Here is a 54,435-nt window from a genome sequence, read left to right on the forward strand (position 1 = left end):
ACATCCTCGACGACCTCGGGCCGGGGCGTGGCGGCGAGATCCAGCTCACCGACGCGCTCAACCACCTCGCCGAGGGCAAGGGCGATGGCCCCGTCTACGGCGTCGTCTTCCGCGGCCGACGCTACGACACGGGCGACCGTGCCGACTGGATCAAGGCGAACGTGCTGCTCGGCGTCGATCATCCCGAGATCGGCGACGAGGTCGGCGATTGGGTGCTCGATTTCGCCGAACGCCTGCGCGCCCGCCGCGCGGCCGAGGCCCCGGAGCCGCAGCACCGATCGTGACGCCCCCGCGCCCGCTCGAACCGCCCCCGCCGATGCGCGAGGGCCGTATCGGCCTGCGCCTCATCCGGGTCTCGGATGCGGCCGCGCTCGAACGACTGCTGCGCGAGAACCGCGAGTGGCTCGTGCGGTGGGAGGCGACGCACCCGTCGGGCCGCGGCATCGAGCCCGGCTCGGTGTCGATGCGCCCCACCATCCGTGCCATGCGCAAGCAGCTGCGCACCGGCCGCGGCGTACCGCTCGTCATGACGTACGACGACGCGGTCGTCGGGCAGCTGAGCATCTCTGAGATCAGCGGCGGGGCGCTGTGCTCGGCGCAGATCGGCTACTGGGTGGCGCAGAGCGTCGCGGGGCGGGGCATCACGCCCACGGCTGTCGCGCTCGCCATCGACTACGCGTTCTCGCACCTCGGCCTGCACCGCATCGAAATCTGCCTGAGGCCCGAGAACGACGCCTCGCGCCGGGTCGTCGAGAAGCTCGGGCTGCGCTACGAGGGGCGGCGCCACGCCTACATCCACATCGACGGCGCATGGCGCGATCACGACTGCTTCGCGGTGACCCGCGACGAGGCGGACGGCGGGATGCTCGGGAGGCTCGCGCACCGATCTTGACCGCTTCGCGGCGCGCCGGGGAACACGGCGCGCGCGGGGGCCGTACAGTTTACGGCATGAGTGGCGGCGGATTGGGTGGTGGCGTGATCTTCGTGGTGGCGGCGCTGCTCTGGGCCGCCGTACTGGTGCCGGCATGGCTCAGACGCCGCGAGTTCAAGGCCGCCGAACGCAACGCGCTCCGGCTGCAGCGCACGCTGCGAGTGCTCGCCGAGACCTCGGAGGTGCCGCAGGAGGTGCGCGTCGAAGCGACCGCCCGCGAAGCGCTCGCCCAGGAGAAACTGCTGCGCACGGCGCAGCGCAGGCAGGATGCGGAGCGCGAGGCGCAGCTCGCATCGGAGCGCGCCGAGCAGGTGCGCGCCGAGATTCTCGCCCAGCAGTCGCAGCGCAAGCATCAGGCGATGCAGCGGGCCGCGAAGCTGCGCCGCCCCGTCGTGCGCCGCGCGCGCGCCATCGCCGCGCTCGCGACGGTGCTCGGCATCGCCGGCGTGTGCGTCGGCGCAGGGCTCGCGCTCGCGGGCAGCGGCACGCTGCTGCTGCTCGGCGCCTCGCTGCTCGGTGCAATCGGTGCCGGCGTGCTCGTGCTGCTCGCACCGGGCCGCGCCAAGGTGCATCCGATCGCCGCCGAGAACGTCGAGCCCCCCGTCGCGGCAGCGGAGCCGATCGCGGAGCCGGCGGAGCCCGAAACGGTGAGCGAGGATGCCGCGGCAGCGGCGCACGCCGCCGCCCAGCAGGTCGCCGCCGCCCGCATCTCGCGGGCCCGCGCCCTCGCCCGAGCACGTGCCGGGCAGACGAATGTGCCGATGGAGAACCAGACCGACTCGATCCTGCTGCGCGAGGCCCGCGCGCAGGTCGAGCGCGCCCGCGGTGCCGTCGCCGCGGGCGGAACGACGGGGCCGCTGGCGCAGGATGCCGAGCGCCTGGCCGCCGAAGCCCGCCGCACGGCGGAGGCCGCGGCGCAGGCCGATCAGCGCCGCGCCGACGAGGCCGCGCTCGAGGCGACCGTGCAGCGCCGCGCCGAATCGAACGCCCGGGCCGCGCGCCTGCAGGCGATGGGCGTCATCGGCGACACGAGCGAGGGCAGCCTCGATCTCGACGCGGTGTTCCGCCGACGCCGCAACGCGGGCTGACACCGCCGCGCGACGGGCCGCACCGTGTTCGAAGCGGGCGCTCGGATCTGCTAAAGTGATCCGGTCAGGGTCTTTAGCTCAGTTGGTAGAGCGCGTCGTTCGCAATGACGAGGTCAGGGGTTCAATTCCCCTAAGATCCACGGAAAGCCGCCCCGGGACGACCCGAAGGGCGAACGCCCGTGCCGGGGACGGCCCCGCAGAACGGTGAGATCCCCGTGCTCCGCGCAGTCCTCACTCCCTCCGCTCTCATGCGCCTCGCCCTGGCCTGGGGCTCGTGCCTCGTACTCGCTCTCGTGCGCCCGGTGCTGCACGACGCGCCGTCCGCCGTCGTGCTCTGGGGCGCGCTCGCCGCGATCATCGCGGTCATCGTCGCCAGCGCCTTCGGCGTCGTCGGCGAGGCCGAGCACCTCGCGAAACGGCTCGGCGACCCGTACGGCACGCTCGTGCTGACGCTCTCGATCGTCATGATCGAGGTGATCCTCATCTCGGCCGTGATGCTCGGCCCCGGCGATCACACGACGATCGCGCGCGATTCGATCATGGCGGTCTCGATGATCATCATGAACCTCGTCGTCGGCGTCGCGCTGCTCGTCGCAGGGCTCAGTCGCCGGCTGCGTGCGCGCGGGGCGGAGCTGCGGCCCAACAACGCCGGCGTCACCGCTTATCTCGCCATCCTCGTCGTGCTCATCGCGGTCGCGTTCGCGCTCCCCGGCACCGTCGGTGCGAAAGGCGCCTACTCGCCGGCGCAGACCGTGCCGATCGTAGTGGTGACCTTCGGCTTCTACGCATTCTTCCTCGTGCGGCAGATGGGGGCGCAGAAGGCCGATTTCCAGGAGGTCGAGGGCCCTCTGTCGGTGCCCGGGCCTGCCACCGACGCGGTGCCCTCGGCCGAAGAGCCCCGATTCGGGCTGCGCGCCGAGGCGACCGCCCGCACCGCCCTGCTCGTCGCGCTCATGCTGCCGATCGTGCTGCTCTCGCACGACCTCGCGACGCTGCTCGACGACGGACTCGACCGCGTCGGCGCACCGGTCGCGCTCACCGGCCTGCTCATCGCGATGATCGTCTTCCTTCCCGAGACCATCACGACGGTGCGCGCGGCGGCCGGCGGCGAGATGCAGCGCGTGAGCAACCTCTGCCACGGCGCCCTCGTCTCGACGGTCGGGCTCACCGTGCCCGCGGTGCTCGTGATCGGCCTCCTCACCGACCAGCACGTGCTGCTCTTCGAGAGCCCCACGAACCTCGTGCTGCTCGGCGCGACGCTGCTGCTCACCGCCGTGAGCTTCATGGGCCGCCGGGTGACCGCGATCCACGGGGCCGCCCATCTCGCGATCTTCCTGATCTACGGACTGACTGTTTTCCAGTAGCCGTCGGGCGTCCCGGGCGGGTTCCGGACGATCGGTCGGGGTTCGTGGACGTGCGGTCGGGCGGCCCGACCGCTCGGCCGAAATGATGGATCCATGACCGCAACAGCCTCCATTCCACTCGTGCCCGCAGAGAACTCCCCGGGCGCCGCGTCCGCGGGCCGCCGTGCGCGGCGACCCGGCTCGCAGGGCCGCATGAACTACGGCGCGCTGATCACGATGATGCTCATGAGCTTCTTCCTCGTCACCGCCGAGTTCCTGCCGAGCGGCATGCTCACCCGCATCGCCGACGGCCTCGGCGTGAGTTCGGGCCAGGCCGGCCAGATGGTCGCCGTGACCGCGCTCGGCGGGCTGATCGCCGCGCCGACGGTCGGCCTGCTGTTTCCGCGCCTGAACCGGCGATCGCTGCTCGTCTGGCTGTCGATCGCGGCCGCCGTGTCGAATCTCGTGGTCGCGTTCGCGCCGGGCCTCGTGCTCGTGCTCGCTTCGCGCTTCCTGCTCGGCGCCGCCATCTCCGGCTTCTGGGCGATGTCGATCTCGGTCGCCGCTGCGATCGCCGGCCCCGAACGTCTCGGCCGCGCCGTCATGTTCAACTCGGCGGGGGTATCGCTCGCCACCGTCGCCGGGGTGCCCCTCGGTGTGATGCTCGGCGACGCGATCGGCTGGCGCGGCGTCTTCGTGGTCGCGGCCGCGCTCAGCGCGGTGCTCGCCTTCGGACTGCGCTGGCTGCTGCCCTCGGTGCCCGCAGAACGGGCCGCGTCGATCGCCGTGCTGATCGGTGCGCTGCGCCGGCCCGGCATCGCGCTCGGCGTCGTCGCGAACGTCTTCGTCGTCACCGGCCACTTCCTCGCCTACACGTACGTGCGCCTCGCCCTCGAACGCGTCGAGGCGGGCGGCGGCACCGTCGGGCCCGACACGATCGTCGTGCTGCTCGCGCTCTTCGGCGTCGGCGGCCTCATCGGCAACCTCGTCTTCGGCGCCTTCGTCGACCGCGCGTACCGCGTGCTCGCGGTGCTCACCCCGATGACCATCGCGGCCTTCCTGCTGCTCGTCATCGCCAGCGCCGGTTCGCTCGGGGCGACGGGCGCCGCAGTGTTCGTGTGGGGCTTTTTCTTCGCCTCGTGGCTGCTCGTCGCCAACACGTGGGTGGGAGGCCGCATGCCCGACCTGCTCGAAGCGGGCGGCAGCCTCATCGTGCTCGGTTTCCAGGCCGGTATCATGCTCGCGGCGGGCGTCGGCGGCGCCATCGTCGACGCCATCGGCATCGTGCCGGTGTTCGTCGTCGGAGCCGCGCTGCTCGGCGTCGGGGGAGCGCTGTTCGGCCTCGCGGGCCGGTCAGGACGCCGGAGCGCGTAGCGCCGTGCGCCACGTCGACGGGCTCGTGCCGACCCGTCGGCGGAACGCGCGGCTGAACCCGTCATCGGAGCCGTAGCCGATCGCGCGCGACACTTCGGAGACGCCGAGGCCTCGGGCCAGCAGCTGCTGCGCCTGGCGGATGCGCACACCGGCGAGGTACTCGGCGGGGGAGGTGCCCATGGCTGCGCGGAACCGCTCGGCGAACACCGACCTCGACATCGCCCCGGTGCGGGCGAGATCTTCGACCGTCCAGTCGCGCCCGGGCTCGGCGTGCATGGCCTCGACCACCCGATCGAGATGCGGATCGTCGGTGCGCGAGGGCCAGCCGAGCGGAGCGCAGCCGCCGACGACCCAGCTCTGGATCACGGAGACGAGCACGGTCTTCGCCATCATCTCGCAGATGAGCGTGCTGCCCGGCATCTCGTCGCACAGCATCGGCGCCGGTTCGGCGCTGCTGCGCTCGCGCCCGAGCTGCGCCGCGAGAGCGGCGACCGCCGGCGCACTGCGGCGCAGATCGATCGCGGTCACGGTGCCGGGCAGCAGCTCGAGCACGCCCGCCCCGGAGGCTGAGAAGTCGAAGGTCGAGACGAGCACGAAGGCGCCGCCCGAGATCAGCGAGTGCGCGTCGCGCCCGGTGAAGAGGCGGGCGTCGCCCGCCGCGAGCCCGATCGGACCGCCGGCGGCGGCGCCCTGGGCGGCGGTGCAGAGCCCGCCGTCGATCACGTAGACGAGCGTCGCTTCGCCGCTGCGGATGGCGAGGACCTCGCCGGGCTCGAGCGAGACCCGATGCTGCTGCCGCACGCGGGCGTCGACCTCGGAGAGTACACGGTCGATCGAGGCGGGGGAGGTGCGGGGCTCGGCCATAACTGCAGCAACGCCGTGCCTCTGCGCGGTATTCCTGCGGCGCACCGCATTATTCTGGATGCGGCTGTGCGAACCCGACCGCAGTTCACCCACCCCGATGCACCCTGGAGGCGCAGATGTTCGTAGTCACGACCAACGATGTACCCGGCTACCGGGTGACGCAGGTCTTCGGAGAAGTAATGGGCCTCACCGTTCGCTCGGCGAACTTCGGCCAGAACTTCACCGCAGGTTTCCGCTCGCTCGGCGGCGGCGAGATGACCGAGTACACGCAGGTCATCTACGAGTCGCGGTGGGAGGTCATGCAGCGCATGTGGACCGAGGCGCAGCAGCGCGGGGCGAACGCCGTGATCGGTATGCGCTTCGACTCGGGAGCCATCGGCAACTTCACCGAGTTCTGCGCCTACGGCACTGCGGTCGTCATCGAGCCGATCGAGCCGACCGCCCCCGCCGCGCCGGCGCAGTAGCCGCAGGCGCCCATGCGCGCTCGGGCGTGATCTGCCGGAGCGCCCCTCTCCCGTGGAGCCGTATGCACCACCGCTAGTGCGCGGTTGGTGCGTACGGCTCCACGTTTCGGTTCCGGGGTCGCGCACCTCCGGTTTTGCTCCGGTGGGAGTTGCGTGGGAGGATGCGTGCACCGTCTTCGATGGAAGGAAACGCAATGGCGCGTGAAGCTACTCCACAGACCCCTCGAACCGCAGCAGCGGGGGCCGACGCCTCCGCGGGCGCAGCGCCCCCGGCCGCCGGGGCGGTGAAGCCCGCTGCGAAACCCGTGGCGAAGAAGACCGTTGCCGTCCGGAAGCCCGCCGCGAAGCCCGCGGCCGCGAAGCCCGCCGCGAAGCCCGCGGCCGCGAAGACCACCGCGAAGCCCGCGGCCGCGAAGACCACCGCGAAGCCCGTCGCGAAGAAGACCACCGCGAAACCCGCGGCGAAGAAGACCGTCGCGAAGCCGGCCGGGGCCGCGGCCCCGACGACCGCGGCAGCGCCTGCCGTGCCGGCCGCGTCGAAGAGCCAGTCGACCGCGAAGGGCGGGGCGATGCTGCCCCCGGCGGCGGGAGCCGCGCAGACGGCCCCGGCGCCCGGCCTCAAGGGCGGTGCGCTCAAGGGCGGCGCTGCGAAAGGCGGTTCCCTGACGGGCACCGGAACGGACGCCCCTCCGCTCGAACGCAAGAAGCGCCGCCGCTCGAAGCGCCAGACCGCTCCGGGGCCGATCTCGATCGGTCGCAGCGGCTGGACCAAGCTCAAGAACATCTCCGAGATCAGGCATTACTTCCGTACGAGCGAGACGCCGGTGTTCTTCATCGGCGCGACGGCCTTCAACCTGCTCGGTCTCGACCGGTGGGTGCGCGGCTTCTCGTACATCGCCTACTACGACAGCTGGGACGGCAATCACCCGCGCGTCTTCACGCCGGCGCACAAGCCGCACGTCGACTTCCAGAGCGGCGAAGACATCAACAACTGGCTGCTGCGCAACCACGAAGTGCGCGCCCACATCGAGAGCCGTACCCCGCCCGGGGTGCGCCCGAAGGTGGTCATGGTCTTCTTCGACGAGGAGACCGAGCGCATCTGCGAGGAGCTCGACTACGAGCTGATCCTGCCGAGCCATGCGCTGCGCGAGCGGCTCGACTCGAAGATCGTCACCACGCAGATCGCCGACTCGGTGGGCGTGCCGAGCGTGCCGAACGCGCTGACGCAGGTCGCCGGCTGGGACGAGCTCGTCACGGTCGCCGACGAGGCAGGGCTCGGGCAGGATCTGGTGATCCAGACCGCCTACGGCGATTCGGGCAAGACGACGTACTTCGTGACGAGCGAGGCCGAGTTCGCCGCGATCGCCGATGAGGTGACCGACGTCGAGATCAAGGTGATGAAGCGCATCAACCATCGGCCGATCGCGATCGAGGCGGTGCTCACCCGGCACGGCACCATCGTCGGCCCGTGCATGACCGAGATCACGGGGCACCGCGAGCTCACCCCGTACCGCGGCGGCTGGGCGGGCAACGAGATGTTCCCGACCGTGCTCGACGACGAGAGCCGCCACGAGGCGATCAGGCTCGTGCGCACGCTCGGCGATCGGCTCGGCAAGGAGGGGTACCGCGGCTTCTTCGAGGTCGATGTGCTGCTCGACACCGACACGGGCGACGTCTATCTCGGCGAGCTGAACCCGCGCGTGAGCGGGGCCTCGGCGATCACGAATGTCACCGCCGGCGCCTACGCCGACATGCCGCTGTTCGCGTTCCACCTGCTCGAGTACTCGGGCATCGACTTCGAGATCGACATGGACGAGATCAACAAGCGGTGGGAGGAGCTTGCCTCTGAGGACGAGTGGAGCCACATGGTGATCAAGCACACCTCCGACTCGGTCGAGCTCATCGACGTCGCGCCGCGCACCGGCCGCTACGTCATCGCCCAGGACGGTTCGCTCGTGTACAGCAACCCGAGCCTCGACTGGCATTCGCTGCGCACCGACCGCGAGGCCTTCTACCTGCGCATCTACAATGCGGGCGATTACCGCTGGAAGGGGTCGGACCTCGGCATCCTCGTGACGAAGGGGTACCTCGAGGGCGACCACGGCGGGCTCACCCTGCATGCGAAGTATCTGATCGACGCGATCCGGGGCATGTACCGAACGACCGTCATCGAGCAGGGCGGTGAATCGCCGAAGAACGGTTCGGCGAAGGGATGACGGGCGCCTCCCGGGCGAACGCGGGGCGAATCCGCGGGGTGGGATACTGGAAGAATGCCCGCTGACTTCGATCCGATCACGCCCGCAGCGGCAGCCGGGGCGGCCGATTACGGCTACCCGCCGGCGACCGGCGCGATTCCGGTCGTGCCGCCCGTGGTGCCCGCGGCCCCCGCAGCACCGATCCCGGCAGCCACAGGGATCCCTGCCGTGCCCGTTGCGCCTGCCGTGCCCGTGCCCGTCCCTGACCCGAGCCCGCCGACCGGCGCCATCATGGTGCCCGGCGCGCCGACCGGGGACCCGGGGCGGGTCGCGTACCCGCCGCCGCTCGACCAGTGGCAGTTCGCCCCGTACCTGCGATGGTCGATGCAGAACATCGAGACGTTCCTGCCCGTGCACAAGATCGCGCGCGGCGAGCGGACGAGCGACTTCGGGTACCGGCAGGCCGAGCTGCGCAGCCTTACGGTCGCGCACCCGTGGGAGAACCGCGTGGCCTCGTTCGCCGACGTCATGGCGACGACCGAGGGCGACGGCTGGATGGTGCTGCACCGCGGCGAGATGGTCGGCGAGCAGTACTACGGCGACTACACGCGCGGCGGCATGCATCTGCTCATGTCGGTCTCGAAGTCGCTCACCGCGACGACCGCCGGCATCCTCGCGAGCTCGGGCGAGCTCGACCTCGATGCGCCCACGACGCGGTACGTGCCGCAGCTCGCGGGGTCGGGGTACGAGGGGTCGATCGTGCGCCACCTCGTCGACATGCGCACCGGGGTGAAGTTCTCGGAGGCGTATCTCGACGCCGACGCCGAGGTACGGCTGCTCGAAGAGGCCATCGGCTGGGCGCCGAAGCGGCACCCGCACGTGCCCGACAGCCTGCTCGGGTTCCTCGCGACCCTCGGTCAGAGCGGCCCGCACGGCGGCGCCTTCGACTACAAGTCGTGCGAGACCGACGCGCTCGGCTTCGTCATCGAGGGGGCGACCGGCCGGCACACCGCCGACGTCATGTCGGATCTGCTGTGGAAGCCGATGGGGGCAGAGTACGACGCCCACGTCGGTGTCGACAGCGTCGGCGGCGGCATGTTCGACGGCGGCGTCTCGGCGGCGATGCGCGACCTCGCCCGTTTCGGCCACCTGTTCGTGAACGGCGGCGTCGGGCTCGACGGCACCCGGGTGCTTCCCGAATCGTGGGTCGACGACACCTTCGCGGGCGGCGTCGATTCGCGCGAGGCGTTCGCGATGGCACTGGAGCCGACCATGATGCCGGGCGGCATGTATCGCAACGGCTTCTGGTTCCCGGGCGAGAGCGGCGACGTCATGCTCGCGCTCGGTATCCACGGCCAGATGATCTATATGAACCGCGCGACCGGCGTCGTCGGCGTGAAGGTGTCGAGCTGGCCGACCCCGCAGGCGGCCGAGAAGCTGTTCTGGACGCTGCGGGCATTCGACACCGCTTCGTGGTCGCTCGCGAGCGGCGCGGCCTGAGCCCGGCCGCCTCGGCGGCGCCCAGGCTCGGCTTCGTCCCTACTTCGGCACGGCGATCGTCGGTGCGCCGAGGCGGCGCACCCGGGGGAGGCCTGCGGCTCCCGGCCCGTCGGACGCCGCTTCGAGCAGCCAGGCTTCGCCGTTGAGCACGCGCGGCATCTCGTGGCCCGCGAGCTCCTCGAGCGCCGAGCGGATGAGGGCGCCGTGGGCGACGACGATCGAACCGGGCTGCTCGCGCAGAACGCGCCCGAAGGCGTCGGCGCCGCGGCGCGCGAGATCGTCGAGCGATTCTGCGCCCGGCACGTCGAGGCCGGGCCAGCGGGTCTGCGCCTCGGGTACCGGCAGCCCCTCGGCGGGGCCGAAGTCGCGCTCGAGTACGCCCGCATCGATGGCGGGGGCGTCGAGCCCGAGGGCTTCGGCGACGATAACCGCCGTTTCGACGGCGCGGCCGAGCGGCGACGCGATGACGCGGCTCCACGGGCCGGTGCCGACGAGCAGGGCCGCCGTTTCGGCGGCCTGCGCGCGGCCAACTGCGTTGAGCGGCACCTCCGTGCGCCCCTGGATACGGCGGGCCGAGTTCCAGTCGGTCTCGCCGTGCCGGATCACGACGATCGAATTGCTGCGCGATGCGTGAGTCGTCATACCGCTACCGTAGCCGGGGCGTCTGGGGTGTTCGTGATCATCCGCGGTCGTCGGCGATGACGAGCAGCTCGCCGACCTCGCACTCGAGCACCCGGCAGATCGCGGTGAGCGTCGAGAAGCGGATCGCCTTCGCGCGGTCGTTCTTCAGCACCGAGAGGTTCACGATGCTCACGCCGACGCGCTCGCTCAGTTCGGTGAGGGTCATGCCTCGCGCCGCGAGCAGCGCGTCGAGGCGGCAGCGGATCGCATGGGCCTCCTCGGGGGGCATCAGATCAGCCCCTCGGTGTCGCGCTGCAGCCGCTCGCCGATCGCGAAGACCGCGGCGATGAGGCCGCCCGCGAACGCGACGGCGATGTAGGTCGCCGGTTCGAAAGCGAACACGAGATTGTCGAGCTGCCGATCCGTCGCCCAGGCGACCGCCCCGTTCGCGAGCATCGTGCTGCACAGGTTCGCGATCGAGAAGCCGATGAGCCCGGTCAGCACGGCGGTCGTCACCAGGCGGGTATTGCGCCGGCTGAAGACGCGGCCGCTCAGGGTCGAATAGGCCAGGAGCGCGAGGCAGATCGCGATCGTCGCGGTCGTCAGCACGGTGACGATCGGGCCCGCCACTCCGGCGGCGAGGGAGACGCCGGGCAGCTCGGTCGCCCGGATGACGGCCGATTCGACCTCGACGGGCAGGCTGCCCGCGGCGCCGGTGGCGATCTCGGCCGGGGCTCCGGCGAATTGCACCTCGACCGGCACGGGCCCCGGCCCGAGCACCTCGATGATGCGGGCGGCACCGGCCGCCGCGGTCCAGACGGTGATGACGGCGCCGGCGACGATGAACGCCCAGAGCGACCATCGATCGCCGCGGGGCGGCACGTAGGGGGAGGTTGCGCGGCTCATGATCGTTCCTTATCGATTATCGTTGTTATCGCTTTTCGATAAATTAACGGATCGCACCCCGTCCTGTCAAGGGCCGGTAACGCCGACGGCGAACAGGGCCCCGCGACGCCGGGCCAGCCCGTAGCCTTGATGCATCGGCCGGAGTCGACCCGTCGACGCGACACCGGCCCCAGGAGGTAGAAGAGATGTTCGAGAGATTCACCGATCGCGCCCGCCGTGTGGTCGTCCTCGCCCAGGAAGAGGCGAAGATGCTCAACCACAACTACATCGGCACCGAGCACATCCTGCTCGGCCTCATCCACGAGGGCGAGGGCGTCGCAGCGAAGGCCCTCGAGCAGCTCGATATCTCGCTCGACGCCGTGCGCGCGCAGGTGACCGACATCATCGGCACCGGCCAGCAGCCGCCGGCCGGCCACATCCCCTTCACGCCCCGCGCGAAGAAGGTGCTCGAGCTGAGCCTGCGCGAGGCCCTGCAGCTCGGCCACAACTACATCGGCACCGAGCACATCCTGCTCGGCCTCATCCGCGAGGGCGAGGGCGTCGCCGCCCAGGTGCTCGTGAAGCTCGGGGCCGACCTGAACCGCGTGCGCCAGACCGTCATCCAGCTGCTGTCGGGCTACCAGGCCGGCAAGGAGAGCGCGACCGTCGGCGCCCCCGAGCAGCAGGGCGAGACCAAGGGCTCGCAGGTGCTCGACAACTTCGGCCGCAATCTCACGCAGGCCGCCCGCGAGGGCAAGCTCGACCCGGTCATCGGGCGCGAGAAGGAGGTCGAGCGGGTCATGCAGATCCTCTCGCGCCGCACCAAGAACAATCCCGTGCTGATCGGCGAGCCCGGCGTCGGCAAGACCGCCGTCGTCGAGGGCCTCGCTCAGGCCATCGTCAAGGGCGAGGTGCCCGAGACGCTGAAGGACAAGCAGGTCTACGTGCTCGACCTGTCGTCGATGATCGCGGGCAGCCGCTATCGCGGCGATTTCGAGGAGCGCCTGAAGAAGGTCACCAAGGAGATCCGCAACCGCGGCGACATCATCATCTTCATCGACGAGATCCACACCCTCGTCGGCGCGGGTGCCGCCGAGGGCGCGATCGACGCCGCGAACATCCTGAAGCCCATGCTGGCCCGCGGCGAGCTGCAGACCATCGGCGCGACCACGCTCGACGAGTTCCGCAAGCACTTCGAGAAGGATGCGGCTCTCGAACGCCGCTTCCAGCCGATCATGGTGAACGAGCCGTCGCTGCCGCATTCGATCAACATCCTGAAGGGCCTGCGCGACCGCTACGAGGCGCACCACAAGGTCTCCATCACCGACGGTGCGATCGTCGCCGCGGTGAATCTCGCCGACCGCTACGTGCAGGATCGCTTCCTGCCCGACAAGGCCATCGACCTGATCGACGAGGCCGGCGCGCGCCTGCGGCTGTCGATCCTCTCATCGCCGCCCGAGCTGCGCGAATTCGACGAGAAGATCGCGGTCGTGCGCGCCGATAAGGAGCATGCGATCGAGGAGCAGGACTTCGAGAAGGCCGCCGGCAAGCGCGACGAGGAGAAGAAGCTCATCGCCGAGCGCCTGCGTCTCGAGAAGCAGTGGCGCGCCGGCGACGTCGCCACCCACGCCGAGGTCGATGAGGGTCTGATCGCCGAGGTGCTCGCCCAGGCGACCGGCATCCCCGTCTTCAAGCTCACCGAAGAGGAGACCTCGCGCCTCCGCTTCATGGAGGAGGCGCTGCACCAGCGCGTCATCGGCCAGAACGAGGCCATCTCGGCTCTCGCGAAGACGATCCGCCGCCAGCGCGCGGGTCTCAAGGATCCGAAGCGCCCTTCGGGCTCGTTCATCTTCGCCGGCCCCACGGGCGTCGGCAAGACCGAACTCGCGAAGGCGCTCGCCGAGTTCCTCTTCGACGACGAGGACGCGCTGATCTCGCTCGACATGTCGGAGTACGGCGAGAAGCACACCGTGTCGCGCCTCTTCGGCGCCCCTCCCGGGTTCGTCGGCTTCGAAGAGGGCGGCCAGCTCACCGAGCGCGTGCGCCGCAAGCCGTTCTCGGTCGTGCTGTTCGACGAGATCGAGAAGGCTCACCCCGACATCTTCAACTCGCTGCTGCAGATCCTCGAGGAGGGTCGCCTGACCGACGGCCAGGGCCGCGTCGTCGACTTCAAGAACACCGTCATCATCATGACCACGAACCTCGGTTCGTCGGCGATCGCGGGCGGCCCGGTGGGCTTCCAGATCGAGGGCGACACCCAGATCGGCTACGACATGATGAAGGGCAAGGTCAACGAGGAGCTGAAGAAGCACTTCAAACCCGAGTTCCTGAACCGCGTCGACGACACGATTGTGTTCCCGCAGCTCACGAAGGCCGAGCTGCTGCAGATCGTCGACCTCTTCGTGAAGCAGCTGAAGGATCGCCTGCTCGATCGCGACATGCATATCGAGGTCGCGCAGGCCGCGCGCGAGCGCCTGGCCGAGGTCGGTTACGACCCGACGCTCGGCGCCCGCCCGCTGCGCCGCGCGCTCCAGCGCGAGATCGAAGACCGCCTCTCCGAGCAGATCCTCGGCGCCGAGCTGCTCGCCGGCGACCTGGTGAAGGTCGACTTCGTCGACGGGGCGTTCACCTTCGAGACCGAGCGCGCGAGTGAGAAGGAGCACGGCAAGACCTCGGCCTCCTCGGCCGCCGCCGTGGCTTCGACCGCCGCGACGCCCGGCACGGCCGAGTAGCGCAGCGCGAGACGAGCCGAGAACCCCGGAGCGCCCCTGGCCTCCGGGGTTCTCGCCGTTCCGGGCCGCGCGGCACCGGCACCGCTCACTATGCTGGAGGGATGAACGCGACCGAGCCCATCAGCATTCGCAGCGCGCGCACCAGCGATGTGCCCCGCATCGTCGCGCTCATGGAGCCGCTCGTCGCGAAGCGCATCCTGCTCGGCAAGGACCTCGTCGACCTCTACGCGGCCGTGCCCGAGTTCCTCGTCGCGGTCGTCGATGCGCCGGAGGGTGAAGAGATCATCGGCTACGGCGCCGTGCACGTCATGTGGGAGCAGCTCGGCGAGGTGCGCACGCTCGGCGTTTCGCAGCAGTACCTCGGGCGGGGCATCGGTCACCTGCTGCTCGAGGCGCTGTCCGATCGCGCCCGCGCGCTCGGACTCACCCAGCTGTTCTGCCTGACCTTCGAGACCGACTTCTTCGGCCGGCACGGCTTCGACGTCGTGAGCGAGAACGCCGAGCTCGTCGCGGCCGAAGTCTACGCCGAGCTGCTGCGCTCGAACGACGAGGGCGTCGCGGAGTTCCTCGACCTCGCCCGCGTGAAGCCGAACACGCTCGGCAACACGCGCATGCTGAAGCACCTGTAACCGAGGCGGGCCGGATACGCTGGCGACATGTCGAAGTCGCCGAGAGCCCCCGAGGACGCGGGACACGAGCGTGCATCAGAACGATCGGGCACGATGGGCGCGCTGCGCAACCCCGTCGGCCCGAAGGCGCGCGGCGTGTACCTCAGACGGCGCCTGCTCGTGCTCGCCGGATTCATCGCGATCGTCGCGGTCGTCGTACTGGTCTTCCTGAAACCCGGGTCGAGCGGCGGCGCCCGCAACGCCTCGCAGGTGGAGGTGCCGGCCGACCTGCCGCGCGAGACGCCGGCGCCCGAGGGCGAGGTCGCCGCCTGCGCCCCGACCCAGCTGGCAGTCGTGCCGCTGACCGACAAGTCCGGGTACGCCGAGGGCGAGGACCCGCAGCTCTCGCTCACGGTCGAGAACACCGGCACCGAGCCCTGCTCGGCCGACCTCGGCACGGCCGGCATGACCTTCGCCATCACGAGCGGCGAAGACGAGGTCTGGCGCTCCGTCGACTGCCAGGAGAACCCGAAGAGCCTCGCGGTCGTGCTCGACCCGGGCAAGCCCCTCACGAGCGAGACGGTGCCGTGGGTGCGCGAGCGCTCCGACCCCGAGACCTGCGGCATCGAGCGCGAGAAGGTGCCGGCCGCCGGCGCCTCGTACCACCTCGTCGCCACCGCGGGCGGGGTCACGGGCACCGACACCGCTCAGTTCCTGCTGTACTGACGGCCCGCCCGGCCCCGCGCCGCCCGTTCGGGGCCCGTTCGTACGGCCTCTCCGCGGGGCCGGTCGCGCCGCACCGCGCTGCGAGAGGGCGAATGCTGCAGATCGGTAAAATTCCAGCTCGAGCCCGCCGCCCCGAGTCGAAACGGGGTTATGGTGATGCTATGGAGAAGAAACTGAGAGCATCTGAGACCGGTATCCGGGTGGAGATCCTCGATGGCACGAACGAAGCCGTCGGTGTCGACAAGCTCGTCGATGACTTCTTGCATGACAAGGTCGACGACGCGCTGCGCGATCTGCACGAACCCCATCGCGAAAGCGAGGCAGCGGCCGAATAATGCGCCCGAGGCCGAGGGGTCTCATCACCCGACGGCCGGCGACCGCAGCTCCTCGACCCGCAGCGCCAGCCACAGCTCGGCGCGGTCGTCGGCGCTCGCGAGAGAACGGTCGGTGATGCGCTCGATGCGTGCGATGCGATCCCGCAGCGTATTGCGGTGAATGCCGAGCGCCGCCGCGGTCGGCCCGCGCTGACCGTCGGCGGTGAAGAGCGCGACGAGGGTGTCGCGCAGCGTTGCGCGGTCGGCCGTCGACAGGTCGCCGCCGGTTTCAGCGCCATCGCCGGCCCCGCGCGAGAGCGCGCCGAGCACGCGCAGGGCGAGCCGCTCGCCCGCGCCGGGAAGCTCGAGCAAGGCCTCGATCACGGGGGTCTCGCGGTCGGCCCAGACGGCGGCGGGCGTGCGCGGCGTCTCGTACAGCGGGTCGGTGAGCGACAGCGACCGCAGCCCGGCACGCGCCGAGCGGGCGCTGATGGCGGCGTCCTCGAGCGGCACGGGCCGGCCGATGACGGCGTCGAGGCCGTGGTGGGCGGTCGCCGCGATCGCGCGCTGCAGCCGGTCGTCGATATCGGCGCACAGCTGCCAGGCGAGGGCGAGGCCGCTCGCGTCGGGGTGCGCCCCGGGGTCGGGCGCAATGAGGCGGTCGGCGCCGGTGCGCGGCCGCCGGCGCCAGGCCGACACGTCTTCGGCGGCGCCCTGCACGGCGACCGCCCGCACTCGGGCCGGTAGGCGGAAGTCGGGGGAGAGCACCGCAGCAGCAGCCGGCGACTGGCTGCCGTCGAGCAGCCCCGCGGTCAGGCGCTCCCAGCGTTCGCGCTCGCGATTGGCGTCGGCGCGGTCGCCGCGCAGCCCGATACCGAGTACGATCGCGCCCGCCGCGATGACCGAGCGGCCGCTGGGGCTCAGCGGCTCCGAACCGGCGACGGCGAGCTGCAGCGTTCCCGCATCGTCGAGGTCGATGCGTTCGACGGCGCCGCTCGACGCGAGGGCCGCATACCGGCCGGTGCTCGCGATGCGGGAGCCGTCGGTGCCGATGAGTGCGAGGTGCCGGCCGGTGGCCTGCGCCATTGTGGCGAGCACCTCGGCGGGTTCGTGCTCGCCCCGCGACGCGTCGAGAATGCGCTGCGCGGCGCCGAGCGCGCTGCGGGTGGCGCGCAGCTCGTCCGAGCGCAGCAGTTCGGCGACGGCCTTGCTCACCGCGATGAACGGGGTCGGCAGCGGCACTTCGAAGAGCGCGACGCGGTAGGTGCTGGCGGCGCGCACGAGGGCGGGCGGCACGGCGTCGTGCGCGATGCCGATGCCGAAGCCGATAGCGGCGATGCGGGCGCGGCTGAGCCCGGCCGTGAAGTCGTGCCAGCGCCGGTCGTCGTGCGCGAGCGAGAGACCGGTGGTGAGGATCACCTCTCCGCCCTCGAGGTACGGCCCGAGGGCGAGCAGTTCGGTGATCGACACCCAGCTGATCTCGGGGTCGTCTGGCCCGGCCTGGATGAGGCGGAGCCCGAGCCCGGGGGCGGCGAGCAGCTGGGAGAGCGTGGTCATGATGCGATTCTTGCATATCCCGATCCCTCAGGACTGTGCAATGCTGCCCATGGATGCGTGTTGCGGCCGCCCTAGGCTGAGGGCATGGAAGCAGAAGCGCAAGCACCGCTCGCCGGCATTCGCGTGGCCGACTTCTCGCGAGTGCTCGCGGGGCCGCACGCCACGATGATGCTCGCAGATCTCGGGGCGGACGTCATCAAGATCGAGAGCCCCGAGGGCGACGGCACCCGCCAGTGGACGCCTCCGGTGAACGCCATCGGCCAGAGCACCTACTACGCGGGCGTCAACCGCGGCAAGCGCTCGGTCGTGTGCGATCTGCGCGACTCCGAGGGCCTCCGCACCGCGACCGAGCTCGCCCGCACCGCCGACGTCGTCATCGAGAATTTCAAGCCGGGCACCATGGCCCGCTTCGACCTCGACTACGAGCGCGTGGCCGCCGCGAACCCGGGAGTCGTCTACTGCTCGATCTCGGGCTTCGGCGACGGCGCCGGGGCCGACCTGCCGGGCTACGACCTGCTCGTGCAGGCCGTCGGCGGGCTCATGAGCATCACCGGACCGAGCGATGCCGAAGGCGGCGAGCCGCTGAAGGTCGGTGTGGCGCTCGTCGACATCCTCACCGGGCTCAACGCCGTCGTCGGCATCCAGGCCGCGCTGCGCGCTCGCGACGCAGAGCATGCAGCGGGCCGCGGCCAGCACGTGCGCATCACCCTGCTCGGGTCGCTGCTGTCGGCGCTCGCGAACCAGGCCTCCTCCACCCTCGAGACGGGCCGGTCGCCCGGGCGGCTCGGCAATGCGCACCCCTCGATCGCGCCGTACGAGACCTTCCGCACCGCCGATCAGACGCTCGCGCTCGCCGTGGGCACCGATGGACAGTTCGCGCGACTGTGCGAGACGCTCGGCGAGCCGGGCCTCGCGCGCGACGCCCGCTTCGCGACGAACGAGGCTCGCGTGGCCCACCGAGCCGAGCTGAAGCCCGCCCTCGAAGCCCGGCTCGTCACGCGCCCCGCCGCCGAATGGATCGACGCGTTCACCGCCGCGAACGTCCCCGCCGGCCGCGTGAACACGATCGGACAGGCCTTCGAGCTCGCCGAAACCCTCGGCCTCGACGTCGTCGCCGCCACCCCGGCCGCAGACGAGGCGGGCCGGCCGCAGCAGCTGCGATCGGTCGCGCTGCCCATCCACCTCTCGCGCACCCCCGCGCGCTACGGCACGCCGCCCCCGGCGCTCGGCGAGCACCAGGGCGCCGCATGGCTGCCCCGCTGACGCCGCCCGCCCAGCCCTGCGGTCGCAGCCTCACGAACCACACCGAAAGGACCCCATGAGCACCATCGACCAGCTCTTCGACGTCGCCGACTTCGTCACTGAAGAGGAGCGCGAGTGGCAGCTGCGCGCCCGCGAGTTCGCGACGACCCGCATCGCCCCCATCATCGACGAGGCGTTCGAGGAGCGCCGTCTGCCGACCGAGCTGCTGCCCGCCGTCGGCGAGTTCGGCGCCTTCGGCATGTACCTGCACGGATACGGGCTGCGCGGCGCCTCCTCCGTCGCGTACGGCCTCGTCGCGATGGAGTTCGAGGCCGTCGACTCCGGCTTCCGCACCGCGCTCTCGGTGCAGGGCTCGCTCGCCATGGGCGCCATCTCCAAGTTCGGCTCGGAGGATCAGAAGCAGCGCTGGCTGCCCGCGATGGGCCGCGGCGAGGCGATCGGCTTCTTCGGCCTCACCGAACCGCAGGGCGGCTCGGACCCCAACACGATGATCACGACCGCGCGGCGCGAGGGCGACCAGTGGGTGCTGAACGGCAAGAAGCGGTGGATCGGTCTCGCCTCGATCGCCGCGGTCGGCGTCATCTGGGCGAAGGACGAGGAGGGCGTCGTGCGCGGCTTCGTCGTGCCGACCGACACCCCGGGGTTCACCGCCACCGCGATCGAGAACAAGCTGTCGATGCGCGCCTCGCTGCAGTGCGAGATCGAGCTCGACGACGTGCGCCTGCCCGCCGACGCGATCCTGCCCGGTTCGAAGGGTCTCTCCTCGCCGTTCCAGTGCCTGAACGAGGCCCGCTACGGCATCGTCTGGGGCGTCATGGGAGCCGCCCGTTCGTGCCTCGAGGCCGCCGTCGAGCGCTCGCAGAGCCGCGAGGTGTTCGGCGCGCCGATCGGCGGCAAGCAGATCACGCAGGCGAAGCTCGCCGATATGTTCGTCGAGTACGAGAAGGGGCTGCTGCTCGCCCTGCACCTCGGCCGCCTCAAGGATGCGGGGCGCCTGAGCCACGGCCAGATCTCGGTCGGCAAGCTCAACAATGTGCGCGAGGCCATCAAGATCGCGGGCACCGCGCGCTCGATCCTCGGCGGCGACGGCATCACGAGCGACTTCCCGGTCATGCGCCACATGGCGAACCTCGAATCGGTGCGCACCTACGAGGGCACCGACGAGGTGCACCAGCTGGTCATCGGCCGCGAACTCACCGGCATCGCCGCGTTCTGAGCCGGGGCGCCGCGCATCTGCAGGGATCGCCGATCCCTGCAGATGTGCGAAGATGAGACCGTGACCGAGCAGAGCCCCGCCGACGCGCACGGCGCCCCCGACGCCGCCGGCGCCGCGGCCCCCCACGCGCGCGAGATGACCGATGTGCAATCGTGGCATCTGCCGCGGCTCATCATCGCCTGGGCCGTCGCCGCGATCTTCGGCGTGCTCATCACCGTGCTCGTGCCCGAGACGAGCCGCTTCCCCTGGCTCGTGCTCGCGATCGGCATCGCGACGCTCGTCACCTTCGCACTGCAGCTCGGCACCGCCCAGAAGGTCGGCTTCATCACGCGCACGGCGTTCAGCGTCGCGGGATCGGTCGTCGTCATCGCGGTGATCGACCTCATCAGCGCCCTCGTCTCGCTGCTATGATCGAACCATGCTCCTAGCTCTCGAACTCTTCTTCCTCGGGCTTCTCGGCCTGGCATCGCTGGCGATCGCTTGGGTCTCGGGAACGGTCATCTACAAGCTCTTCAAGGGCCAGCGCTGAACTTCCTCCAGCTGCCGGGCGCTGTCGCGGCCGACGGATACGGCGTCGCGATGCACTACGCCGCGCCGTTGCGCGAGCAGCGGGCGCTCGCCGCGGGCGAGGCGATCGTCGACCTGTCGCATCGCGGCATCGTCACCGTCACGGGTGCGGACCGGCTGAACTGGCTGCATGCGATGACGAGCCAGGGCCTCGCCCGGCTCGCTCCCGGCGAGGGCGTCGAAACGATGCTGCTCGACCCGAACGGGCGCATCCAGCACGCCATCCGCATGGTCGACGACGGCGAGACGAGCTGGCTGCTCGTCGATGAGGGCTCGGCCGAGGCGCTCGCCGCCTACCTGAACCGCATGCGCTTCGCGATGCGCGTCGAGGTCGCCGACGTGTCGGCCGACTACGCCGCCGTGCTCGCGTTCGCGGGCGACGCGGCAGCTGCCCTGAACGGGCTCGGCCCGGTCGTCGCCTGGCGGGACCCGTGGGCCTCGGTCGCACCGGGCGGTGTGCAGTACGCGCACAGCGCGGAGCACGCCGGCGCAGACTGGACGGCGACGCAGTTCGTCTTCGCCCGCACCGAGCTCGACAGCGTCGTCGCGCTCGTCTCGAGCGGCACCGTGCAGGCCGCGGGCCTCCTCGCACTCGATGCGCTCGAGGTGCGCGCCTGGCGGCCGGCGCAGCACGGCGACGTCGATGAGCGTTCGATCCCGCACGAGTTCGACTGGTTGCGCACCGCGGTGCACCTCACGAAGGGCTGCTACCGCGGCCAGGAGACGGTCGCGAAGGTGCACAACCTCGGCCACCCGCCGCGGCGGCTCGTGCTGCTGCACCTCGACGGCTCGGCCGGCGAACTGCCCGTCCCAGGAGCGCTCGTCTACCCGGACGGGAAGGCCGCAGACCCGGATGCCCGCCCGGTCGGGCGCATCACCCGTGCCGCACTGCACTACGAGTGGGGGCCGATCGCGCTCGCCCTGGTGAAGCGGTCGGTCGCCGAGGATGCGCTGCTCGAGGTGCGCGGAGGCGCCGCGGGCGCCGATCCCGCAGCCGCGGTGCTCGAAACGCTCGCCGCATCGCAGGAGGTCATCGTGCCGGCGGATGCGGGTGCGACCCGCCGTGTGCCGCGCCTCAAGCGGCTCTGAACCGGCGAGTCGCCGCCGCTAGACTGGGGCGTATGACGAATACGCTGATCCTTCTCCGTCACGGCCAGAGCGAGTGGAACCAGAAGAACCTCTTCACCGGCTGGGTCGATGTCAGGCTCACCGACCAGGGCCGCGGCGAAGCGGCCCGGGCGGGCGAGCTGCTCGCAGAATCGGGCCTGCTGCCCGATGTGCTGCACACCTCGGTGCTGAGCCGCGCCATTCAGACGGCCAACCTCGCGCTCGAGAGCGCCGACCGGCTGTGGGTGCCGGTGCGCCGCTCGTGGCGCCTGAACGAGCGCCACTACGGCGCGCTGCAGGGCCTCGATAAGACCGAGACGCTGCAGAAGTACGGCGAAGAGCAGTTCATGGAATGGCGCCGTTCGTTCGACACCCCGCCGCCCGTGCTCGACGACGCGAGCGAGTGGTCGCAGGCGAACGACCCGCGCTACGCCGGTATCGACGGCGAGCAGCCGCGCACCGAGTGCCTGAAAGACGTCATCGAGCGCATGCTGCCCTACTGGCAGAACTCGATCGTGCCCGATCTGAATGCGGGCAATACCGTGCTCGTCACGGCCCACGGCAACTCGCTGCGCGCGCTCGTGAAGCACCTCGAGGGCATCTCGGACGCCGACATCGCATCGCTGAACATCCCGACCGGCATGCCGCTCGTCTACGACATCGCGGAAGACGGCACCGCCGTAGGCAAGGGCCGCTACCTCGACCCCGAGGCCGCCGCAGCCGGCGCTGCCGCGGTCGCAGCTCAGGGCAAGTAGTCCCGGGAACGGGTGAGGCCCCCTTCGCGCGAAGGGGGCCTCACCCGTACGGTTCAGCGGCGCGGGCGCGAGCCCGTCAGCCGAGGGGAGCCGGGCTCACCGTTCGTCGTCGTCCTCAGCGTTGTACTTGCTCGCGTACTCCGCCCAAGGGTCCTCTTCAGGACGTTGCTGCGGCGCCTCCGATGCGAGCTCGCGCTCGAGATCGGAATAGTTCGTCGCGGGGCTGAAGTACTTCAGCTCCCGTGCAACCTTGGTGTGCTTTGCCTTCTGACGGCCGCGCCCCATGCGTGACCCCCTTACACATTCGGGCCCCGCGAGTTTTTGGACTTCGCGAGGCAGGTACTCAACTGAAATAGACGTATAGGGGCGATTCTAGCATGATGGAGCACTCCACCACCGCCGTTTCGGGCTCTGTGCGCTGTGGGCGAAGTCTGAAAGCACCGCCGACGCGCGCGTACATTACTATTGGGGCATGAGCACCGAGTCTGGGCGCGGTCGAGCGACCCGCATCGCGCTCATCGCGCTGCTCGCAGTGGCCGTCATGGTGCTGGCGGTGGTGATCGCCGTGCTGCTGCCGATCCTCACGCACACGAGCGCGGGCGGCTCGGGCCAGCAGGTGCCGACCGACTTCGTTTCGTCGTCGCAGGCGACCGGCGACGACGGGCGAGTGCGCGAGCTGCGCGTCGAGAGCGCCGACGGCGCACCGGCCGATCTCGGCGCGGTCGCCGCCGGCGATACGTTCGCCATCACCGGATCCGGCTTCGATGCCGGCATCGGCATATACGTCTCGGTCTGCGCGATCCCGGACACGCCCGCGCAGAAGCCGGGACCCTGCCTCGGAGGCATCCCCGAGGGAGCGGAGGAGGGGAACGCTGCGACGGAGGACCTCACGAGCGCCTGGGTCACCGACGACTGGGCCTGGCGCGCCTTCGCGACCCACCGGTACTCCGTCGCCTCGGCAGGGACGTTCGCAGTCGAGCTGACCGTGCCGGCGGCCGCGAGCAACGGCATCGACTGCCGCGAGACGCGCTGCGCCATCACGACGCGGGCCGACCACACGGCGAGCGACGACCGGGCGCAGGACATGCTGCTGCCCGTGCGCTACGCCGACTGACGCCGCGCCGTCCGCACGGGCTACGCGGAGAGCGGGCCGAGCACCAGCGTCGCGACCGTGGTGATCGCGAGCCCCGCGAGCGCGCCGATCACGGTGCCGTTGATGCGGATGAACTGCAGATCCTTACCGACCTGCAACTCGATCTTCTCGGCCGCCTCGCGCGCGTCCCAGCGCTGCACGGTCTCCGACACCACGTTCGCGAGGTCGTGGCGGTAGCGTCGCACGAGGTGCTCCACGACCTCCATCACCCAGACATCGATCTTGAACTGCAGCGTGGGGTCGTCGCGCAGACGCTGACCGAAATCGACGAGCGCCCGGGTCATGCGCAGGCGCAGCTCGCTCCCCGGATCGCCGAGCATCTCGACGAGCGCCGCCCGCGCGGTGTCCCAGGTCGCCGACGCGAGCGCTCGGATGCGCGGGCTGTCGAAGACGTCGTGCTTGAACTCCTCGAGCTGCTGCTGCAGGCGCTCCTGGTGCTGCAGATCCTCCGCGAGATCGGTGAGGAAGCGGGTGATGGCGGCGCGCGCCGGATGCCCGGGCTCCGTCGCCACGGCTTCGGCGAAGCGCACGGCCTCGGCGTGCAGCCGCTGGTCGAGGAAGCGGTCGACGATGCTCGGCACCCAGGTCGGCATGCGCGACGAGAGCACGCTGTCGAAGGCGTCGGGGTGCGCTACCAGCCACTCGCCGAGGCGGTGCGCCGCGATCTCGACGAGTGCCTCGTGGTGGCCCTCGGCGACGAACGACGCCGTCGCGCGGCCGAAGAGCGGCCCCCATTCCGGGTCGACGACGTGGCGCCGCACGAGCGACTCGACGAGCTCCTGCACATCGTTGTCGTCGAGCACCGTCAGCGCCCCGAGCGCCGCATCCGAGATCATCTCGGCCACGCGCTCCGCGTGGCCCGATCCCTGGAGCCAGTTGCCCGCCATGCGCGCCCCGCTGATCTCGGAGAGCTTGTCGTGCACGACGTCGTCAGCGAGAAAGTTCTCCTCGATGAACGAGCCGAGGCCCTCGCCGATGTCGTCCTTGCGATTCGCGATCAGATTCGTGTGGGGGATGGGCAGCCCGAGCGGGTGGCGGAACAGCGCCGTGACCGCGAACCAGTCGGCGAGCGCGCCGACCATGCCGCCCTCGCTCGCGGCGCGCACGTACCCGAGCCACGGCAGCCGCTCCTGCAGCATGAACGAGACGACGAACACGACGAGCATGCCGAGCAGCAGTGCGACGGCCACGCCCTGCATGCGGCGCAGCGACGCGAGGCGTTCGAAGTCCGCCGGGGTAGTGGCTCCGAGAGTACGACGGTTCGCGATCAGGGGCATCCCTGCATTATCCACCCGAAGGCTGCTCGATGCCGCATGGGATACTGGACGCCATGCATCTTCTCACGGTCGTCAGTCTCAAGAACCGCGCCCTGATCGCGCTCGTGACGATCGTCGCAGCGGTGTTCGGCCTCATCGGCGTCGGGTCGCTGAAGCAGGAGCTCATGCCGTCGGTGCAGTTCCCGGCGATCGCCGTCGTCACCTCGTATCCGGGAGCGTCGCCCGAGGTGGTGAACAACGACGTGTCGGGCCCGATCGAGACCGCGCTGCGGGCCGTGCCGAGCCTCGAGAGCACGACCGCCACCTCGAGCACCGGGGCATCGATGGTCGTCGCGCAGTTCACCTACGGCGTCGACATCACCGCGACCGAGCAGAAGGTCGAGCGCGCGATCAGCCGCATCTCCGAGCTGCTGCCCGCGGCCGCCGACTCGCAAGTGCTCTCGGGCAGCATCGACGACTTCCCCGTGATCCAGATCTCGGTCGCGCCGGCCGAAGGCGAGACGCCCGAGCAGGCGGCCGCGACCATCGAGCGCCTCGCCATCCCCGAGCTCAGCGACATCGAGGGCGTGCGCGACGCGCAGCTCACCGGCGCCCGCCCCGACCGCATCACGATCGCGCCGTGGCTCGACGTGCTCGCCGAGAACGGCATCGCCCCGCAGACACTCGGCGACACGCTGCAGCAGAGCGGGCTGCTCGTCGCCGCCGGCACCGTGACCGAGGGCGAGCGCACCCTCGCCATCGAAGCGGGCTCGGCGCTCACGGGCGTCGAAGACGTCGCGGCGCTGCCCATCCCCGGCACCGCGCTCACCATCGGCCAGGTCGGCGAGGTGCGACTCGAACCCGGCCCCGTCGAGAGCATCTCGCGCGTGGACGGCGCCCCTGCCCTGACGATCGCCGTCACCAAGATGTCCGCGGCCAACACGGTCGACGTCTCGCACGCGGTGCAGAGCTCGCTCGACGGCCTGCAGGAGCAGCTCGGCGGCGCGCAGCTGACCGTCATCTTCGACCAGGCGCCCTACATCGAGCAGTCGATCGAGACGCTCACCACCGAAGGGCTGCTCGGCCTGCTCTTCGCGGTGCTCGTGATCCTCGTCTTCCTGCTGTCGGTGCGGGCCACCCTCGTGACGGCGATCTCGATCCCGATGTCGGTGCTGCTCACCTTCATCGGCCTGAACTTCGCCGATTACACGCTCAACATGCTCACCCTCGGTGCGCTCACGATCTCGATCGGCAGGGTCGTCGACGACTCCATCGTGGTCATCGAGAACATCAAGCGGCATCTCGGCGAGCGGCCCGACGACGAACGGGCCCGTACCATCGTCACGGCAGTGCGCGAGGTCGCCGGCGCCATCACCGCCTCGACCATTACGACCGTCGCCGTGTTCCTGCCGATGGCGTTCGTCGACGGTATGGTCGGCGAGCTCTTCCGCCCCTTCGCGTTCACCGTCACCATCGCGCTCATCGCCTCGCTGCTCGTGTCGCTCACGATCGTGCCAGTGCTCGCGCACTGGTTCCTGCGCATCTCGCACCGCGGCGCGACGCCCGCCGCACCGCGGCCCGAACCGCGCGACACCTGGCTGCAGCGCGCCTACCGCCCCGTCATCGACTGGACGCTCAAGGGCCGCGGCCCCGCACTCACCCTCGGCGCCGCCATGATCGTCGCAGGGCTCACCGGCGCGCTCGCCGCGACTCCGCTGCTGAAGACCAGCTTCATGGGCGATCAGGGTCAGAACTCCGTCGGCCTCGTGCAGACCCTCGCGCCCGGCACGAGCCTCGACGCGCAGCTCGCGCAGGCCGAACGCGTCGAGGAGGCCCTGAACGGCGTCGACGGCATCGAGACGGTGCAGGTCACGATCGGCAGCGCCGGCGGCGGCATGGCCGCCATCTTCGGCGGGGGCGGCGACGGCGCCGTCACCTACTCGATCACGACCGACGCCGACGCCGACCAGGCCGCGCTGCAGGAGCGGATCCGCGGCGCAGTGGACGCCCTCGACGACGCGGGCGAGTTCTCGCTCGGCCAATCCGACGGCGGCGTCACCGCCTCGAGCAGCATCGCCGTCACCGTCGAGGCCCCCGACCAGGCGACCCTGGCAGAGGCGAGCGACGCGGTCGTCGCGGCGCTCGCGGAGCAGCCGTCGCTGGAACAGGTCGAGAGCGATCTCGCGCAGTCGCGCCCGTTCCTCAAGGTCGCCGTCGATCGCGCAGCCGCGGCCCAGTTCGGGTTGACCGAGACCGCGGTCGCCATGCAGGTCGCGCAGCAGATGCAGCCGCAGCAGATCGGCCAGATCGTCGTCGACGAGACCAGCACGGCCGTCTACCTCGCGGTCGGCGTGCCACCGACCGACCAGGCCGGAGTCGCGGCCCTCGGCATCCAGAGCGCGCTCGGCCCGGTCGCCCTCTCGCAGGTCGCCGCGGTCGAGGTCGCCGACGGCCCGGTCACCGTGCGCAGCGAAGACGGCGCCCGGGTGGTGACCGTCTCGGCGCTGCCGAAGAGCGACGACCTCGGCGCCGCCGGCCTCGAGGTGACCGCCGCGCTCGACTCGGTGCAGCTGCCCGAGGGCGCGAACGCGAGCATCGGCGGCGTTATGGCGCAGCAGAGCGAAGCGTTCGAACAGCTCGGGCTCGCGCTGCTGGCCGCGATCCTCATCGTCTACGTCGTGATGGTCGCCACCTTCCGCAGCCTGCTGCAGCCGCTGCTGCTGCTCGTCTCGGTGCCGTTCGCGGCCACGGGCGCGCTGCTGCTGCTCGTCGCGACCGGCATCCCGCTCGGCGTCGCATCGCTCATCGGCGTGCTCATGCTCGTCGGCATCGTCGTGACGAACGCGATCGTGCTCATCGACCTGGTGAACCAGTACCGAGAGCGCGGCGACTCTCTGCACGATGCCGTGACGCACGGCGCGATGCAGCGTCTGCGCCCCATCGTGATGACCGCGCTCGCCACGATCCTCGCCCTCACCCCGATGGGCATCGGCATCACCGGGAAGGGCGGGTTCATCTCCCAGCCGCTCGCAGTCGTCGTCATCGGCGGCCTGCTCTCGTCGACGGTCCTCACCCTCATCGTGCTGCCCGCACTGTACTACGTCGTCGAACGCGGCCGTGAGAACCGGCGCGATCGCCGGGTTCGCGCAGCCGCCCCGGACGGACCCGTGCCCGCGCTGACGGGGGCCGATGCCGACGCCGCGCTCGCAGCTCCCGGTTCGGGGACGCCCACCGCTGCGGAGCCGGCCGGGCGCCCCATGGCGGTCGCTCCGTGGGTGATCGACGCCGAGCCCGTGGCCGCCTGGGAGCCCGTGGCGGCCGCTGAGCCCGAGATCGATGCCGCGCCCGAGATCGATGCCGCGCCCGAGATCGTCGCTGAGCCTGAGCCTGAGCCTGAGCCAGATGTCTTCGCGGAGCTGTTCGGCGAGCACGAGCACGAGTCTGAGTCGGAGTCTGAGTCGGAGCCGGAGCCGGAGCCGGACGGTGAGCCCGATCCGGAGTCCGCTGGTGCTCCGAATCCCGAGTTCACCCCCGAACCGGAAAGCGCGGCCGAGCGGGACTGCGCACCACCGACGGCGTCAGAGGCCTTGCCCGCGCCTGCGCAGACCGCCGACCCGGAGACGCAGCGCCGCATCCTCGAGGAGCTCATGCGGGTCGGAATGTCGGCCCCCGAGGTGTCGGGCCACGCCGGGCACGCCGAATCGCAACCGGCAGCGCCCGTGCCCGTCGCAGACGAGCCCGAACCCGACTGGGATGAACTCATGCGCCAGGCGCTGCTCGACACCGACGCCGAAGCGGGCGTCGAGTCCGAATCCGATACCGGCGCAAGCTCCGCCTCCGGAGCCCCAGCGGACTCCGAGGCGGACGGCACGCGCGGCGACCAGGAAGGCCGGTAACCATGGCCCAGAAGAAGAATCGCGGGTTCAAAGCGCCCGCCGATTACGACCCGCGACGCGGCGGCAAGGGCGGCAAGAACCTCAGAGGGCGCAAGTACGGTACGGAAGCGACGCGCGGTACCGACGCGCCGCGTTCGCGCGATCGGGACCGGGGTCGCGACCGCAGCGCGGCGCAGTCGACCGACCCGATCGACGGGCGATCGCGCCGGCAGCAGAGCGACCCGCAGCGCCGAGAGGCGCAGCCCCGGCTCGAGCGGATCGAAGCGCAGCGCACGACGGCCGCCGACGTGCGCGGCATGACCTTCGCGGACCTCGGGCTCGGCGGCAACATCGTGCGCACCCTCGGCGAGCTCGGCGCCGATCGACCGTTCCCGATCCAGGCCGCGACCATCCCCGACGCCGTCGCGGGCCGCGACGTGCTCGGCCGCGCGCGCACGGGCTCGGGCAAGACGATCGCGTTCGGCGCGGCGCTCGTCGAGCGCCTGCTGAAGCTCAAGGCCGAGGGAGCGTTCGCCGCCGATCCCCGGGCGCAGAAGCACCAGCCGAAGACACCGCGCGGCGAGCGGGCCCCGCGCACTCCTGCGCGAGCCGCCCGTAACCCGAAGGCGCTCATCCTCGCTCCGACGCGCGAGCTGGCGCTGCAGATCGACCGCACGGTGCAGCCGATCGCGCGCTCCGTCGGCTTCTACACGGCGCAGCTCGTCGGCGGCGTGCCGATCGACCCGCAGGTGCACGCCCTCGAGCGCGGCATCGACATCGTGATCGGCACCCCCGGGCGGGTGCAGGATCTCGTGAACCGTCGCAAGCTCGACCTGCGCGAGGTACTCGTATCGGTGCTCGACGAGGCCGACCACATGTGCGAACTCGGCTTCCTCGAACCCGTGCAGCGCATTCTGCGGCAGACCGAGCGCGGCGGCCAGCGGCTGCTCTTCTCGGCGACGCTCGACAGCGGCGTCTCAGAGCTCGTCGCCGAGTTCCTGCGCGACCCCGCCGCGCACGAGGCCGAAGAGGCCGCCGCCGGCGGCACCGAGCATCGCGTGCTGCTCGTGATGCGCGAGGACAAGCAGCGGGCGCTCGTCGAGCTCGCCTCGCAGCCCGGGCGCATCATGGTGTTCTGCCGCACGCGGGCCTTCGCCGAGCAGGTCTCCGAGCTGCTGCAGGACGCGGGCATCAAAGCGACCTCGCTGCACGGCGACCTGAGCCAGGCACGGCGCGAACGCAGCCTCGCGAAGTTCTCCGAAGGCAGGGCGCGCGTGCTCGTCGCGACCGATGTCGCGGCCCGGGGCATCCACGTCGACCGCGTCGACCTCGTGCTGCAGGCCGACCCGCCAGACGACTACAAGGCCTATCTGCACCGCGCCGGCCGCACGGGCCGCGCGGGCGCCGACGGGCGGGTCATCACGCTGATCCCGCGCACCCGGCAGAAGCGCACCCGCGAACTGTTCGCCGAGGCAGGCATCGAGCCCGACTTCTTCGGCGATTTCCGCCCCGGCGGGCAGTAGCGGCAAAGCGCGAAGGGACACCGCATGACCGAAGACCAGCAGCCCTCGCAGGGCCTGCAGCCTCCGCAGCTCGTGCCCGGGCAGGCTCCGCCGCCGTACCCGACGTGGGCGCCGCGGCCGTCGGGGCGAAAGTTCTGGGCGCTCGGCTTCCTCGCCTTCATCCCGTGGGCAGGGTGGATCGTGGCGCCCATCGTGCTGCTCGTGCAGCAGGCGAACGTGCGGCGCGACCCGTCGCCGGTCGTGCGGGAGAACGCGCGCTGGGCGGCGAACTGGATGCTGACGGCGACGCTCGCGATGATCATCGGCCTCGGCGGTCTGCTCGCCGCTGCGGTCTTCGGGCAGATCGCGATCGACGCGGGCGGCAGCTTCGAACTGATGCCGCTCGTCGTGATGAGCGCCGTGCTCATGGTCCTCATGCAGCTCGCCCATGCCGTGATCTCGCTCATCGGCACCATCCTCGCCGCCGACCGGGTATTCGACCCGGTCGCCGTGATCCGCTTCATCCCTCCGGTCGATGGCTGACAATCCGCGACACTGAATTTTGGCGGGTTGCCACAAACTCCTCCGGGAAGCGCCGGAGCCCGATTGTGCGCCGGTGCCCGACCGGTGGCACCCGCGCGCGGGCGGCCGTAGCCTGAGTACCACGCGGAGGCCGAGCGTGCCCGGCACGCCCGGACCGGCCTTCGCACGAGCATCGCCCCGAGGCCCCGAACGGCCCCGCATCGAAGGAGCACCGATGAGTGAGAACACCGCACGCACCGAACCGCGCATGAACGTCGCCGAGGTCGGCGATGCACTGCTCGGCAAGTGGAAGCAGGAGCGCCTCGAGTCGCGCGCGCTCGCCGCCGACCCCCGGCTGCACACCGCGCAGGGCACCCCCATGGACGAGTTCCGCGAGCGCGCCCTCGGCCAGCTGCAGGTGCTCGTCGACGCCGGAGCGATCCAGCGCGCCTTCCCGAGCGATCTCGGCGGCGGCGACAACCACGGCGGCAACATCGCCGCATTCCAGGAGCTCGTGCTCGCCGACCCCTCGATGCAGATCAAGAGCGGTGTGCAGTGGGGCCTCTTCGGCGCCGCCGTGCTGCACCTCGGCACGCGGCAGCACCACGAGAAGTGGCTGCCGCAGATCATGAGCCTGGAACTGCCCGGCGCCTTCGCGATGACCGAGATCGGCCACGGCTCCGACGTGGCCTCGATCGGCACGACCGCGACCTACGACCCCGACACCGAGGAGTTCGAGATCCACACCCCCTTCGCCGGGGCGTGGAAGGAGTTCCTCGGCAATGCCGCGCTGCACGGCCAGGCGGCGGTCGTCTTCGCCCAGCTCATCACGCAGGGCGTCAACCACGGCGTGCACGCCTTCTTCGTACCGATCCGGACGCGCGAGGGCGAGATGCTGCCGGGCATCGGCAGCGAGGACGACGGGGTCAAGGGCGGTCTCAACGGCATCGACAACGGCCGGCTGTACTTCACCCACGTGCGCATTCCGCGCGAGAACCTGCTCAACCGCTACGGCGACGTCGCCGCCGACGGCACCTACTCGTCGGCCATCGAGAGCCCCGGCCGCCGCTTCTTCACGATGATCGGCACCCTCGTGCAGGGGCGCGTCTCGCTCGACGGCGCCTCGGTGCGCGCCATGCAGGCGGCCCTCGCGATCGCGGTCAAGTACGGCAGCGAGCGCCGCCAGTTCCCCGGCGCCTCGGGCCGCGAGACCGTGCTGCTCGACTACGGCCGCCACCAGCGCCGCCTCATCCCGCGCATCGCCCAGACCTACGCCATGGCCTTCGCCGACGAGCGCCTGCTCACCGTGTTCGACGAGGTCTTCTCGGGGGCGCGCGACACCGACGAGAACCGCGAAGACCTCGAGACCCTCGCGGCGGCGTTCAAGCCGCTGTCGACCTGGGCGGCGCTCGATACGCTGCAGGAGGCGCGCGAGGCCTGCGGCGGCGCCGGATTCATGGCGAAGAACCGCCTCACCGGGTTGCGTCACGACCTCGACATCTACGTTACCTTCGAGGGCGACAACAACATCCTGCTGCAGCTCGTCGGCAAGCGCCTGCTCTCGGATTACGCGGCGCAGTTCGCTGGCGGCGACCGCGCAGCGCTCGCGAAGGCCGCCGCGAGCCAGATCGGCGACCGGGTCAGCCGCTTCGGCCTGCGCCAGATGGGGCAGAGCATCGCCGACCTCGGCCGCGTCGCCCGCTCGGTCGAGAGCATGCGCACCCCCGAGGCTCAGCGCGAACTGCTCACCGACCGCGTCGAGACGATGGTCGCCGAGATCGCCGTCGCGCTGCGCGACGCCACCAAGGGCATCGACAAGAGCGACAAGCGTGCCCGCGCCATCGCCACCGAGGACGCGTTCAACGCGCAGCAGAACAAGCTCATCGCGGCGGCGCGCGCGCACGCCGAGCTGCTGCAGTGGGAGGCCTTCACCGAGGGCATCGGCGAGCTGCGCGACGAGGGATCGCGCCAGGTGCTCACCTGGCTGCGCGACCTGTTCGGGCTCGGCCTCATCGAGCAGAACGCGGCGTGGTACCTCACGGCTGGCCGCATCTCGGGCCAGCGCGCCGAGGCCGTCACCGCCTACATCGACCGCCTCATCGGGCGCCTGCGCCCGCACGCGCTCGACCTCGTCGATGCCTTCGGTCTGACGCCCGAGCTGCTGCGCGCCGAGATCGCTACCGGCATCGAAGCCGAGCGCCAGCAGGAGGCACACGACTACGTCGAGGCGCAGAAGGCCGCCGGTCTCTGGCCGATCCACGAGAAGGAGCTGCGCGCCCGCGCGAAGGCCGAGGCCAAGGCCGCCGCGAAGGCCTAGGTGGATCGCCGGGGCCCGTGAAGGGCCCTGGTGATCCCTGCCGTGCCCGGCGATCCCTGTCGGGCCACGTCCGTCTCGCCCGTTGATCAGGTTTCTGCCGTATATCTGCCATTCGCCCCAGGGATCGGCCATATCTTCGGCCGAAGACATACCCTGGGGCGGGCGCCGGCGCCTGCGCGCCTCCCGCTCGTCGCCCTAAGGTGGAAGCATGACTGAACTGCGCACCCTGTACCCGCCGATCGAACCCCACGCATTCGGGCGACTGCCCGTCGGCGACGGGCAGCAGATCTTCTGGGAGGAATGCGGCAACCCCGAGGGCAAGCCCGTCGTGTTCCTCCACGGCGGTCCCGGCGGCGGCGCCAGCGCAGACCACCGCCGCTACTTCGACCCCGAGAAGTACCGCATCGTGCTCTTCGATCAGCGCGGCTGCGGCCGCAGCCTGCCGCACGCGAGCGACCCCGAAGCCGACCTCAGCGCGAACACGACCTGGCACCTCGTCGCCGACATCGAGCGCCTGCGAGAGCACCTCGAGATCGACCGGTGGCAGGTCTTCGGCGGCTCATGGGGCTCGACTCTCGCCCTCGCCTACGCGCAGACCCACACCGAGCGGGTGACCGAGCTCGTGCTGCGCGGCATCTTCACGCTGCGCGAGACCGAGATCCACTGGTTCTACCAGGAGGGCGCCTCGCAGCTCTACCCGGACGCCTGGGAGCACTACCTCTCCGTCATCCCGGAGGCCGAGCGCGACGACCTCGTGCGGGCCTACCACCGGCGCCTCTTCGACGCCGACCCCGCCGTGCACGTGCCTGCGGCGGTCGAGTGGACGGTGTGGGAGAACTCGACGATCCGGCTGATCCCCGAAGCGCAGAGCATCGCCGCCGCCCGCGCCGATGAGACCTCTGCGGTCGCGTTCGCGCGCATCGAGAACCACTACTTCACGAACGGCGGCTGGCTCGAAGACGGGCAGCTCATCCGCGATGCGGGGGAGAAGCTGCGCGGCGTGCCCGGCGTGATCGTGCAGGGCCGCTACGACACCTGCACCCCGCCCCGCACCGCATGGGACCTGCACCGCGCCTGGCCCGAGGCCGCGTTCGAGATGATCGCCGACGCGGGCCACGCCGCGAGCGAGCCCGGCATCGTCGACGCCCTGGTCCGGGCAACCGACCGCTTCGCTCGTTCGGCTGGCGCAGTAGCGCCACCGGCCGATACTCAGAACGCGATGCGTTCTTCGTGATCGTCCGCCGACCGCTTCGCTCGTTCGGCTGGCGCAGTAGCGCCACCGGCCGATACTCAGAACGCGATGCGTTCTTCGTGATCGTCCGCCGACCGCTTCGCGGAATAGTCACCGCGGCGTCGCGCGGAAGGCGCGGCGAAGGGGGCCGGCGGCCCATACACTGAAGATGCGACGCAGCGCCGCCCCGACAGCCGCACAGCAACCCCGATGAGGAGCCCAGCATGACGTTCAACGAGAACGCGCGCATCGATACCAGCAAGGTCACGAAGCGGCGCGGGGGCATGAAGAAGGGCGGCATGATCGCGGGCGGCGGCGGTGCCATCGTGCTGCTCCTGCTGCTCGGCTCGCAGCTGCTCGGCGTCGACCTCACGGGCTTCGCGCCCGTCGCCGAGCAGGCGTTCGGCGGGGGCGCGGTCTCGCAGGAGTACCAGGGCGACCTCGAGAACTGCGCTACCGGCGCCGATGCGAACCGCGACGCCGAGTGCCGCATGGCCGGCACGAGCGACTCGCTCGACCGCTACTGGGCGGGCCAGATCGACGGGTATCGCAGCCCGGCCGATGTCGTGCTCTTCGAAGGCAGCACGCAGTCGCAGTGCGGTACGGCTTCGTCGGCGACGGGCCCGTTCTACTGCCCGCCCGAAGAAGCCATCTACGTCGATGTCGCCTTCTTCGACACGCTGAGTCAGGAGTACGGCGCCTCGGGCGGCCCGCTCGCCGAGATGTACGTGCTCGCGCACGAGTGGGGCCATCACGTGTCGAACCTGATCGGCTCCCTGCAGGGCGTCGGCCGCGACACCGGCCCGACCTCGGGCTCGGTGCGGCTCGAGCTGCAGGCCGACTGCTTCGCGGGCGCCTGGGTGCAGAACGCGTCGACGGTGCCCGACAGCCAGGGCGTGCCCTATTTGCAGCCGGTGACGCAGCAGGAGATCGCCGATGCGATGAGCGCTGCGGCCGCCGTCGGGGACGACCGCATCATGGAATCGGCAGGCGTCGGCGTCAACCCCGAGCGCTTCACCCACGGCACCTCCGAGCAGCGCCAGCGCTGGTTCCAGACCGGCTACCAGCAGGGCCCGACGGCCTGCGGTACCTTCGACGTGCCGGCCGCGCAGCTGTAGCGGAGAGCGGTGCGCCTAGCGCTTCTTGCGCCCGGCCGCCTGGCGCTTCTCGGCCTTCTTGCGCTCGGCCTTCGCTTTCGCCGCCGCGAGCTGCGCGCCGCGCGAGCCCGGCTTCGGCCCGGCCTTCTTGCTCGCCGCGGTCGCGGGGCGGGGCGGCTTCCGCTTCGCACGCTGCTCCGCGGCCTCGCCGACGCCAGGAGCGCTGTCGCTGCCGCCGTCGCCCGTGGACGCGGCCGTGCGTGAGCTGCGGGCCGTGCGGCCCCGCATGATTCCTGCGAGCTGCTGCACGTCCGATGCGTCGCGCGTCAGATCCCAGCTCGCCCAGACGACGCCGCCCTCGAGGTCGGTGTCACCGGTCACGGGCAGCACGGCGTGCTCTTTGCGCGACGAGAGCTGCCGGGCGAGCGGCAGCGGCAGCAGAATGGCACCGGCCCCCGTCGCGACGACCGCGAGTGCCGCTGCAGCGTTACGGGGCCTCCACGACGGGTCCGCGGCGGGCTCGGCGGCCGGCCACTGCTCCAGGTGATCCCCATGGTCCATGAGCCGCACGAGGGCCAGATCGGCCGCATCGATGCCCGGCTCGCCGGCGAGCTCGTGGTCGGCCGCGACGACGAGCGCGACCGCCTCGATGTACAGGCGCACGGCGTGCCGCGTGGGTTCGGGTGAGGCCGTGCCCTCGGGCAGGTCGCCGGGGCGGGTGCGCTCGAGCATGACATCGACGGGGCCGCCGTCGATGGGCCGGTGATCCCTGCCGTAGGTGACCCCGAGGGGCACGAGCTGGAGCGGCTCGCCGACCGCCTGCTGCCACCGCTTCGCCCACTTGCCGGGGGCCATGCCGCGCGCGAAGCCGAGGCGCAAGGGTCGATGCTCGCTCACAGGGCGACCTCCGAATAGATCTCGTGGGTGTAGGGGAGCCGCGCGGTCGACAGCGCGAGCCGGTAGTCCTCGGGGTGCCGGGCGTCGTATCCGCGAAGCGGCGTTCCCTCCTCGAGGTAGTGCGGCAGGGCGGGGCGCGCGTGCCCCTGCGGCGGGAGGCCGCTCGCCGGCACGACCCGCCACCAGGCGACGGCATGGCCGTAGAGCGCCAGTACGCGGCCGACGGCGCGCGGCGCCTCGGAGCCGATCGCGATGCCGACATCGCCGTAGGTCATGACACGCCCCTCGGGGATGCGCGCGACGATGCCGAGAACGGCTTCGGTGAACTCGGCGCTCGGCATGCTTCCAGAGTACGGCAGCTGTGCGATGCGGTGGCGCATTCGCGAGCGCCGTGGCTTCATTCGGAGATGGGAGCTCGATCGGATGGATTCGGGCCGGAATGTCCGACTGAGCTCTCGAATCCGACTGAGCTCACGGACGCAAGCAGCACTCGACAGGGATCGCCGCCGATCAACCGAGCGACGAGACCCCGAGCAGCATGCCGATCGTGTAGGTCGCCGCGACCGCGATACCGCCGAACACGAGCTGCCGCAGCGCCCCCTTCACCCAGTTATGACGCGCGAAGCGCGCCGCGAGGCCGCCGGCGACGAGGAGGCCCGCACCGCCGAATGCGAAACCCCAGCCGAGCGTGCCGAAGCCGAAGATGAAGGGGATGATCGGGATGAAAGCGCCTACCGCGAACGACAGGAACGACGAGAAGGCCGCGACCCAGGGCGAGGGGTGCCCGTCGGGGCTGAGACCAAGCTCCTGCATCAGGTGCAACTGCACGGCGCTGTCGCGGTTCTCCTGCACCTGAGAAGCAGCGGTGCGGGCGATCTCGGGGGTCATGCCGTAGCGCAGGAAGCGGCGCTCGAGTTCGGCCTGCTCGCCCTGCGGGTTCCGGGTGTGAGCCTGGACCTCGGCCGTCATCTCGGCGTCGAACTGCTCGTTCGCGGTGCGCACCGACGTGTACTCGCCGAGCGCCATCGAGATCGCGCCGGCGATGAGGCCCGAGATGCCCGTGATCGCCACGATGCCGGGGGCGGCGCCCGCCGCTGCGATACCGGCGATGAGTCCGACGTTCGAGACGAGGCCGTCCATCGCGCCGAAGACGCTCGCGCGCAGCCAGCCCGATGAGACATCGGCGTGGCTGTGATCGTACTCGTGCGGGTACGAGATGTCGTACTCGGTCATGTCGCTGCTCCCTGATCCGTGCGGCCGTGCGCGCAGGTCGCGCGCTGCGGCGCCCGGCCGATGATCCGCGGCCGCGCCTCGCACGAGGCATCACAGTAGCAACTTCCGGAGGCGAGGGAGAAGCCGGTCCACGACCTCGCCGCGGGGGCGCATTGATGTTCGGGAGGGCGAACTTTCGGGGCTGCGCGGGCGGTGCGCGTCTGGGGCGGTGCGCGGTAGGCTGTGCCGCGAGGCACGGAGAGCGCCGAGCCCGTGCACGGAGGAGACGAGATGAGTGGCGAAGCCAGCGGCCGAGTGGTGACGGGCGAGCGGGGTCCGGTGCTCGTGCTGGTGCGATCCCTGGCGCTGGCCGCCGAGGAGACCTGGGCGCATCTCACCGAGTCCGAGCTCACCGAGCAGTGGTTCGGGCCGTGGGAGGGAGATGCGAGGCCGGGCGGCGCCGTGCGGGTGCGCATGCGCTTCGAGGATCACGAGCCGGCCATCGGTATGCGCATCGACGCATGCGAGGCGCCGGCGCGGCTCGTGCTGCAGGCCGAGGAGGAGGTCGGGGGCTGGCACCTCGAGCTGCGGGTCGAGGAGGACGGCGAGGACGACTCGCTGCTGACCTTCATGCACCATCTCTCTGACGCCGACCTCGCGCAGGTCGGCGAGATCGGCCCCGGTTGGGAGTACTACCTCGATCTGCTCGTCGCCGCGACCGAGGGCACCGAGCGGCCGGGGTTCGACCAGTACTACCCGGCGCTGCGCGAGGCGTACCTGGTCTGGCAACGGTGAGGTCGGGATGGTGACGAAGCAGCCTGCGATGCGCCCGACCGGCGAGAGCATCGCCGAGGTGCTGGGCCGGGTCTCGGGCCCGAGGCGCGATGAGGCCGCCGAACTGGTCGCGCTGCTCGGCGCGGTGAGCGGCACCGAGCCCGTGGTATGGGCCGGCCGCATCATCGGCTTCGGCGAGTACGAGTACCGTTACGCGACCGGTCACGGCGGGCGCGCGCCCGAACTCGGCTTCGCGACGGGCTCGGCGAAGCACACGATCTATCTCATCGAGGGCTTCGCCGAACGCTGGCCCGGTCTGCTCGAGCGGCTCGGCAGGCATCGCGCGAGCCGCGTCTGCCTGTACCTGACGCGGCTGACCGGTATCGATCGCGAAGTGCTGCGCGAGCTGCTCGTGCGTTCGCTCGAGCTCAACCGCGAACGCTGGGGGAGCGCCGGCGGCGCCGACTGACCCCGCCGAGCTCCGCGGAGATGCTCCGGGGAGCCGCTCCGAAGGGCGGCGTCGCGCTACCTTCCGTGGAGGCGGGCCTGCAGCGTCTTGACCTCGTCAGCGAGCTCGGGTGCGGGGCCGCGGGTCGCGATGCCCGGGGCGACCGCCTCGACGGGCAGCGGGTTCACGGGGCCGGCCGGCACGTCCCATTCGGCAAGCCAGGCGGTGAGCTGCTCGGTGCTCGAGGCGTACACGATATCGGCGAGCCCGACCCACGCGTGCGCGGCCGAGCACATGGGGCAGTGCTCGCCCGAGGTGTAGACGGTGGAGCCGGCGCGCTCCGCGGGCGTCAGGTGGTTCGCCGCCCAGCGGGCGATCTCGAACTCGGGGTGCAGGGTGTGGTCGCCGCCCTTGACCCGGTTGCGATCCTCGAAGCGCACGGCGCCCGAGGCATCGACGAGGATCGAGCCGAACGGCTCGTCGCCGTCGTCGAGCGCTTCGCGGGCGAGCTCGACGCAGCGGCGCAGGTGGGCGAGGTCTTCGGGGGAGAGCGAGCGCGAATCGGTCATGCCGTCACGGTAGCAGGCCCGGCGGGCACGGGTTCGAGTGCTGCGCCGCCCGGCCCGTCAGCCGAGCGGGGAGTCGTGCATTACTCCGTAGCGGGCGCACACGAAGTCGCGGTTGCGGGCCGTGTCGAGCAGCTCGAGGTGCAGTCTGCGCGGGAAGAGCGGGCGGCCCTCTCCGAGCATGACGGGGGCGTACTGCACCCACACCTCGTCGAGCAGGCCGGCATCGGCGAACTGGCCGGCGAGATCGCCGCCGCCCATGACCCAGACGTCCTTGCCATCGGCGGCCCGAGCCGCCGCGGAGTGCATCTCGCGCACATCGCCCTGTACGAACCGGATGTCGGCGCCCTCGATCACGGGGAGGTCGCGGTGCGTGAACACCCATGCGGGCTGCTCGTACTGCCACCCCTCGTCGGCGGCGAGCAGCCATTCGTAGGTCGACGCGCCCATGACGAGCGCGCCGATGCCCGCCGAGAACGCGGGGTAGGCCATGGGGCCCTCGAAATCGAAGTCCTGCGCGAAGAGCCAGTCGAGCGAATGGTCGGGGGTCGCGATGAAGCCGTCGAGGCTCGAAGCGGTGTAGAAATGGGTGGCCATGCCTTCATCGTAGGCGTGCCGGGCGTACGAGTCGCTTAAGCTCGAAGCATGGAATCGGAGGCCTTCGCCCGCGCACTGCGCGAGGGGCGCCGCAAGGAGCGCCGCGACGGCGTGCTGCTGCTCGTCGTCGGCGCGGTCTTCATCGCGGCCGGGGTGCTGCTGATCGTGGTCGGCAACCGCTGGCTCGGGGCGACGGGCGCCGCCTTCGGCGCGATGGCGGTGTGCACGGGCATCGCGCACCTGCGCGGCAGCGAATCGGCCGCAGCCCGCATCCCGGTGCTGCTCATCGCCATCGCGATGGTCGTGACGGGCGTGCTCGCGGTGATCGCCGGCATCGCGACGCCCGGGGCGTGGGGCTGGCGCGGCGGCGGCGCTGGCGTAGTCGCAGGCGTGCTGTTCCTGGTGCTCGGCGCTGCCGGAATCGCGGCGTTCATCATCGCGTCCGTGCGTCGGCGCCGTCATCGCGTCTGAGGGCGGCGACGGGTCTGCCGCGAGTCGACTACGACCGCAGCGCGAGGTGCAGCAGCGGGTACGGGCGGCCGTCGCCGTCGAGTTCGCTGCGGCCGACCTGCACGAAGCCCCGACTGGTGTAGAAGCCGACAGCGGCCGGGTTCTGCTCGTTCACGTCGACCGTGTTCACGCCGTAGTGCGCGATCGCCTCGGCGAGCAGAGCCGAACCGATGCCGGCGCCGCGGGCCTCGTCAGTGATGAACAGCATCTCGAGGTTGCCCTCGGCCACTCCCGCGAAGCCCACGACCTCCGCGCCGCGCTCGGCGACGGTGAGCGCGACCGCGGGGAAGTAGTCGGCGGCGAGACGGGATTCGATGCGTGCGAAGTCGGCCTCGTCGAGGAAGTCGTGGGTCGCGCGCACGGCGCTGCGCCAGATCTCCACCAGCATCGGATACTCGTCCGCGCCGCGGCACGGGCGAATCAGGAGGTCAGCGGTCTGCCGGTCGTGCGAATCCATCGTCCCAGTATCCCATCGAATCGCACCGGAGCCTCCGTCGCGTCTCCTACGGTCGCCGTCGGTGCCCCTACGCACGCGCGGTGCCCTGATGGGCGGGGAATAACGGCACCTCGCGTCCAGAAGGGCACCTTCGACGGACAAAGCTATCCCGAGCCCTACCGGGCCCCGCTCCACGGTCGCTTGAAGAAGCACCCGCCGCAGGAGGTGCGTACTTGGGCCCGGAGACCATCAGCATCATCGTGGCGATGGCCACGTTCGCTGTGGTCACGATCGGCACGTCAGTGACGCTGGTGCGTCGCCTCGAAGCGCGGACGGACGCGCGATTCGAACAGGTCGCCTCGCATATGGATGCCCGCTTCTCCGAGCAGGGCGCACGGATCGACGGACTGTCAGCCGAACTCACCGAGGTGAAGATCTCGATCGCTCGACTCGAGGGGACTCCGCCGCGTCTCATGGGCACCCGTTGAGATGAGCCTGCAAGAAGCGGCACCGGCCGCACCCGAACTCTGCTGCCACCCGAGCTCGGGTGCGACGTGCTTCGCGAACGACTCGAGCACATGGAGGTTGTACTCCGAACCGAGCTGGTTGGGGTACGCGGTGCAACGAATGCGAGCGTGTTTCTATGCGTAGAAAACGGACACGCGATGGAGCCACTCACGGATCAGTGCCGAAACGATCTCCGGCTGTTCAAGGTGCAAATTGTGGCCTGCTGCATCGAGAACCGTGAATGTTCCCCGAACATGGTGGTTGCGGAAGGAGGTTCCGTCCTCAAACCCAACTACCTGATCCTGGCGTCCAAATACATGCAGGGAGGGTGCCATGAAAGTCCCCGCCGCGGCAATCTCGGGAGTGTACGCGGTGCTGTATCTTTCACCGATCCGATCCAGTACCTCTTGTTTGGATTCGCGTATGCCCGGTAGTACGAATCTTTCGAACGCTTCGAGGTTCGCTGCTGTGTGAATCACCGCCATTTCAGCGAATTCTTCGCGTGCTTCTCCGGCCAGTTCGAGGACTTTTTCGTCGTACTGAGTCGCCTGGTGCTGAGGGAGGACGCGCTGAGTTCGATCCATCTGGAAAGCACCCGCAAGCGTTGCTAGGCCGACACACTGTTCGGAGAGGGTATGGGCAACATGGCGAGCGACCATGGCGCCAAAGGAATTGCCGATCACCGCGAAACTTCTGCCCCCAAGGATCTGACTCACTTCCTCGAGCACAGAATCTGCGAGCTCCTGAGGCGATGCAACTCCGGTGTCTTCGGCGGCCGCAGCCCAGGGCAGGTCCAGGTATACCCGTTGCCAGTTCTGTTCTCCGAGCATGTCCTCCAACGGGAGCATGATTCGGTGGTCTACGCCGAAACCGTGGATGACGATGAGCGGCGGCCCTTCGCCGCGGATTTCTGCGATCACTCCACAACCCTAGCTCGGCTCATGACGGGCACAGGTCTGACGCACATTGCTGGCCACGATGAGTCAGGCGCTGATTGCGTCTCCCTGCACAGGGCCCTCCGTGCTGGGCTTCCACCCCAGAGCAGGAGCCACATGGGTAGCAAAGGACTCGAGCACATGGAGGTTGTACTCCGGACCGAGCTGGTTCGGACCTAAATGTGCTCTTCGTCCAGCAACTTGCGCATTCGATAGTTGACAAGCTTTACTCCCAGTTTGACCGGCTCCTGTCGGCGCTCGATAGAGAATCTATGTCTCTCGAAGAACGGTCGAGCAGTAATGCTGACATCGGCGGTAAGGCTCGTCGCGTGGAGTTCTCTTGATTGCTTTTCCGCCTCCATGAGAAGCGCGTGCGCGACTCCTTGTCTCTGGTGTTGGGGGTCCACAAACATCATGTCGATGTATCCACGCTCATCGACATCGGAAAACCCAACGACCTCACCGTTCGCAGTGGCGACAAAACTATTCCGCTTGCGCATGGCGAGGTTCCACCTCGCAACATCGCGCCGGCCCGGTTGGGCCCAGGCCTGGACTTGCTCTGGCGAGTAGTCAGCCGCAGCGATTCTTGTGATCGCCGTCGTGAAAATCCTCAGTGTGGTCATAGCATCGTCAGCCTGATAGTGGCGGATGCTGGGAGTTTGCGGCGTCGCGCTCATAGGCTGTCAAGACTATAAGACGCTGTCCCTAGACCGCGTCGCCCTGCACCGGCCCCTCGGTGTTCGGCTGCCATCCGAGCGCGGGGGCGACGTGCTTCGCGAACGAGTCGAGCACATGGAGATTGTACTCCGGACCGAGCTGGTTCGGGATGGTCAGCATGAGCGTGTCGGCAGCCATCACGGCCTCGTCGGCGCGCAGCTGCTCGATAAGGCGGTCGGGCGAATCGGCGTAGGTCTTGCCGAACGTCGAGCGCAGCCCGTCGATGATGCCGACCTGATCCTGCCCATCGCGCCCGCGGATGCCGAAGTACATCTCGTCCTGCTCGTTCACGAGCGGGAAGACGCTGCGGCTCACCGAGACGCGGGGCGCGCCGGTGTGGCCGGCCTCGCGGTACGCCTCGCGGAACTGCTCGATCTGCTGCCGCTGCAGCACATGGAACGGTTCGCCCGTCGCCTCGGTGAGCAGCGTCGAGCTCATCATGTTGAGCCCCATGCGCCCGACGTCGACGGCCGAGGTGCGCGAGCCGGCGCCCCACCAGATGCGGTCGCGCAGCCCGGGGGAGCGCGGCTCGATCGCGAGGCGGCCCGGTGGCGCCATCTGCGGGTCGGCCTCGACGAGTCCGTCGCCGTCGATCGCCTGCAGGAACAGTTCGAACTTGTCGCGGGCGATGTCGGCGCCGCGCGGGTCGTCGGAGCCGGTGTAGCCGAACGCCTCGTAGCCGCGCACGGCGGTCTCCGGGGACCCCCGGCTGATGCCGATCGCGATGCGCTGGTCCGAGATGAGATCGAGCGCCGCGAGCTCCTCGGCCAGATACAGCGGGTTCTCGTAGCGCATGTCGATCACGCCTGTGCCGACCTCGATGCGCTTCGTGCGCGCGGCGATCGCGGTGAGCAGAGGGATCGGCGATGCCGCCTGCCGAGCGAAGTGGTGCACGCGCACGAAGGCGCCGTTCACACCGATCTCATCGGCTCCCTCCGCGAGCTCGATGGTCTGCTTGAGCATGTCGCCCGCAGTGCGCACGCGCGACCCCGGAACGGGGCCGTAGTGGCCGAATGAGAGGAATCCGAATGCTTTCATGATGGCTCCAACCTGTATGCATGTGCATCTATTCCCGCCGGGAGGCGCGTCGGGTGGCGCGATGCGCGCGGGCGGGTGTCGGCCGCGAGTCTGTCAAGGGTGCTTGACTTCCATGTCAAGGTCGCTGTACATTCAGATCATGACCACGACGACCAGCACCCAGCATCCCGCCGGTCTGCCCGGCACCGTACCGACCCCGGCGCTCCGCCTCATCGGCGTGCTCGCCATCCGCCCCGTGCTCATCCTCGCGCTCGGGCTGATCCTGATCGCAGCACGTACCTCCCTGATCTACGCCAACGCCCTCGTCGTCATCGTCGATGTCGCCGCGCTCGCCGCCGTCGCGCTCGCGATGCGCGCCGAGGGTCGCGGTCTGCGCGACCTCTTCCGCCCCTGGCGCTGGGTCGACCTGGCCTGGGGCGCGCTCATGCTCGTCATCCTGACCGTCGGTTTCCTCGTCTCGAACTTCGTCGCGAACCTCATCGTCTACCACGGCGCCCCGCCCATGCCGACGGGCGCTACGCCGAGCGTGCCGCTCTGGGTCGGGCTCGTCGCCGTCATCGTCGCACCGCTCAGCATCGCCCTCGCTGAAGAAGCGGTCTACCGGGGCTACGCCCAGCCGCGCCTCGCGGGCCGCATCGGAACCGCGCTCGCGCTGATCATCGTGGCCGTCGTCTTCGGCATCCAGCACATCGGCTTCGCCCTGACCTCGCCGGCCGATGTCGCTGCGAAGGTGCTCACCACCCTCTTCGCCGGCCTCATCCTCGGCGGGCTCATGGTCTGGATGAAGCGTATCGCGCCGCTCGTGCTCGCGCACTGGGGACTCGACCTGCTGTTCCTCGGCCTACCGACGCTGATGCTCGCACTGGCGTGATGACGATGCGCAGAGATCCTCGCCGCACGATGTCGCCATCGGCCCGTTACAACGCGCGCTTCGCCGCGGGAATGGTGCTGTACGCCCTCACGCTCGCCGCAGCGCTCGTCATGCGCGGCGCCGGTATCGGCACCTGGCAGCCGATGCTGCTCACCCTGCCGAGCGTCGCGGTGATGGCCTGGGCGGTCGTCGCGTACTATCGGGAATCGGACGAGTTCGCACAGCGCAAGCTCGCGGAATCGTTCATCATCGCCTTCGCGGTCGGAGTGCCGACGCTGCTCGTCATCGGTCTGCTCGAATCGTTCGGCGGCCCGCATCTGAACTGGATGATCGCGTTCGCCGTCATGATGGCGGGCTGGTTGGTCGGGTCGCTCGTCGCGAACGCGCGGTACCGCTGAGCGGCTGAGCTGGTAAGGATCATGCGCAACGACATCAGGGCCCGACGCGCCGAGCGCCGGTGGTCGCAGGCGGAGCTCGGGGCGCGCCTCGGGGTCTCCCGGCAGACCATCATCGCCATTGAGAGCGGCAAGTACGACCCGTCGCTGCCGCTCGCCTTCAAACTGGCGGCCGTCTTCGGCACGACGATCGAGGCGATCTTCGACCCGGGGGCCGTTGCCGAACCGGAGGCGGATGCCGCCGGGGACGCCCCGCGTCCGTAGACTGCTCGGGTGCCGTTCTCCGCCTGGCTGTCGCTGCTCGCCGCCACCGTCGTCATCAGTTTCACGCCCGGCGCGGGCGCCATCAATACGATGTCGATCTCGCTGACGCGGGGTTGGCGCCGATCGCTCTGGGGCATCATCGGCCAGCAGATCGCGCTCATCGTGCACATCGTCATCGCGGCCGCCGGTCTCGGGGTGCTGGTGGCGAGTTCGCCCGTGCTCTTCGCGCTCATCCGCTACGCCGGTGCCGCCTATCTCGCCTACCTGGGCCTGCGCATGCTGTTCTCGCGGCCTCGGGCGAAGGAGGAAGGGGCGGCGGGCCCGGCCTCGCGCTTCGGCGATCGCCGTCGCGACCTCGTGATGCGGGGCATCTGGGTGAACCTGCTGAACCCGAAGGCGATCGTGTTCTTCCTCGCATTCATTCCTCAGCTCGTGCGCCTCGACCAGCCGCAACTGCCGCAGTACCTCATCATCGCGGCGACGACGGTGCTCGTCGACACCTGCGTGATGTGGTTCTTCTTCGCTGCCGCCGCGAAACCCTTCGGCCGCTTCGCCGGAACGATGCGCGGGCAGCAGGTGCTCGGCTCGATCTTCGGTGCGCTGTTCATCGCAGTCGCCGCGCTGCTGCTCTGCATCCGCTGAGCCGTCTTGCCGGAACCGGCGCCGGCACCGGCCCGGACACCGGTACCGGGGTACGACCCGATCGGTACTCCCGGTCGATCCCCCGCCCCGCTCCCGCCGCATAGTTTCGAAGCATGGAAACGAAACCGAGCGAAATGGGACTGGTCGCGCGCGTCGCGAACCTGGGCAAGCAGTACGGAGGGACCGCGCAGCGCGTGACTGCCCTCGACGACGTGTCGATGGGTATCAGGCGAGGCAGCTTCACCGCGATCATGGGGCCGTCGGGGTCGGGCAAGTCGACCCTCATGCACATGATGGCGGGCCTCGACACACCGACGAGCGGCCGCGTGTGGCTCGGCGACGACGAGATCACGGGCCTCGGCGACGCCGACCTCACCCGTCTGCGCCGGCGCCGCATCGGCTTCGTGTTCCAGGCGTTCAACCTCGTGCCGACGCTCGACGTGCTCGGCAACATCCGCCTCCCGTTCGAACTCGACGGGCGCGCCCCGAACTCCGAAGAGCGCGCGCGCATCGGCTCCCTGATCGGTCGGCTCGGCCTCGACGGTCGCACCGGCCATCGGCCCCACGAGCTCTCGGGCGGCCAGCAGCAGCGCGTCGCCATCGCGCGCGCCCTCGCCACGCGTCCCGAGGTGATCTTCGCCGACGAGCCGACCGGCGCCCTCGACTCGCGCACCGGGCGCGATGTGCTGCGCCTCCTGCGCGCGGCCGCCGACTCCGAGGGGCAGAGCATCGCCATGGTGACCCACGACCCCATCGCAGCGAGCCACGCCGACCGCATCCTCTTCCTCGCCGACGGCCGCATCGTCGCCGACCACGGAGCCATGTCGGCCGAGCAGATCTCCGAGACCATGCTGCATCTCGAGGGGGTCGCGGCATGACCTCCGTCATCCGCGAGCACCTCGCGACCGTCACCGTCTCGGCCCTGAGCGCCCTGTTCGCCGCGACGCTCATCATCTTCACCGGCATTCTCACCGCCGCGCTCGACCCGGAGCTCGTCGCAGAGGCCGGCACCTTCCGCGTGATGCTGCTCATCGTGTCGTTCATCTTCATCGTCATCGCGCTCTACGTCGGCGCGATCGTCACCGCCAACACCTTCGCCACGGTGATCGCCGGGCGCACGCGCACCATCGCGCTCTTGCGGCTCATCGGATCGACCTCCGCGCGGGTGCGCGCGAAGACCGCCGGCGAGGGTCTCTTCATGGGCGCGGTCGGCGCGATCCTCGGGCTGCTGCTCGCCATCGCGCTCTGCGCCGTCACCGTCGGGATCGGCCCGTCGCTCGGCTGGCTGCCCGAAGGGCGCGACTACCCGCTGCTCGACCCGCTCGCGCTCGCCGCCGCCGCGGTCGTCGCAGCGACCACCTGGCTCGCCGCGTGGGCCGGCACCCGACGCGTCGCCGGCATCTCGCCCATCGCGGCGACGGGGGCGGCCGTCGAACTGACCCCCGAGGCCTCCCGCAAGCGCACCGGCCGCACCGTATTCGCCCTCATGCTGCTCATCGGCGGTGCGGCGCTGATCGCGTTCGGCCTGCTGCTCAGCTTCGTCACGCCGCTCGCGCTGCTCGTCTCGTTCTTCGGCGGTCTCTTCTCGTTCACCGGCATCGCCGTCGGCGCGCACTTCGTCATGCCGCCCCTGCTGCGCCTCGCCGGCCGCCTGACCGGCCGCAGCATCACCGGCCGCATCGCGGCGGCGAACACCGTGCGCTTCCCCGAACGCAGCGCCCGATCCACGATCGGCCTCGTCATCGGCGTCACCCTGGTCGTCATGTTCGCCGTCGCGCTCGAGAGCTACCGCTCGATGACTCTCGAAGCGTTCGCGAACGACCCTGAGCTGGCCGCGAGCCTCGACAGCACGCTCGCCATCACGACCGGCGTGTTCACCGGGCTCGTCGGCTTCTCGGCGGTCATCGCCGCCGTCGGCCTCGTGAACACCCTCTCGCTCAGCGTGCTGCAGCGCACCCGGGAGCTCGGCCTGCTGCGCACCCTCGGCTTCACGGGATCCCAGGTGCGGCGCATGGTGCTCACCGAGAGCGCGCAGATGACGCTGGCCGCCCTCGGCGCGGGGCTCGTGCTCGGCACCTTCTACGGGTGGGTCGCGGCGCAGTCGATGCTCGGCTCGCAGGTGGGCCTCGCACTGCCGACGATGCCGTGGATCGTCATCGCGGGCGTCGTGGTGTTCGGCGTGCTGCTCGCGATGCTGGCGGCCGCGGCCCCGGCCCGTCGCGCGATCCGCGTCTCGCCGGTGGTGGCGCTCGCAGCAGACTGAGCCGCGGGGGAGCGGCTCAGCTCCGCTCGATCAGACCCGTTCGATCAGGGCGGTGGCGATCGCGGCGATGCCCTCTCCGCGGCCGGTCAGGCCGAGGCCGTCGCTCGTCGTCGCGGCGAGCGACACCGGCGCGCCGAGCAGCAGCGACATCGTCTCCTGCGCCTCGGCGCGCCGCGGCGCGAACTTCGGGCGGTTGCCGATGATCTGCACCGACACGTTCACCGGCAGCCAGCCCGCGGCCGCGAGCTCCTCGGCAGCGCGGAGCAGAAAGCCCGTGCTGTCGGCGTCCGCGGTCTCGGGTGCGTCGACGCCGACGAGCGACCCGATATCGCCGAGGCCCGCGGCCGACAGCAGCGCATCGACGATCGCGTGGCAGACGACGTCGCCGTCGCTGTGCCCCGAGAGGCCGGTCTCGCCGGGCCAGTCGAGGCCGGCGAGGCGCAGCGGGGCCGCCGGGTCGAAGGCGTGCACGTCGACCCCGGTGCCGACCCTGATCACCGCAGCTCCAGCGCTTCCGCGACGCCCTGCGCGTAGAGCGCCTCGAGTACGGCGAGGTCGGCCCGCGTCGTGAGCTTGTGCGCCCGCTGCTCGCCTGCGACCGTACGCACGGTGCCGCCCGCGCGCTGCACGAGGTCGGCGTCGTCGGTGGGCAGCAGCCCGGCCCCGCCCTGCAGCTGAGCGGTCGCGTGCGCCGCCGCCAGTTGCTCGCGCACGAAGCCCTGCGGCGTCTGCACGGCCGCGAGCGGTGCCCGGTCGACGGTCTCGTGCACCACGCCGTCGCCGTCGATGCGCTTCAGGGTGTCCACGACAGGGATCGCCGGGATGACGGCGTCGCCCGTGCGCAGCACCTCGGCCAGCACCCGTTCGAAGAGCTCGGCGCTCGCGAACGGGCGCGCGGCGTCGTGCACGAGGACCGTTTCGACGGAGTCGGGGAGCGCGTCGAGACCGAACCTGACGGATTCGTGACGTTCGCGGCCGCCGACGGCGACCGTCGCCTCCCACGCCGAGGTCGGAGGCAGCACCTGATCGACGAGGGCGAGCGTCTCGGCGGCCCGGCCCTCGGGCACGACGATCACCAGGTGGCCGGCGTGCGGCAGCGAGGTCACGGTCGCGACGCCGAACTCGAGGAGGCGGCGCCCGTGCAGCTGCACGAAGGACTTCGGGACGTCGAGGCCGAGCCGTTCGCCCCGGCCCGCCGCGACGATCACGACGCCCAGGGCGCCCCGGGCGTGCGGCCGCGCGCCGGTCGGGTGGAGTTCGTTCTCGAGCGGTGAGTTGACCATGGGCCCAGCGTACTCGCGGAGGAGCACAGGCGGGATCGGAATGCGAACAGGGCGGGCATCCCGGAGGATGCCCGCCCTGTTCAATGGCCCGCGATCGCCACGGGCCCCTCAGAATTCGTTCAGACCGTCGCCTCGGAGGCGAGGACCTCGTCGAGGATCTTCGACGCCTGCTCCTCATCGGTCTTCTCGGCGAGCGCGAGCTCGGAGACGAGGATCTGACGGGCCTTCGCGAAGAGGCCCTTCTCGCCGGCCGACAGCGAGCGGGTGCCCTGGCTGCGGCGCCACAGGTCGCGAACGACCTCGGAGATCTTGATGATGTCGCCCGAAGAGAGCTTCTCATTGTTCAGCTTGAACCGGCGCGACCAGTTGCTGGGCTCTTCGGTGAACGGTGCACGCAGCACGTCGAAGACGCGCTCGAGACCCTCGGGATCGATCACATCGCGGATGCCGACGAGCTCGACGCTGTCTGCGGGGATCTCGATGTCGACCGGAGTCGGCTGGCTCGCGTGCAGGCGGAGGAATGTGACTTCCTCGCCGCCGATCTTGCGCTTCTTGATCTCGATGATCTTGGACGGTCCGTGGTGGGGGTAGACAACAGTCTCTCCGACCTCAAATTGCATCGAGTCGCTCCTTTATGTTTTCCAGCCACTAGGATACCATAGCCGCCGCCGGAATTGGCGGGCGGCCCCGCTGCGCCGCTATGATTGATCCGAACTGCGCGTCATTATCCGTATGGCGCACTGCGTGTAGATACCGACGCTCGGAGGACCACTTGAAGAATCGGATCGCCTCTTCCATCGCTCTTGCAGCGGGCCTTCTGCTCGGTGCATCGGGCTGTGCCATGATGGCGCCCCAGGCGACTCTCGTGAGCTACGCCCCGAGCGACGGCGTCGACGTCAACGTGGGCGAGATCGAGCTGCGCAACGTGCTGCTGATCGAGGACGAGAACGGCGAGAACTTCAATGTCGTCTTCTCGAGCGTCAACAACTCGGGCGCCCCTGTCGACCTCACCATCAACTTCGAGGGCGAGAACTCGCAGCACGCGACCGCTGAATTCACCATTCCCGAGGGCATCGCCGAGTTCGGCAATCCCGAGGGCGAAGAGGCTCCGGTGCTCGTGACCGTCAAGGGCCTCGCCCCGGGCGCCACCGCCCCCGCGAGCTTCCAGGTCTCCGGCGCCAGCGAGGTCGCGCACCAGGTGCCCGTGCTCGACGGCGAGCTCGCCGAGTACCGCGACTATGTGCTGCCGGCCGGCTTCGGCCAGGACGCCGACGATCGGACTGCCAATAGCGCCACCGAGAAGGCCGCGGCCGAAGGCGCGACGGACACCTCCGAGGCGCTCGAGGCCGAGGACACGACCACGGCCCAGTAGTTCCCGTTCGTACGGCGGAGGCCCCCGGAACCGACGCGAGTCGTTCCGGGGGCCTCCGCCGTACGGGCGCGGGGGCGGCCGGCGATCAGGTCGCGGGCATCGGTGCGCCGATGAGCGCCGCCCACTCACGGATCGCCTGGCGCTCGGACTCATCGCAGACGTAGCCGTACCCGCTCGAACCCTGCTCGTTCTCCAGCGTCCACCCGCCCGTGTAGGTGAGCGCGTAGCAGTCGGACATCTTCTCGCCGCTGCCCTCGAAGAGGCCCTGCTCCTTGAGCACCATGGCGGCGCTCCGCTCCTGGTCGATCCGCTCCTCGAGGTCGGCGTTCTGGTACAGGTGCGCGAGCTCGTGGAGCGTGGTGATGCGCACGCCCCAGTCGCCGAAGAGCTCGCCCTCGGGCAGAATGTGCACGCCGAGCGGATCGACCGATGTGCATCCCGCGGTCGTGCTCTCCGCGTCCTCCGACGCGCTGCAGGCGGTCGCCGCATCCCATGCGATATCGATGAAGCCGTCCCCCGCCTCGTCCACGAGCGCCTCGCTGACCGTGCCCGACGCGTTCCCGCGCCGTGCCGCGGCGTCCGCGACGCGCGTTTCGAGCGCTTCCCTCAGCTGCAGCGCCTCCTGCGCGAGGCGCTCGGCGTCGTACCGGTTCGCCGCGCCCTCCGAGATACGGCGATCGAGACGCTCCGACCTCGCGCGCTCGGTCACGAGCGGGGCGACCGGGTTGCCGGCGAGCGGAGCGGCGAGCTCGGCGAACCGCTGACGCTCCGCGACCGCGAGCGCCATCTGCTCTGCGATGATCTGCGAGTCCGGGGCATCGGAAGCGGTGCCCCGCTGCGGCGCGTCGGACCCGTCGCCGGAGGCCAGCAGCGCTCCGCCCGCGAGCAGCGCCCCGCCTACGACGAGCGCGAGGAGCCCGAAGCAGCCGCACCCGGCGAACCACCACCCCGCACCGCTGCGCCGCGCGCGCAGTGCCGGGGCGGGGGAGGCCTGCGCGGGCGGGGCGGGGGCGGGGGCGCCGGCTCCCACGACCGCGATCCAGCCGAGCAGCTCGGGGAACGCATTCGGATCCGCCGAGACGGCGGCGCGCAGGTCGGGCCTGCGCGCCGCGATGTCCGAAAGCAGCTGCGGGTGCGAGCGAGGATCGGCCGCGGCCTGCGCCTCCCAGTCCTGCGGTGCGCCGTTCATGTGCTCGATGCTAGCGGCCGGCGGCCGCGCAGGCGGGCAGCGAGCGGCTAGCCGAAGCGGTAGCCGACACCGCGCACGGTCGAGATGAGGCGAGGTTTCGCCGGCTCGGTCTCGATGCGGGCGCGGATGCGCTTGATGTGCACGTCGAGCGTCTTGGTGTCGCCGTAGTAGTTGCTGCCCCAGACGCGGTCGATGAGCTGGCCGCGCGTGAGTACCCGCCCCGAATGGCGCATGAGCATCTCGAGCAGCTCGAACTCGCGCAGCGGCATGGCGATCTCCTCACCGCGCACGCTGACCGAGTGGCGCTCGGGGTCGAGCACGATGCCGAGCTCGTCGAGCACCGGCGACTCGTGAGCGATGCGGGCGCTCTCGTCGTGGCCGGTGCGGCGCAGGGCGGCGCGGATGCGCGCGAGCAGCTCGCGGGCGGCGTAGGGCTTCGTGACGTAGTCGTCGGCGCCGAGCTCGAGGCCGACGACGATATCGATCTCGCTGTCCTTCGCGCTGAGCATGATGATCGGAATCTGCGAGGTGAGGCGGATCGCGCGGCACACCTCGGTGCCGGGGATGCCCGGGAGCATGAGATCGAGCAGGACCAGGTCGGGGGTGGCCGAGGCGAACGCGTCGAGCGCGGAGCTCCCGTCGCCCGAGACCGTTACCCGGTAGCCTTCGCGTTCGAGCAGGAAGGCGAGGGGCTGCGAGATCGATTCCTCGTCTTCGACGAGCAGGATGTGGTGCGCCACTACTGCGCTCCCTTCGATTCGGTGGATGCGCTCGAGGCCGAGGCGCGCGAGGTCGGTGCGGCCTCGCCGGGTGCCGGCGAGGCCGCGGGCGTCGAGCTCAGGAACTCGCGCACCTTCTTCATCCGCTTCTTGCTGCGGGTCTTCTCGACGGTGTCGTGCCGCGGGAAGGTGAGGCTGAAGCTCGAGCCGATGCCCGGCTGCGACCACACGTCGATGTCGCCGCCGTGGGCGCGCATCGAATGACGGGCGATGCTGAGGCCGAGGCCCGTGCCGCCGTCGCCGCGCGTGCGCGCGCCGTCGACGCGGTAGAAGCGTTCGAAGATGCGGCCGATGTGCTCGGGGGCGATCCCTTCGCCCTGATCGGTGATGGTCACGACGAACTTCGTCTGCTTGACCTCCATGCCGACGCCGACCCTCCCGCCGGTCGGGGAGTGGCGGATGGCGTTGCTCAAGAGGTTCGAAACCGCTGCGCCGAGCGACGATTCGCGCCCCTCGATGACGGCGTCCAGGCCGTTGTCGCCGGTCACGACGAGCTCGACCCCGTTCTGCGAAGCGTAGACGCGGTGCGCCTCGACCTCTCGGCGCACGAGATCGGGCAGCGACACCGACTGGCGATCCTCGGGCCTCAGCGACGACTGCGCCTCCGAGAGCTGGATGATGCCGCGCGAGAGCTCGCCGAGCCGGCGCGACTCCTTCACGAGCGTCTTCGCGAACCGGCGCACCGTCTCGGGCTCCTCAGCCGCCTCCTGCACCGCCTCGGCCAGCAGGCCGATCGCGGCGATCGGGGTCTTCAGCTCATGGCTGAAGTTCGCGATGAAGTCGCGCCGCATCGAATTCAGGCGCTGCTCTTCGCCCAGATCCTCCGCGAGTACGACGAGGAAGCGGGCCTGGATGCGGACGATGTGCACGCGGATCGCATCGCCGGGGACCGCGGGGTCGGGTTCGCGCGTGTCGGGCACGCCCGTCATCATGACGCGGCGGGCGCGGCGCAGGAAGTCCGGGTCCGAGAGCTCTTCGCCGCTGATGAAGCGCTCGTAGCGCGCCGTCGGGTTCGCGTAGACCGGGGTGAGGGAGGCATCGAGGATGACCGCGAAAGTCTCGATCTCATCGAGCAACGTGGTCGCGATGGGCGGTAGTTCGGGGCGCATCGCCGCCGCCCGGCGTCGCCCGGCGCTTCGCGCGCCGATGATGGCGATGGCCGCGGCTGACCCGATGAGGATGCCGAGCGCGACGGAGGTCAGTACGAGCCCGGTCGGTGTCATGCTTGCTATCGTAGGCCGTGCCGATGAGGCGAAGGCCGCGAGTTCAACTGCTGTTCACCATCCGGTGCGCTGGGATTCACCTGTTCGAGTCAGACTTGTCGAGTGCGCGTGCCGACCGGTAGCGCGACCCTTCAACCGAGGAGACAACAGAAGACATGCGTGAGGTCTTTCAGCAGGAGCTGCGCGACGTGCAGAACCGACTCGTCGAGATCGCCGAGCTCGTCGAGCAGTCGATCGAGAACGCCACCGCGGCGTTCAGCAACTCGGATGCGGCGCTGGCCGAAACCGTGATCGACTCGGGCGACGAGATCGAGCGCCTCACGGACGAGCTCGACCGGCAGACGATCGACATCCTCGCGCTGCAGCAGCCCGTCGCATCCGACCTGCGTCTGATGGTCGGCGCGCTGCGCATGAGCGGCTCGCTCGAACGCATGGCCGACCTGGCCCAGCACAT

Annotated in this window: 58 protein-coding genes, 1 tRNA gene and 1 pseudogene (2 of these 60 only partly in view); 37 read left to right on the top strand and 23 right to left on the bottom strand. The window is 70.4% G+C overall.

The features are described from left to right. The 6 genes from NHL51_RS00710 to NHL51_RS00735 form a co-directional block, all read left to right on the top strand. Nucleotides 1-284, top strand: the final stretch of a protein-coding gene (locus tag NHL51_RS00710) for a UTP--glucose-1-phosphate uridylyltransferase (RefSeq protein WP_434141026.1). The gene continues 664 nt to the left of window position 1, outside the view; the window shows 284 of its 948 coding nt (coding positions 665-948); its start codon lies beyond the left edge, outside the window; the stop codon is at nt 282-284. After that, complete coding sequence (locus tag NHL51_RS00715; RefSeq protein ID WP_434141027.1) at nt 281-892, top strand: GNAT family N-acetyltransferase; 612 nt, start codon at nt 281-283, stop codon at nt 890-892. The genes NHL51_RS00710 and NHL51_RS00715 overlap by 4 nt, the downstream gene beginning before the upstream one ends. 56 nt (nt 893-948) lie before the next feature. Continuing rightward, nucleotides 949-2,019 carry a hypothetical protein gene (locus NHL51_RS00720; protein WP_434141029.1) on the top strand — a complete coding sequence of 357 codons (1,071 nt, stop codon included), beginning with the start codon at nt 949-951 and terminating at the stop codon, nt 2,017-2,019. Nucleotides 2,020-2,086: 67 nt separating this feature from the next. Further along, nucleotides 2,087-2,159 (top strand) — tRNA-Ala (locus tag NHL51_RS00725). A 75-nt stretch (nt 2,160-2,234) separates the two neighbouring features. Further along, nucleotides 2,235-3,383 (top strand): calcium:proton antiporter, encoded by a 1,149-nt coding sequence (locus NHL51_RS00730; protein WP_434141030.1) that lies wholly within the window; start codon nt 2,235-2,237, stop codon nt 3,381-3,383. Between the two features lie 93 nt (nt 3,384-3,476). After that, nucleotides 3,477-4,736 carry an MFS transporter gene (locus NHL51_RS00735; RefSeq protein ID WP_434141031.1) on the top strand — a complete coding sequence of 420 codons (1,260 nt, stop codon included), beginning with the start codon at nt 3,477-3,479 and terminating at the stop codon, nt 4,734-4,736. Here NHL51_RS00735 and NHL51_RS00740 read toward each other — a convergent pair. Beyond that, a complete protein-coding gene (locus NHL51_RS00740) occupies nt 4,716-5,600 on the bottom strand; it encodes a helix-turn-helix domain-containing protein (protein WP_434141033.1) in 885 nt (294 codons plus the stop codon). The genes NHL51_RS00735 and NHL51_RS00740 overlap by 21 nt on opposite strands. 116 nt (nt 5,601-5,716) lie before the next feature. Here NHL51_RS00740 and NHL51_RS00745 point away from each other — a divergent pair, with 116 nt between their 5' ends. From NHL51_RS00745 to NHL51_RS00755, 3 genes are all read left to right on the top strand, one after another. After that, on the top strand, nt 5,717-6,064 hold the full coding sequence (locus NHL51_RS00745; protein WP_434141034.1) for a YbjQ family protein: 348 nt from the start codon (nt 5,717-5,719) through the stop codon (nt 6,062-6,064). Nucleotides 6,065-6,258: 194 nt separating this feature from the next. After that, nucleotides 6,259-8,280, top strand: coding sequence for a biotin carboxylase (locus tag NHL51_RS00750; protein ID WP_434141036.1), 2,022 nt, complete (start codon nt 6,259-6,261; stop codon nt 8,278-8,280). Nucleotides 8,281-8,334: 54 nt separating this feature from the next. After that, complete coding sequence (locus tag NHL51_RS00755; protein WP_434141038.1) at nt 8,335-9,759, top strand: serine hydrolase domain-containing protein; 1,425 nt, start codon at nt 8,335-8,337, stop codon at nt 9,757-9,759. A 39-nt stretch (nt 9,760-9,798) separates the two neighbouring features. Here NHL51_RS00755 and NHL51_RS00760 read toward each other — a convergent pair whose 3' ends face one another. The 3 genes from NHL51_RS00760 to NHL51_RS00770 are packed head-to-tail and all read right to left on the bottom strand — an operon-like array spanning nt 9,799 to nt 11,286. Continuing rightward, complete coding sequence (locus NHL51_RS00760; RefSeq protein WP_434141040.1) at nt 9,799-10,401, bottom strand: histidine phosphatase family protein; 603 nt, start codon at nt 10,399-10,401, stop codon at nt 9,799-9,801. A 37-nt stretch (nt 10,402-10,438) separates the two neighbouring features. After that, the gene (locus NHL51_RS00765; protein ID WP_434141042.1) at nt 10,439-10,669 is read right to left on the bottom strand and encodes a helix-turn-helix domain-containing protein; all 231 of its coding nucleotides are present in this window, start codon (nt 10,667-10,669) and stop codon (nt 10,439-10,441) included. Next, nucleotides 10,669-11,286: a hypothetical protein gene (locus tag NHL51_RS00770; protein WP_434141044.1), complete on the bottom strand. Its 618-nt coding sequence runs from the start codon at nt 11,284-11,286 to the stop codon at nt 10,669-10,671. Before NHL51_RS00770 ends, NHL51_RS00765 begins: the two co-directional genes overlap by 1 nt. 185 nt (nt 11,287-11,471) lie before the next feature. Here NHL51_RS00770 and NHL51_RS00775 point away from each other — a divergent pair, with 185 nt between their 5' ends. From NHL51_RS00775 to NHL51_RS00790, 4 genes are all read left to right on the top strand, one after another. Beyond that, complete coding sequence (locus NHL51_RS00775) at nt 11,472-13,997, top strand: ATP-dependent Clp protease ATP-binding subunit (RefSeq protein WP_434141046.1); 2,526 nt, start codon at nt 11,472-11,474, stop codon at nt 13,995-13,997. Nucleotides 13,998-14,098: 101 nt separating this feature from the next. Continuing rightward, entirely contained in the window at nt 14,099-14,626 is a 528-nt protein-coding gene (locus NHL51_RS00780; RefSeq protein ID WP_434141048.1) for an amino-acid N-acetyltransferase, read from the top strand. Between the two features lie 27 nt (nt 14,627-14,653). Continuing rightward, complete coding sequence (locus tag NHL51_RS00785; RefSeq protein WP_434141050.1) at nt 14,654-15,331, top strand: hypothetical protein; 678 nt, start codon at nt 14,654-14,656, stop codon at nt 15,329-15,331. 161 nt (nt 15,332-15,492) lie between these two features. Next, nucleotides 15,493-15,666 carry a hypothetical protein gene (locus tag NHL51_RS00790; RefSeq protein WP_434141052.1) on the top strand — a complete coding sequence of 58 codons (174 nt, stop codon included), beginning with the start codon at nt 15,493-15,495 and terminating at the stop codon, nt 15,664-15,666. 24 nt (nt 15,667-15,690) lie between these two features. Here NHL51_RS00790 and NHL51_RS00795 read toward each other — a convergent pair whose 3' ends face one another. After that, complete coding sequence (locus NHL51_RS00795; RefSeq protein WP_434141054.1) at nt 15,691-17,202, bottom strand: PucR family transcriptional regulator; 1,512 nt, start codon at nt 17,200-17,202, stop codon at nt 15,691-15,693. An 84-nt stretch (nt 17,203-17,286) separates the two neighbouring features. Between NHL51_RS00795 and NHL51_RS00800 the strand changes: the two genes are divergently transcribed. The 5 genes from NHL51_RS00800 (at nt 17,287) to NHL51_RS00820 (ending at nt 22,110) form a co-directional block, all read left to right on the top strand. Beyond that, a complete protein-coding gene (locus NHL51_RS00800) occupies nt 17,287-18,465 on the top strand; it encodes a CaiB/BaiF CoA transferase family protein (RefSeq protein WP_434141055.1) in 1,179 nt (392 codons plus the stop codon). Nucleotides 18,466-18,520: 55 nt separating this feature from the next. Next, nucleotides 18,521-19,681: an acyl-CoA dehydrogenase family protein gene (locus tag NHL51_RS00805; RefSeq protein ID WP_434141056.1), complete on the top strand. Its 1,161-nt coding sequence runs from the start codon at nt 18,521-18,523 to the stop codon at nt 19,679-19,681. 60 nt (nt 19,682-19,741) lie between these two features. Further along, nucleotides 19,742-20,092, top strand: a complete 351-nt coding sequence (locus tag NHL51_RS00810) for a hypothetical protein (RefSeq protein ID WP_434141058.1) — start codon at nt 19,742-19,744, stop codon at nt 20,090-20,092. 114 nt (nt 20,093-20,206) lie between these two features. Next, entirely contained in the window at nt 20,207-21,337 is a 1,131-nt protein-coding gene (locus tag NHL51_RS00815; protein ID WP_434141669.1) for a YgfZ/GcvT domain-containing protein, read from the top strand. Nucleotides 21,338-21,369: 32 nt separating this feature from the next. Beyond that, nucleotides 21,370-22,110: a phosphoglyceromutase gene (locus NHL51_RS00820; protein ID WP_434141059.1), complete on the top strand. Its 741-nt coding sequence runs from the start codon at nt 21,370-21,372 to the stop codon at nt 22,108-22,110. A gap of 96 nt (nt 22,111-22,206) precedes the next feature. Here NHL51_RS00820 and NHL51_RS00825 read toward each other — a convergent pair whose 3' ends face one another. Then, nucleotides 22,207-22,395 carry a DUF3073 domain-containing protein gene (locus tag NHL51_RS00825; protein WP_434141060.1) on the bottom strand — a complete coding sequence of 63 codons (189 nt, stop codon included), beginning with the start codon at nt 22,393-22,395 and terminating at the stop codon, nt 22,207-22,209. A 187-nt stretch (nt 22,396-22,582) separates the two neighbouring features. Between NHL51_RS00825 and NHL51_RS00830 the strand changes: the two genes are divergently transcribed. After that, entirely contained in the window at nt 22,583-23,224 is a 642-nt protein-coding gene (locus NHL51_RS00830) for a hypothetical protein (protein WP_434141061.1), read from the top strand. 20 nt (nt 23,225-23,244) lie between these two features. Here the strand turns inward: NHL51_RS00830 and NHL51_RS00835 are convergent, their stop codons facing one another. Beyond that, on the bottom strand, nt 23,245-24,540 hold the full coding sequence (locus NHL51_RS00835; protein ID WP_434141063.1) for a DUF445 domain-containing protein: 1,296 nt from the start codon (nt 24,538-24,540) through the stop codon (nt 23,245-23,247). 53 nt (nt 24,541-24,593) lie between these two features. Between NHL51_RS00835 and NHL51_RS00840 the strand changes: the two genes are divergently transcribed. The 6 genes from NHL51_RS00840 to ypfJ all read left to right on the top strand — a co-directional run bounded on the left by NHL51_RS00840 (nt 24,594) and on the right by ypfJ (nt 35,084). After that, nucleotides 24,594-28,415 carry an efflux RND transporter permease subunit gene (locus tag NHL51_RS00840; RefSeq protein ID WP_434141064.1) on the top strand — a complete coding sequence of 1,274 codons (3,822 nt, stop codon included), beginning with the start codon at nt 24,594-24,596 and terminating at the stop codon, nt 28,413-28,415. A gap of 2 nt (nt 28,416-28,417) precedes the next feature. After that, complete coding sequence (locus tag NHL51_RS00845) at nt 28,418-29,917, top strand: DEAD/DEAH box helicase (protein WP_434141065.1); 1,500 nt, start codon at nt 28,418-28,420, stop codon at nt 29,915-29,917. Between the two features lie 24 nt (nt 29,918-29,941). After that, nucleotides 29,942-30,439 carry a hypothetical protein gene (locus NHL51_RS00850; RefSeq protein ID WP_434141066.1) on the top strand — a complete coding sequence of 166 codons (498 nt, stop codon included), beginning with the start codon at nt 29,942-29,944 and terminating at the stop codon, nt 30,437-30,439. A 214-nt stretch (nt 30,440-30,653) separates the two neighbouring features. After that, the gene (locus NHL51_RS00855) at nt 30,654-32,735 is read left to right on the top strand and encodes an acyl-CoA dehydrogenase family protein (RefSeq protein ID WP_434141068.1); all 2,082 of its coding nucleotides are present in this window, start codon (nt 30,654-30,656) and stop codon (nt 32,733-32,735) included. 208 nt (nt 32,736-32,943) lie between these two features. Further along, nucleotides 32,944-33,969, top strand: coding sequence for a prolyl aminopeptidase (pip, locus tag NHL51_RS00860; RefSeq protein WP_434141069.1), 1,026 nt, complete (start codon nt 32,944-32,946; stop codon nt 33,967-33,969). Nucleotides 33,970-34,190: 221 nt separating this feature from the next. Continuing rightward, nucleotides 34,191-35,084 (top strand): KPN_02809 family neutral zinc metallopeptidase, encoded by an 894-nt coding sequence (gene ypfJ, locus NHL51_RS00865; RefSeq protein WP_434141070.1) that lies wholly within the window; start codon nt 34,191-34,193, stop codon nt 35,082-35,084. Between the two features lie 15 nt (nt 35,085-35,099). Here the strand turns inward: ypfJ and NHL51_RS00870 are convergent, their stop codons facing one another. The 3 genes from NHL51_RS00870 to NHL51_RS00880 form a co-directional block, all read right to left on the bottom strand. Then, nucleotides 35,100-35,960 (bottom strand): LysR substrate-binding domain-containing protein, encoded by an 861-nt coding sequence (locus tag NHL51_RS00870; protein ID WP_434141071.1) that lies wholly within the window; start codon nt 35,958-35,960, stop codon nt 35,100-35,102. Next, nucleotides 35,957-36,301, bottom strand: a complete 345-nt coding sequence (locus NHL51_RS00875) for an MGMT family protein (RefSeq protein ID WP_434141073.1) — start codon at nt 36,299-36,301, stop codon at nt 35,957-35,959. The genes NHL51_RS00870 and NHL51_RS00875 overlap by 4 nt, the downstream gene beginning before the upstream one ends. Before the next feature lie 169 nt (nt 36,302-36,470). After that, nucleotides 36,471-37,193 carry a VIT1/CCC1 transporter family protein gene (locus NHL51_RS00880; protein ID WP_434141074.1) on the bottom strand — a complete coding sequence of 241 codons (723 nt, stop codon included), beginning with the start codon at nt 37,191-37,193 and terminating at the stop codon, nt 36,471-36,473. Between the two features lie 270 nt (nt 37,194-37,463). On the opposite strand from NHL51_RS00880, the gene NHL51_RS00885 reads away from it, so the two are divergent. Together NHL51_RS00885 and NHL51_RS00890 are read left to right on the top strand one after the other, a co-directional pair. Continuing rightward, the gene (locus tag NHL51_RS00885) at nt 37,464-37,967 is read left to right on the top strand and encodes an SRPBCC family protein (RefSeq protein WP_434141076.1); all 504 of its coding nucleotides are present in this window, start codon (nt 37,464-37,466) and stop codon (nt 37,965-37,967) included. Nucleotides 37,968-37,974: 7 nt separating this feature from the next. Continuing rightward, entirely contained in the window at nt 37,975-38,415 is a 441-nt protein-coding gene (locus tag NHL51_RS00890) for a DUF1801 domain-containing protein (protein WP_434141078.1), read from the top strand. Nucleotides 38,416-38,471: 56 nt separating this feature from the next. On the opposite strand, the gene NHL51_RS00895 is transcribed toward NHL51_RS00890, so the two are convergent. Both NHL51_RS00895 and NHL51_RS00900 read right to left on the bottom strand, forming a co-directional pair. After that, the gene (locus NHL51_RS00895; RefSeq protein ID WP_434141080.1) at nt 38,472-38,963 is read right to left on the bottom strand and encodes a nucleoside deaminase; all 492 of its coding nucleotides are present in this window, start codon (nt 38,961-38,963) and stop codon (nt 38,472-38,474) included. A gap of 57 nt (nt 38,964-39,020) precedes the next feature. Beyond that, nucleotides 39,021-39,557: a dihydrofolate reductase family protein gene (locus tag NHL51_RS00900; protein ID WP_434141082.1), complete on the bottom strand. Its 537-nt coding sequence runs from the start codon at nt 39,555-39,557 to the stop codon at nt 39,021-39,023. Nucleotides 39,558-39,605: 48 nt separating this feature from the next. Here NHL51_RS00900 and NHL51_RS00905 point away from each other — a divergent pair, with 48 nt between their 5' ends. Then, nucleotides 39,606-40,028 carry a hypothetical protein gene (locus NHL51_RS00905; protein WP_434141083.1) on the top strand — a complete coding sequence of 141 codons (423 nt, stop codon included), beginning with the start codon at nt 39,606-39,608 and terminating at the stop codon, nt 40,026-40,028. Nucleotides 40,029-40,056: 28 nt separating this feature from the next. Here the strand turns inward: NHL51_RS00905 and NHL51_RS00910 are convergent, their stop codons facing one another. After that, nucleotides 40,057-40,524: a GNAT family N-acetyltransferase gene (locus tag NHL51_RS00910; RefSeq protein ID WP_434141085.1), complete on the bottom strand. Its 468-nt coding sequence runs from the start codon at nt 40,522-40,524 to the stop codon at nt 40,057-40,059. A gap of 212 nt (nt 40,525-40,736) precedes the next feature. On the opposite strand from NHL51_RS00910, the gene NHL51_RS00915 reads away from it, so the two are divergent. Continuing rightward, complete coding sequence (locus tag NHL51_RS00915; protein ID WP_434141087.1) at nt 40,737-40,991, top strand: hypothetical protein; 255 nt, start codon at nt 40,737-40,739, stop codon at nt 40,989-40,991. 153 nt (nt 40,992-41,144) lie between these two features. Here NHL51_RS00915 and NHL51_RS00920 read toward each other — a convergent pair whose 3' ends face one another. The 4 genes and pseudogenes from NHL51_RS00920 to NHL51_RS00935 all read right to left on the bottom strand — a co-directional run bounded on the left by NHL51_RS00920 (nt 41,145) and on the right by NHL51_RS00935 (nt 43,700). Further along, nucleotides 41,145-41,930, bottom strand: coding sequence for an alpha/beta fold hydrolase (locus NHL51_RS00920; protein ID WP_434141088.1), 786 nt, complete (start codon nt 41,928-41,930; stop codon nt 41,145-41,147). 63 nt (nt 41,931-41,993) lie between these two features. Then, nucleotides 41,994-42,119, bottom strand: a pseudogene (locus NHL51_RS00925) (LLM class flavin-dependent oxidoreductase); the annotation flags it as partial. A 2-nt stretch (nt 42,120-42,121) separates the two neighbouring features. After that, the gene (locus NHL51_RS00930; RefSeq protein ID WP_434141089.1) at nt 42,122-42,622 is read right to left on the bottom strand and encodes a GNAT family N-acetyltransferase; all 501 of its coding nucleotides are present in this window, start codon (nt 42,620-42,622) and stop codon (nt 42,122-42,124) included. Nucleotides 42,623-42,650: 28 nt separating this feature from the next. After that, on the bottom strand, nt 42,651-43,700 hold the full coding sequence (locus NHL51_RS00935; protein ID WP_434141091.1) for an LLM class flavin-dependent oxidoreductase: 1,050 nt from the start codon (nt 43,698-43,700) through the stop codon (nt 42,651-42,653). Nucleotides 43,701-43,839: 139 nt separating this feature from the next. Here NHL51_RS00935 and NHL51_RS00940 point away from each other — a divergent pair, with 139 nt between their 5' ends. From NHL51_RS00940 to NHL51_RS00965, 6 genes are all read left to right on the top strand, one after another. Continuing rightward, on the top strand, nt 43,840-44,571 hold the full coding sequence (locus NHL51_RS00940; protein ID WP_434141092.1) for a CPBP family intramembrane glutamic endopeptidase: 732 nt from the start codon (nt 43,840-43,842) through the stop codon (nt 44,569-44,571). Between the two features lie 29 nt (nt 44,572-44,600). Then, nucleotides 44,601-44,969 (top strand): hypothetical protein, encoded by a 369-nt coding sequence (locus NHL51_RS00945; RefSeq protein ID WP_434141093.1) that lies wholly within the window; start codon nt 44,601-44,603, stop codon nt 44,967-44,969. 21 nt (nt 44,970-44,990) lie between these two features. Continuing rightward, complete coding sequence (locus NHL51_RS00950; RefSeq protein ID WP_434141094.1) at nt 44,991-45,230, top strand: helix-turn-helix transcriptional regulator; 240 nt, start codon at nt 44,991-44,993, stop codon at nt 45,228-45,230. Between the two features lie 9 nt (nt 45,231-45,239). After that, nucleotides 45,240-45,872 (top strand): LysE family transporter, encoded by a 633-nt coding sequence (locus tag NHL51_RS00955; protein WP_434141095.1) that lies wholly within the window; start codon nt 45,240-45,242, stop codon nt 45,870-45,872. 113 nt (nt 45,873-45,985) lie between these two features. Then, nucleotides 45,986-46,750 (top strand): ABC transporter ATP-binding protein, encoded by a 765-nt coding sequence (locus NHL51_RS00960; RefSeq protein WP_434141096.1) that lies wholly within the window; start codon nt 45,986-45,988, stop codon nt 46,748-46,750. Then, the gene (locus NHL51_RS00965; RefSeq protein ID WP_434141097.1) at nt 46,747-48,135 is read left to right on the top strand and encodes an FtsX-like permease family protein; all 1,389 of its coding nucleotides are present in this window, start codon (nt 46,747-46,749) and stop codon (nt 48,133-48,135) included. The genes NHL51_RS00960 and NHL51_RS00965 overlap by 4 nt, the downstream gene beginning before the upstream one ends. Before the next feature lie 30 nt (nt 48,136-48,165). Here NHL51_RS00965 and ispF read toward each other — a convergent pair whose 3' ends face one another. The 3 genes from ispF to NHL51_RS00980 all read right to left on the bottom strand — a co-directional run bounded on the left by ispF (nt 48,166) and on the right by NHL51_RS00980 (nt 50,038). Continuing rightward, on the bottom strand, nt 48,166-48,633 hold the full coding sequence (ispF, locus tag NHL51_RS00970) for a 2-C-methyl-D-erythritol 2,4-cyclodiphosphate synthase (RefSeq protein WP_434141098.1): 468 nt from the start codon (nt 48,631-48,633) through the stop codon (nt 48,166-48,168). Next, the gene (ispD, locus tag NHL51_RS00975) at nt 48,630-49,418 is read right to left on the bottom strand and encodes a 2-C-methyl-D-erythritol 4-phosphate cytidylyltransferase (RefSeq protein WP_434141099.1); all 789 of its coding nucleotides are present in this window, start codon (nt 49,416-49,418) and stop codon (nt 48,630-48,632) included. The genes ispF and ispD overlap by 4 nt, the downstream gene beginning before the upstream one ends. A gap of 119 nt (nt 49,419-49,537) precedes the next feature. Further along, nucleotides 49,538-50,038: a CarD family transcriptional regulator gene (locus NHL51_RS00980; RefSeq protein WP_434141100.1), complete on the bottom strand. Its 501-nt coding sequence runs from the start codon at nt 50,036-50,038 to the stop codon at nt 49,538-49,540. A 245-nt stretch (nt 50,039-50,283) separates the two neighbouring features. On the opposite strand from NHL51_RS00980, the gene NHL51_RS00985 reads away from it, so the two are divergent. After that, the gene (locus tag NHL51_RS00985; RefSeq protein WP_434141101.1) at nt 50,284-50,790 is read left to right on the top strand and encodes a DNA modification methylase; all 507 of its coding nucleotides are present in this window, start codon (nt 50,284-50,286) and stop codon (nt 50,788-50,790) included. Between the two features lie 85 nt (nt 50,791-50,875). On the opposite strand, the gene NHL51_RS00990 is transcribed toward NHL51_RS00985, so the two are convergent. The 3 genes from NHL51_RS00990 to NHL51_RS01000 are packed head-to-tail and all read right to left on the bottom strand — an operon-like array spanning nt 50,876 to nt 53,981. After that, nucleotides 50,876-51,979, bottom strand: coding sequence for a hypothetical protein (locus NHL51_RS00990; RefSeq protein WP_434141102.1), 1,104 nt, complete (start codon nt 51,977-51,979; stop codon nt 50,876-50,878). A gap of 47 nt (nt 51,980-52,026) precedes the next feature. Continuing rightward, nucleotides 52,027-52,719 (bottom strand): winged helix-turn-helix domain-containing protein, encoded by a 693-nt coding sequence (locus NHL51_RS00995; RefSeq protein ID WP_434141103.1) that lies wholly within the window; start codon nt 52,717-52,719, stop codon nt 52,027-52,029. Continuing rightward, nucleotides 52,719-53,981 (bottom strand): sensor histidine kinase, encoded by a 1,263-nt coding sequence (locus tag NHL51_RS01000; RefSeq protein WP_434141104.1) that lies wholly within the window; start codon nt 53,979-53,981, stop codon nt 52,719-52,721. The genes NHL51_RS00995 and NHL51_RS01000 overlap by 1 nt, the downstream gene beginning before the upstream one ends. Nucleotides 53,982-54,136: 155 nt before the next feature. Here NHL51_RS01000 and phoU point away from each other — a divergent pair, with 155 nt between their 5' ends. Next, nucleotides 54,137-54,435 carry the 5' portion of a phosphate signaling complex protein PhoU gene (gene phoU, locus NHL51_RS01005; protein WP_434141105.1) on the top strand. The gene runs 343 nt beyond the window's last position, so 299 of the gene's 642 nt are visible here — the first part of the coding sequence; its start codon is at nt 54,137-54,139; its stop codon lies beyond the right edge, outside the window.

It is taken from the genome of Leucobacter sp. gxy201 (genome assembly GCF_051043335.1).
Lineage (GTDB): Bacteria > Actinomycetota > Actinomycetes > Actinomycetales > Microbacteriaceae > Leucobacter.

Coding starts and splice junctions, on each gene's coding strand:
- NHL51_RS00750 (WP_434141036.1), top strand. CDS start 6,259: ATGGCGCGTGAAGCTACTCCACAGACCCCTCGAACCGCAGCAGCGGGG.
- NHL51_RS00785 (WP_434141050.1), top strand. CDS start 14,654: ATGTCGAAGTCGCCGAGAGCCCCCGAGGACGCGGGACACGAGCGTGCA.
- NHL51_RS00770 (WP_434141044.1), bottom strand. CDS start 11,286: ATGAGCCGCGCAACCTCCCCCTACGTGCCGCCCCGCGGCGATCGATGG.
- ispD (WP_434141099.1), bottom strand. CDS start 49,418: ATGGTCAACTCACCGCTCGAGAACGAACTCCACCCGACCGGCGCGCGG.
- NHL51_RS00720 (WP_434141029.1), top strand. CDS start 949: ATGAGTGGCGGCGGATTGGGTGGTGGCGTGATCTTCGTGGTGGCGGCG.
- NHL51_RS00930 (WP_434141089.1), bottom strand. CDS start 42,622: ATGAGCGCGACGCCGCAAACTCCCAGCATCCGCCACTATCAGGCTGAC.
- NHL51_RS00980 (WP_434141100.1), bottom strand. CDS start 50,038: ATGCAATTTGAGGTCGGAGAGACTGTTGTCTACCCCCACCACGGACCG.
- NHL51_RS00945 (WP_434141093.1), top strand. CDS start 44,601: ATGTCGCCATCGGCCCGTTACAACGCGCGCTTCGCCGCGGGAATGGTG.
- NHL51_RS00760 (WP_434141040.1), bottom strand. CDS start 10,401: ATGACGACTCACGCATCGCGCAGCAATTCGATCGTCGTGATCCGGCAC.
- NHL51_RS00735 (WP_434141031.1), top strand. CDS start 3,477: ATGACCGCAACAGCCTCCATTCCACTCGTGCCCGCAGAGAACTCCCCG.
- NHL51_RS00840 (WP_434141064.1), top strand. CDS start 24,594: ATGCATCTTCTCACGGTCGTCAGTCTCAAGAACCGCGCCCTGATCGCG.
- pip (WP_434141069.1), top strand. CDS start 32,944: ATGACTGAACTGCGCACCCTGTACCCGCCGATCGAACCCCACGCATTC.
- NHL51_RS00795 (WP_434141054.1), bottom strand. CDS start 17,202: ATGACCACGCTCTCCCAGCTGCTCGCCGCCCCCGGGCTCGGGCTCCGC.
- NHL51_RS00775 (WP_434141046.1), top strand. CDS start 11,472: ATGTTCGAGAGATTCACCGATCGCGCCCGCCGTGTGGTCGTCCTCGCC.
- NHL51_RS00825 (WP_434141060.1), bottom strand. CDS start 22,395: ATGGGGCGCGGCCGTCAGAAGGCAAAGCACACCAAGGTTGCACGGGAG.
- NHL51_RS00875 (WP_434141073.1), bottom strand. CDS start 36,301: ATGCCGAGCGCCGAGTTCACCGAAGCCGTTCTCGGCATCGTCGCGCGC.
- NHL51_RS00780 (WP_434141048.1), top strand. CDS start 14,099: ATGAACGCGACCGAGCCCATCAGCATTCGCAGCGCGCGCACCAGCGAT.
- NHL51_RS00740 (WP_434141033.1), bottom strand. CDS start 5,600: ATGGCCGAGCCCCGCACCTCCCCCGCCTCGATCGACCGTGTACTCTCC.
- NHL51_RS00905 (WP_434141083.1), top strand. CDS start 39,606: ATGGAATCGGAGGCCTTCGCCCGCGCACTGCGCGAGGGGCGCCGCAAG.
- NHL51_RS00940 (WP_434141092.1), top strand. CDS start 43,840: ATGACCACGACGACCAGCACCCAGCATCCCGCCGGTCTGCCCGGCACC.
- NHL51_RS00960 (WP_434141096.1), top strand. CDS start 45,986: ATGGAAACGAAACCGAGCGAAATGGGACTGGTCGCGCGCGTCGCGAAC.
- NHL51_RS00880 (WP_434141074.1), bottom strand. CDS start 37,193: ATGACCGAGTACGACATCTCGTACCCGCACGAGTACGATCACAGCCAC.
- NHL51_RS00850 (WP_434141066.1), top strand. CDS start 29,942: ATGACCGAAGACCAGCAGCCCTCGCAGGGCCTGCAGCCTCCGCAGCTC.
- NHL51_RS00885 (WP_434141076.1), top strand. CDS start 37,464: ATGAGTGGCGAAGCCAGCGGCCGAGTGGTGACGGGCGAGCGGGGTCCG.
- NHL51_RS00745 (WP_434141034.1), top strand. CDS start 5,717: ATGTTCGTAGTCACGACCAACGATGTACCCGGCTACCGGGTGACGCAG.
- NHL51_RS00950 (WP_434141094.1), top strand. CDS start 44,991: ATGCGCAACGACATCAGGGCCCGACGCGCCGAGCGCCGGTGGTCGCAG.
- NHL51_RS00755 (WP_434141038.1), top strand. CDS start 8,335: ATGCCCGCTGACTTCGATCCGATCACGCCCGCAGCGGCAGCCGGGGCG.
- NHL51_RS00800 (WP_434141055.1), top strand. CDS start 17,287: ATGGAAGCAGAAGCGCAAGCACCGCTCGCCGGCATTCGCGTGGCCGAC.
- NHL51_RS00990 (WP_434141102.1), bottom strand. CDS start 51,979: ATGAACGGCGCACCGCAGGACTGGGAGGCGCAGGCCGCGGCCGATCCT.
- NHL51_RS01000 (WP_434141104.1), bottom strand. CDS start 53,981: ATGACACCGACCGGGCTCGTACTGACCTCCGTCGCGCTCGGCATCCTC.
- NHL51_RS00790 (WP_434141052.1), top strand. CDS start 15,493: ATGGAGAAGAAACTGAGAGCATCTGAGACCGGTATCCGGGTGGAGATC.
- NHL51_RS00900 (WP_434141082.1), bottom strand. CDS start 39,557: ATGGCCACCCATTTCTACACCGCTTCGAGCCTCGACGGCTTCATCGCG.
- NHL51_RS00820 (WP_434141059.1), top strand. CDS start 21,370: ATGACGAATACGCTGATCCTTCTCCGTCACGGCCAGAGCGAGTGGAAC.
- NHL51_RS00835 (WP_434141063.1), bottom strand. CDS start 24,540: ATGCCCCTGATCGCGAACCGTCGTACTCTCGGAGCCACTACCCCGGCG.
- NHL51_RS00890 (WP_434141078.1), top strand. CDS start 37,975: ATGGTGACGAAGCAGCCTGCGATGCGCCCGACCGGCGAGAGCATCGCC.
- NHL51_RS00845 (WP_434141065.1), top strand. CDS start 28,418: ATGGCCCAGAAGAAGAATCGCGGGTTCAAAGCGCCCGCCGATTACGAC.
- NHL51_RS00910 (WP_434141085.1), bottom strand. CDS start 40,524: ATGGATTCGCACGACCGGCAGACCGCTGACCTCCTGATTCGCCCGTGC.
- NHL51_RS00765 (WP_434141042.1), bottom strand. CDS start 10,669: ATGCCCCCCGAGGAGGCCCATGCGATCCGCTGCCGCCTCGACGCGCTG.
- NHL51_RS00805 (WP_434141056.1), top strand. CDS start 18,521: ATGAGCACCATCGACCAGCTCTTCGACGTCGCCGACTTCGTCACTGAA.
- NHL51_RS00965 (WP_434141097.1), top strand. CDS start 46,747: ATGACCTCCGTCATCCGCGAGCACCTCGCGACCGTCACCGTCTCGGCC.
- ypfJ (WP_434141070.1), top strand. CDS start 34,191: ATGACGTTCAACGAGAACGCGCGCATCGATACCAGCAAGGTCACGAAG.
- NHL51_RS00935 (WP_434141091.1), bottom strand. CDS start 43,700: ATGAAAGCATTCGGATTCCTCTCATTCGGCCACTACGGCCCCGTTCCG.
- NHL51_RS00855 (WP_434141068.1), top strand. CDS start 30,654: ATGAGTGAGAACACCGCACGCACCGAACCGCGCATGAACGTCGCCGAG.
- NHL51_RS00895 (WP_434141080.1), bottom strand. CDS start 38,963: ATGACCGATTCGCGCTCGCTCTCCCCCGAAGACCTCGCCCACCTGCGC.
- NHL51_RS00830 (WP_434141061.1), top strand. CDS start 22,583: ATGAGCACCGAGTCTGGGCGCGGTCGAGCGACCCGCATCGCGCTCATC.